The organism is Leptospira interrogans, assembly GCF_900156205.1.
Taxonomy (GTDB): Bacteria; Spirochaetota; Leptospiria; order Leptospirales; family Leptospiraceae; genus Leptospira; species Leptospira interrogans.
This window is the reverse complement of record NZ_FTNA01000024.1, coordinates 18,571-60,244: the sequence shown is the minus strand read 5'-3', so window position 1 is coordinate 60,244 and position 41,674 is coordinate 18,571. Positions and strand designations below refer to the sequence as shown.

Annotated in this window: 33 protein-coding genes, 2 tRNA genes and 5 pseudogenes; 24 read left to right on the top strand and 16 right to left on the bottom strand. The window is 35.2% G+C overall.

Annotation, left to right across the window (positions count from 1 at the left end):
- Positions 1–45: 45 nt before the first annotated feature.
- The 3 genes and pseudogenes from BW942_RS16450 to BW942_RS21565 all read right to left on the bottom strand — a co-directional run.
- The gene (locus BW942_RS16450) at positions 46–291 is read right to left on the bottom strand and encodes a DUF1563 domain-containing protein (protein WP_002075648.1); all 246 of its coding nucleotides are present in this window, start codon (positions 289–291) and stop codon (positions 46–48) included.
- Positions 292–482: 191 nt separating this feature from the next.
- A pseudogene (locus BW942_RS16445) lies at positions 483–806 on the bottom strand (IS5/IS1182 family transposase); the annotation flags it as partial.
- A 252-nt stretch (positions 807–1,058) separates the two neighbouring features.
- Positions 1,059–1,515: pseudogene (locus BW942_RS21565) on the bottom strand (transposase); the annotation flags it as partial.
- Positions 1,516–2,071: 556 nt separating this feature from the next.
- Here BW942_RS21565 and BW942_RS16430 point away from each other — a divergent pair.
- Together BW942_RS16430 and BW942_RS22265 are read left to right on the top strand one after the other, a co-directional pair.
- Complete coding sequence (locus tag BW942_RS16430) at positions 2,072–2,485, top strand: hypothetical protein (RefSeq protein ID WP_000949446.1); 414 nt, start codon at positions 2,072–2,074, stop codon at positions 2,483–2,485.
- Between the two features lie 477 nt (positions 2,486–2,962).
- Positions 2,963–3,093 (top strand): annotated as a pseudogene (locus BW942_RS22265) (IS5/IS1182 family transposase); the annotation flags it as partial.
- A gap of 25 nt (positions 3,094–3,118) precedes the next feature.
- Here BW942_RS22265 and BW942_RS21135 read toward each other — a convergent pair.
- Positions 3,119–4,261, bottom strand: a pseudogene (locus tag BW942_RS21135) (IS3 family transposase).
- A gap of 973 nt (positions 4,262–5,234) precedes the next feature.
- Complete coding sequence (locus BW942_RS22005) at positions 5,235–5,363, bottom strand: hypothetical protein (RefSeq protein WP_017854535.1); 129 nt, start codon at positions 5,361–5,363, stop codon at positions 5,235–5,237.
- A gap of 81 nt (positions 5,364–5,444) precedes the next feature.
- Here BW942_RS22005 and flaA2 point away from each other — a divergent pair, with 81 nt between their 5' ends.
- The 3 genes from flaA2 to greA all read left to right on the top strand — a co-directional run bounded on the left by flaA2 (position 5,445) and on the right by greA (position 10,112).
- The gene (gene flaA2 / locus BW942_RS16405; protein WP_001227585.1) at positions 5,445–6,164 is read left to right on the top strand and encodes a flagellar filament outer layer protein FlaA2; all 720 of its coding nucleotides are present in this window, start codon (positions 5,445–5,447) and stop codon (positions 6,162–6,164) included.
- Between the two features lie 23 nt (positions 6,165–6,187).
- The gene (gene flaA1, locus BW942_RS16400) at positions 6,188–7,135 is read left to right on the top strand and encodes a flagellar filament outer layer protein FlaA1 (protein WP_001972005.1); all 948 of its coding nucleotides are present in this window, start codon (positions 6,188–6,190) and stop codon (positions 7,133–7,135) included.
- 196 nt (positions 7,136–7,331) lie between these two features.
- Positions 7,332–10,112, top strand: coding sequence for a transcription elongation factor GreA (gene greA / locus BW942_RS16395; protein ID WP_017861816.1), 2,781 nt, complete (start codon positions 7,332–7,334; stop codon positions 10,110–10,112).
- Positions 10,113–10,263: 151 nt separating this feature from the next.
- Here greA and BW942_RS16390 read toward each other — a convergent pair whose 3' ends face one another.
- A complete protein-coding gene (locus BW942_RS16390) occupies positions 10,264–10,515 on the bottom strand; it encodes a hypothetical protein (RefSeq protein WP_001273884.1) in 252 nt (83 codons plus the stop codon).
- Between the two features lie 2,063 nt (positions 10,516–12,578).
- Here BW942_RS16390 and BW942_RS16380 point away from each other — a divergent pair.
- The 9 genes from BW942_RS16380 (at position 12,579) to BW942_RS16340 (ending at position 18,252) form a co-directional block, all read left to right on the top strand.
- Complete coding sequence (locus BW942_RS16380) at positions 12,579–13,211, top strand: Crp/Fnr family transcriptional regulator (RefSeq protein ID WP_000869002.1); 633 nt, start codon at positions 12,579–12,581, stop codon at positions 13,209–13,211.
- Positions 13,208–14,380 (top strand): acyltransferase family protein, encoded by a 1,173-nt coding sequence (locus tag BW942_RS16375; RefSeq protein WP_001050199.1) that lies wholly within the window; start codon positions 13,208–13,210, stop codon positions 14,378–14,380. Before BW942_RS16380 ends, BW942_RS16375 begins: the two co-directional genes overlap by 4 nt.
- Before the next feature lie 10 nt (positions 14,381–14,390).
- Complete coding sequence (locus BW942_RS16370; RefSeq protein WP_001087680.1) at positions 14,391–15,761, top strand: YncE family protein; 1,371 nt, start codon at positions 14,391–14,393, stop codon at positions 15,759–15,761.
- A 67-nt stretch (positions 15,762–15,828) separates the two neighbouring features.
- Positions 15,829–15,902 (top strand) — tRNA-Ile (locus BW942_RS16365).
- 14 nt (positions 15,903–15,916) lie between these two features.
- Positions 15,917–15,989: transfer RNA gene (locus BW942_RS16360), tRNA-Ala, on the top strand.
- Positions 15,990–17,030: 1,041 nt separating this feature from the next.
- The gene (locus BW942_RS16355) at positions 17,031–17,264 is read left to right on the top strand and encodes a hypothetical protein (RefSeq protein ID WP_001211481.1); all 234 of its coding nucleotides are present in this window, start codon (positions 17,031–17,033) and stop codon (positions 17,262–17,264) included.
- A gap of 1 nt (position 17,265) precedes the next feature.
- Positions 17,266–17,529, top strand: a complete 264-nt coding sequence (locus BW942_RS16350; RefSeq protein ID WP_000739865.1) for a hypothetical protein — start codon at positions 17,266–17,268, stop codon at positions 17,527–17,529.
- Position 17,530: 1 nt separating this feature from the next.
- Entirely contained in the window at positions 17,531–17,755 is a 225-nt protein-coding gene (locus BW942_RS16345) for a hypothetical protein (RefSeq protein ID WP_000783068.1), read from the top strand.
- Between the two features lie 65 nt (positions 17,756–17,820).
- Positions 17,821–18,252 (top strand): cupin domain-containing protein, encoded by a 432-nt coding sequence (locus BW942_RS16340; protein ID WP_001066717.1) that lies wholly within the window; start codon positions 17,821–17,823, stop codon positions 18,250–18,252.
- 96 nt (positions 18,253–18,348) lie between these two features.
- Here the strand turns inward: BW942_RS16340 and BW942_RS16335 are convergent, their stop codons facing one another.
- Positions 18,349–19,095 (bottom strand): enoyl-CoA hydratase/isomerase family protein, encoded by a 747-nt coding sequence (locus BW942_RS16335; protein WP_002145819.1) that lies wholly within the window; start codon positions 19,093–19,095, stop codon positions 18,349–18,351.
- A gap of 340 nt (positions 19,096–19,435) precedes the next feature.
- Positions 19,436–20,233, bottom strand: a complete 798-nt coding sequence (gene thiM, locus BW942_RS16330) for a hydroxyethylthiazole kinase (RefSeq protein ID WP_000047876.1) — start codon at positions 20,231–20,233, stop codon at positions 19,436–19,438.
- A 1,170-nt stretch (positions 20,234–21,403) separates the two neighbouring features.
- Between thiM and BW942_RS16325 the strand changes: the two genes are divergently transcribed.
- From BW942_RS16325 to BW942_RS16295, 6 genes are all read left to right on the top strand, one after another.
- The gene (locus BW942_RS16325) at positions 21,404–22,579 is read left to right on the top strand and encodes an acyl-CoA dehydrogenase family protein (protein ID WP_000348045.1); all 1,176 of its coding nucleotides are present in this window, start codon (positions 21,404–21,406) and stop codon (positions 22,577–22,579) included.
- Between the two features lie 20 nt (positions 22,580–22,599).
- A complete protein-coding gene (locus BW942_RS16320; RefSeq protein ID WP_000995968.1) occupies positions 22,600–23,640 on the top strand; it encodes a phosphotransferase family protein in 1,041 nt (346 codons plus the stop codon).
- Entirely contained in the window at positions 23,630–24,025 is a 396-nt protein-coding gene (locus tag BW942_RS16315; RefSeq protein WP_001153017.1) for a DUF6285 domain-containing protein, read from the top strand. Before BW942_RS16320 ends, BW942_RS16315 begins: the two co-directional genes overlap by 11 nt.
- A 4-nt stretch (positions 24,026–24,029) precedes the next feature.
- On the top strand, positions 24,030–24,764 hold the full coding sequence (locus BW942_RS16310) for a histidine phosphatase family protein (RefSeq protein ID WP_000022300.1): 735 nt from the start codon (positions 24,030–24,032) through the stop codon (positions 24,762–24,764).
- Between the two features lie 673 nt (positions 24,765–25,437).
- The gene (locus tag BW942_RS16300) at positions 25,438–25,974 is read left to right on the top strand and encodes a DUF1564 domain-containing protein (RefSeq protein ID WP_000512007.1); all 537 of its coding nucleotides are present in this window, start codon (positions 25,438–25,440) and stop codon (positions 25,972–25,974) included.
- A 707-nt stretch (positions 25,975–26,681) separates the two neighbouring features.
- Positions 26,682–28,820, top strand: a complete 2,139-nt coding sequence (locus BW942_RS16295; RefSeq protein ID WP_000186016.1) for a sensor histidine kinase — start codon at positions 26,682–26,684, stop codon at positions 28,818–28,820.
- 3 nt (positions 28,821–28,823) lie between these two features.
- On the opposite strand, the pseudogene BW942_RS16290 reads toward BW942_RS16295, so the two are convergent.
- Positions 28,824–29,498, bottom strand: a pseudogene (locus BW942_RS16290) (glutathione S-transferase family protein).
- Between the two features lie 798 nt (positions 29,499–30,296).
- Complete coding sequence (locus tag BW942_RS16285) at positions 30,297–30,872, bottom strand: PaaI family thioesterase (protein ID WP_000379289.1); 576 nt, start codon at positions 30,870–30,872, stop codon at positions 30,297–30,299.
- Between the two features lie 287 nt (positions 30,873–31,159).
- Here BW942_RS16285 and BW942_RS16280 point away from each other — a divergent pair, with 287 nt between their 5' ends.
- The gene (locus tag BW942_RS16280) at positions 31,160–32,191 is read left to right on the top strand and encodes a zinc-binding dehydrogenase (protein ID WP_002067912.1); all 1,032 of its coding nucleotides are present in this window, start codon (positions 31,160–31,162) and stop codon (positions 32,189–32,191) included.
- Between the two features lie 315 nt (positions 32,192–32,506).
- Here the strand turns inward: BW942_RS16280 and BW942_RS16275 are convergent, their stop codons facing one another.
- The 6 genes from BW942_RS16275 to BW942_RS16250 form a co-directional block, all read right to left on the bottom strand.
- A complete protein-coding gene (locus BW942_RS16275) occupies positions 32,507–33,220 on the bottom strand; it encodes a hypothetical protein (protein ID WP_000009079.1) in 714 nt (237 codons plus the stop codon).
- On the bottom strand, positions 33,187–33,585 hold the full coding sequence (locus BW942_RS16270; RefSeq protein WP_000371377.1) for a zinc ribbon domain-containing protein: 399 nt from the start codon (positions 33,583–33,585) through the stop codon (positions 33,187–33,189). Before BW942_RS16270 ends, BW942_RS16275 begins: the two co-directional genes overlap by 34 nt.
- A complete protein-coding gene (locus tag BW942_RS16265; protein ID WP_000706226.1) occupies positions 33,585–34,184 on the bottom strand; it encodes a cytochrome c-type biogenesis protein in 600 nt (199 codons plus the stop codon). The genes BW942_RS16270 and BW942_RS16265 overlap by 1 nt, the downstream gene beginning before the upstream one ends.
- Positions 34,181–36,370 carry a heme lyase CcmF/NrfE family subunit gene (locus BW942_RS16260; protein ID WP_000997635.1) on the bottom strand — a complete coding sequence of 730 codons (2,190 nt, stop codon included), beginning with the start codon at positions 36,368–36,370 and terminating at the stop codon, positions 34,181–34,183. The genes BW942_RS16265 and BW942_RS16260 overlap by 4 nt, the downstream gene beginning before the upstream one ends.
- A 22-nt stretch (positions 36,371–36,392) precedes the next feature.
- The gene (locus BW942_RS16255; RefSeq protein ID WP_001021982.1) at positions 36,393–36,788 is read right to left on the bottom strand and encodes a cytochrome c maturation protein CcmE domain-containing protein; all 396 of its coding nucleotides are present in this window, start codon (positions 36,786–36,788) and stop codon (positions 36,393–36,395) included.
- A 225-nt stretch (positions 36,789–37,013) separates the two neighbouring features.
- A complete protein-coding gene (locus BW942_RS16250) occupies positions 37,014–37,784 on the bottom strand; it encodes a YdcF family protein (protein ID WP_002084071.1) in 771 nt (256 codons plus the stop codon).
- On the opposite strand from BW942_RS16250, the gene BW942_RS21125 reads away from it, so the two are divergent.
- The 3 genes from BW942_RS21125 to BW942_RS16240 all read left to right on the top strand — a co-directional run bounded on the left by BW942_RS21125 (position 37,747) and on the right by BW942_RS16240 (position 40,660).
- Entirely contained in the window at positions 37,747–37,935 is a 189-nt protein-coding gene (locus BW942_RS21125; RefSeq protein WP_001982010.1) for a hypothetical protein, read from the top strand. The two genes, BW942_RS16250 and BW942_RS21125, sit on opposite strands and share 38 nt — an antisense overlap.
- Positions 37,936–39,000: 1,065 nt before the next feature.
- The gene (locus BW942_RS16245; protein ID WP_000991776.1) at positions 39,001–39,285 is read left to right on the top strand and encodes an LIC10816 family protein; all 285 of its coding nucleotides are present in this window, start codon (positions 39,001–39,003) and stop codon (positions 39,283–39,285) included.
- A 724-nt stretch (positions 39,286–40,009) separates the two neighbouring features.
- Positions 40,010–40,660: a DsbA family protein gene (locus tag BW942_RS16240; protein WP_001081287.1), complete on the top strand. Its 651-nt coding sequence runs from the start codon at positions 40,010–40,012 to the stop codon at positions 40,658–40,660.
- The last annotated feature ends 1,014 nt before the right edge of the window (positions 40,661–41,674 follow it).

Genomic DNA, 41,674 nt, shown 5'->3' with positions numbered 1-41,674 from the left:
ATCGTCTTTTCTATTGTTATTAATATCTTTAAACAACACGAATCTTTATAATTTGTATCTCTGATTGATCTTATTATCAGATAAACTTAAGAAGATTCCCTTACTAGATATAACTTGAAAGATCAGAATTTTAAAAATTGGGAGAACTGGTATTTCATTTTGCTTTCGATCCGTTTTAGAAATTTTTTGTATGCTATCTAAAAAGGTCTGTTTTAGAAAATATTCTACATAAGTTGTATATAGATTTTCTAATGTTTCTAATAAAAAGAAACCTATTAAAATTATATTCATCATTTTCACCTTCTACCGTCTTTTTTGCTTCTCAGTGAAAACAAAACTTTTCACTGTCAGGGATATTAATGAAGATAAATGATTATCTGTTTATTTTGAACATATATATGAATTATATTTGGGTTTTGATCTGTAATCTTTTCCAATTCTGAATGTTTATTCAGTTTTAGTTAAGAACTTGTCCCAAAAACCTATTTACGTGACATTCTAATTAAAATGATAGTAAATGCGATCTGGAATAATGCCGTATAGTTTTCGAATTTGAATTCCCAACAAGTTTTTATGGCTCTAAACGCATTGAACCAAGTAGCAATACGTTCGATTGTCCATCTAAAAGGATTTAGCGGAGCAATCCATTTAGAATTTCTCACATTCTTTTTATTTGGAGTTCGATACTGAATATTCCTCTTTTTTAATTTGTTCTTAATTGTATTGTTAGCATAAGACTTGTCTAATGAAAGAATCTCTGGCTTCAAAACTTTATAATTTATTAATATTCTAAATGTTTTTAAATTAACGTGAGTTCGGCGTAATGAATTTATTTTTCTGAAAAAAGTTGGGATTTGAACTTTACAAATCGATTCTTAAAATGTGGGAACTAACACATGAATATTAGTATGAAAAATCTGTTTTAAACTTCACTACGGGCCAATGCGACTTAATTTGTGGGAACTACTGCAAACTTAGATTTTGCAGTAAAATTTTCAAGATGTAGGGACTCATACTTTTAGAAAATTCTTTCTCGTTTTCTTAGACCGAATTCACGTTAAATTAGGAAATAGTAGTTTAGAATCATAAATTCCAACTGAATCAATTACAAAGCTAAAGATACAGGTGCTTACACCGCGATATGCCTCTTTTGCCGTGATCCGTCGGGTTTGGCCCCGTGAAAGCTCCTTTTGGAGACCTTGCATAACTGCCATTCTTTTAGTTTTAATTTTACTAGAACGTTCATAAAGTTTTAATATTTCTTTTTCAATTTTATCAAAAACTTCTGCTGCTATCCATTTCTGAAATCTTCTATGTAATGTTGATTTTGAATCGAACATTGGAGGAATATATCTCATTGGATTCTTGTTCTAACCTTAAAAATAGCGCAGCATTACTACTCGATCATTCAGCCTCTTTCATGGAGTTTGTTTTATGCTTTGGTAGTAAGGGATGAAGACGTTTCCAAATCTTTTGCAAAATACTAAATGACCTAAATTTGAATTTATATGTCATTTCTATTTCTTTACAATACAAGGAGGTTTTGGGATACGCTCTTAGTATAATCGGGTACAAAGTATGATATTAACGTATCAAAGATCCATCATATAGATATTGATACTTTGTAAGATATTAATCTTTTAAAAAACATAGAAAAGTAGTATGCTAAAATCAAATGTTCAATTAGCTATCAGACATTAACCACAAGAGGTCAAATTTGAAAAAATAATTAAATTCAAAGAGCAATTAGAAAAAACAGGAAGCTCTGAAATTGAAAATACGGACCGAATAGGTTTAATAAAAACCAAAGACCTATATCATCTAGAGTTTTACGGAAGTCCATTCGAAGAAAATTATATTAAATTATTAGAAATAATTTGTGACCAGGGCATTGCCGAAAAACTAAAATCTATCGATATGAAAGGGCTTAAATGGGACTCGAAATTGGGATATTGGTACGATTGTTAACAGTCCAGTAATCTTTAAAAATTTAGAATATTTTGCGATCGAAAAAACTAAACTGAATCATCATAATAGAACTATTATAGGAGAATTATATGAAGAAGATGGTGTGCTTTCGAAATTACTGTTAAAATCTCCAAAATTACGTGTATTAGTTACACCATCTGCACCGAATTTAAAATTTTTCAAAAACCAACATAATACGTTAGAATTTCTAAATGTTTCAGCAGGGTACAACCATGAAAATTTTATTGAGAATTTATCTAAATACAATTGTTTTCCAACGCTAAGTTATCTACAATTTGGTGAATACAATGAAACTTATATAGATGATTTTTTAGAACACACTACTCCTTTCGAACATTATAAAATTCTTTTTTCCTCTGGAATTTTAAATAATCTACAAATGTTTACTTTAGAAAACCCTGTTTGTTCAAAAGAAGAATTATCAGAAATGAAAACATACTTAAAAGATATACATTTTCAGGTAGTTCGATGGTCATCTGAATTGATAAGAAAATAAATTGTATTTTTCTTTCTAAAAAATATAAAAGTATAAATTGTCGTCTAACATGAGATAACCGATTCGACTCCACACTGCACTAAGGAATCTCAAGCTTTACATTAATTTTTACGTGTAGACAACTTAGGCACGCTTCGGGCCAAGAATATCAAGAATTTATATATAGTCATCTTTGAAAAAAGTCCAAATGGCGAGTAACGCAAATAAAATTCTATCCAAGATCAAAAACTTAAAAACAAAATTAACTAAAAGAATGAAAAAGGACTATAAAACACTGTGAAAATAAAATCAGAAGAAAATTTAGAACACAAGAATTAAGGAGGTATTTCGCAACAAGTTAGACCAGATTCTCAATCATAGACATTTGTTGTATTAGAGTTTGTTCCAAAAACCTCAAAGAATTTTACTCGATAATTCTTTAAAAATTTTTAATAAAATGCAGTAGTTCCTACAAATTAAGTCGCATTTGGCAATTTGCGGGCTTTCGAGAGATATGAGTTTAGTTACACGAATAAATTAAATTGGACTGTTGGAGTTCAAATCTTCCGTATAACGGTCCTACTTTGAAGGATAGCATCAAGCAGATGGAAAAGATTGTCGGTCTGAAGTAGTCACATAAAAGTGGACAGCCATTTAAGCAATATTTGTCTCAAATTCTTCAGGGCTGATATAACCTAATGTAGAATGAAACCTGAATCTATTGTAATACACTTCGATAAAATCGAATAGAAGATGTTCCGCTTCTTTAATGTTATAGAATGTATTGTATTCGATTTCTCTTTTTAGAGAACTAAAGAAAGACTCTGCCACCGCATTGTCCCAACAATTTCCTTTTCTGCTGTTGCTTCGTCTGATACCGTTGGCAATTAGTAGTCTGCGTGTTTCTTTAGAACAGAAATTAGAACCCCGATCCGAATGAAAGATCAATCCTTTCCGAGGGTTTCTTGACAACACTGCTTTTAAAATCGTATCACATACCAACTGAGAATCATTACGGTCGGAAAGCGACCAACCCACTGTCTTGCGTGAATACAAATCCAGGATCACACAGAGATAACTCCAACCAAACGAAGTCCGAATGAATGTAACATCAGACACCCAAATTCGGTTCTGCTCGTTCGGATGAAATTTCCTTTGAACTAAATCAGGAGCAATTCTACCCCGTGTTTTGAATTCGTTGTCAAAGGTCTAAACTGCTTCCTCTGTTTCCCGCTAATTTTACAGTGTTTCATCGCTTTTCGAACTTTCCTCGCTCCATAGGGAAGATTCGACTTTTTCACTTCCTGAAAGAGACGTTTAAAACCGTAATTTTTACGACTCTTAAGCCACTTCTCTTGGAGAAAGTTCGTAAGTTCAGGAGCAACTGACCGATCTTTATGACGGTTTAGATATTTATAATATCCTGATCGAGATACTCCTAAAACTCTTGCCATGCTCCCTATACTATGCTCTAAGCAATTCGATTTCATGAACTTCAATCGGGATTCTGTTCGCGGGAAAGCATGGCCGCAAACTTTTTTAAGATCGCGTTCTCTCATCCTTTAATCTCAGATTCTCTTTACGAAGTCTTTTCAACTCTTCGCTTTCCTTTAGCTGTTTATCCGGAAGTGGTTGCTCTGTTTCCTTCTTTTTCAAATGCTCGGCCTTCCATTGTCTCAATACAAAGTAGCTAACTCCTAAGGACTCTGCTACTTCTTTTATTGTAAACGATCCGTTTAACGTCCGGTTTACCGCTTGTTCCCGAAACTCTGGCGAATATTTTCTTCTTCCTTTCATTCTCACCTTTTACCTCTATTCTTGGAAAAAAAAGGTGTCTACTTTTATGTTACTAGGTCAGTTTTCGACCGAAGGAAGTTTCTGTGGATTTAGGTTACAAGTGGAAGGATTCTCATCCTAAAGACGTTCAGGTTCATCTTTCCAATAAAAACAAAAAGAATATAGCCGTTGGGAAAGGATGTGGATGAATAGAAGATCTGCTATTGAAGCGGTTATTTCTCATCTAAAACACGATCACAATTGACTCGGATTTTCTCAAAGGCAAAGAAGGGAATCGTATCAATGCGATCTTATTCGCTGCTGCGTGTAATTTCAGAAAACTCATTCGAGCTTTTTTATTCTTATTTGGGAAATCTTATCTTTCCTTTTTTACATTCCTAATTTGATTCTTTGCGTTTTTTCGGGGACGACTATATAATGTGGTTTTGACGTAAGGAATTCATGATCCATTTTTCTAAAAAAGTTGTGATTTCGATTCCTAAAGTGTGGGAACTACCACAATTTAAAAAATAGAAATTTATAACAATTGAGCCTCTGTATTCAAATGTGGGAACTCACACAAAATTTAGGTTTGTCTGTAAAATGATGTGGGAACTACCACAAATCACGATTTTAAGAGCAAATTCTAAAGTTATAGGAACTCATACTTTTAGAAAATTCTTTCTTACGCCGAACTCGTGTTAGTTAAAAATTCGTAATGCGACTTAATCTGTGGGAACTCTCACAAATTTAGATTTTACAGTAAAAAATAAAATGAAGGAACTCACGCGTTTTGTTGAAGATTTAAGGGGGATTAATTCTGAGATTTTGCGATGAGTTCTGATAAATTAAACCATATATTCTACAAATTTAAAAGGGAAAGGTTTTGTATCGGAATCCTTGTTTTTAGATTTGAAAGTTTATTTTTATAAAAATTTTCAATTTTTAACCCTTTTAAAAAAATTCACGAAATGTTAAAAAACTTTTTCGTTTGCTAATTTTGATCCTTTATCTTCCGATATTTATACAGAGGCGTTAGTAGGATCGGATTTCCTAAAATTCTTTTTAAAAGAATTGGAAGAAGGAAACATAGAATCGATTCGGGTCCAAGTGATTCTTTCATACTTTTTGGAAGTGGTTCCAAGAGTTGGGCTTGTCTCTAAACGATTTTTTATTTTGTATTTTGTAACCAGGAGAAATTCTCATGAGGAAGAAGATCATCTTACTTGCTGGACTGCTCTGCATTCTTGCAGTACCAGGTGTCTATAGCCAGCAGACCGGAAATAATCAGGCTGGTGGAAATCAACAAACAGGGGCAAACCCAGATCCTCTTGAAAAGCTCATACTAGAGAATTTCGAAGAGGCGGAAGACTGGAGAGCGAAGTCAACAACTCCTCTTGGAGAAACCAAGGTTCTCAAAATGGTCCAAAGAGGACTGATAAGAGACGTGTTCGACGAAAACACGGTTCCGGATAACGGAGGAGATCAGATCGAAAAGAATCATATCCTTGGAGTAAAAACAAATTATACCGTCAGAGGATTTGATAGAGTGGAAGTATTTCCTCCTCACGAATACGTAGTAAAAGGGAAAGCTCGTCAATTATCTATCTGGGCTTTGGGAAGAAAGTTTCGTCATACTCTTTTCGCTAAACTAAGAGACTACAGAGGGAACACCCATAATATCCGATTAGGAAGATTGGACTACTTTGGTTGGAGAAAACTAACCGCTACAATTCCTGGTTTTGTGCCTCAAAGTACAAGATTCGCTCTTTTAGATAAGAATCTTCATTTTGTATCTCTATTTGTAGTCAGCGACGTTCACGAAGTGGGAGGACAATTCTACTTTTATGTGGACGATTTGGAAGTTCGTGCCGATAAATCGGATGCGAAGTATCCTGGATCGGAAATTAAAGATAATTGGTAATCTTCGGGGAAAGGAAAGTAAACATGAGAAGATTCATGAACTCGTTCAAAATCACTGCGGCTCTAACTACGATTCTAGGAGGAGTGATTCTATTAGGAATCGTGAATGGACAAAACATCATCAAAGGCAAACGTGGAATCGATACCGCGACGGGAATCGACGTAAGCGGTCTGGAACTCAGATCTATCACGGTGGAATCCTGGGATAATCCAGCGCCTTCGGCTCCTTATGGTTGGGAAGTTACTACCGATAAAGATACACAACAACCACAAGGTGGACAACAGCAAGCGTATCAAGCGACTGCCCAAAACGCTCAAGCTCTAAGAGAAGTAAAACTAATTTCTGGTAAACCTGGGGATATAAAGAATGTAGACGCAGGGACCGCAAAAGTTCTGGGGGTTAAATTTCAATTCACTTATCCAGGAGAGAATGCTGTAACGATTCGTCCTCCTCGAATTCCTGAATATGAAATACTTCGTACTAAAGCATACTTAGATGCAAACAATCAGAAAAAAGTTTCTAAGATCTATGGAGTGGAATTTCCGGGTGTTAGTAAGGCAATGTCCGTTTGGGTTTGTGGAAGAGGAAACGAGTATAATTTAGAAGGTTGGATTGAAGATTGGAAAGGAGACACGCACATTCTTCAATTTGGATCTCTCGACTTTATTGGATGGAGACCATTGACCGTTTACATCCCTCAAGGAGTTCCACAGGATGTAAATTCTTATCCGCAGGTAAAGACGATCGTTTTCAAACAGTTTAAGGTTCGTTCTCGTCCAGATACCAGTGGAGAAACTGTATATCTTTTCTTTGACGAATTGAGAGTATTGTCCGATGTATTCGAAGTTCACTTCGACGGAGCTTCTATCGATTTCGATGATGAAGATTGCAGAAGCAAACATAAATTGGATAAGATGCTCAAAACCAAAGTTGAAAAAGAATGTGGCGGCGGCGGTGCTGCAGGCAAATAAAAATTCTTTTAAGAAAAACGGGATATTTTTAAATCCCGTTTTTCCTTTTCTGAGGCTTTCTCCTTCTCTCTAAATTCTGGTTTACGGATAAGCCAACTCGCTTATAATTGATAAATACAGGGCTGTCAGAGAGGAATTTTACCCCAAACGTCCCAATTTTCATCATCAAGCCGAGATTCAATCGGTGGAGTATCCTATGTCTAACGAAATATCAGCAACTACGGAATCCAGACCGGCTAACGATCTGGATAAGCTGACATCTCTTTTCAACGAAGAAATTTACGTTCGCACTGATGCGAATTCCATTCCTGCATCCAAGTTCAAGATTTTTGATGATCTCATCGAATTTTATAAGTCAGCCGGAAAAATAGACGAAGCAAAACGAAAAATCGAAGAATATCTTTCTGAACACGAAGATAGTATCTCCGCAAGATATTTACTTGGGATTCTTTCTTTGGAAAGAGGGGAGATTAGCGATTCTGGTCTATTAAAGAATCTATTAGAATCTTTTAAAGTAGCCAGTAAATGGGCTATTATAGAACACATTACGGATCAAATCCTGAAATATGGAGATCAAAGACTCGCGCTTAAATACAAAGCAGAAGCTCTGGAAAAATTAAAAAAGAATAAAGAACTTAAAATCGTATTAGAAAAGCTTGCAAAACACGATCGTAAAAATCCAGAAATTTTAAAAAAATATGCCCTGTCTATATTAGAAGAAAATAAAGAAAAGGCGATTACGTATCTCAAACAAGCGATCGAAACATTTGCTAAAACAAAGGATTACGTTCAGTTAGAAGAGATTTGGTCGATCATCGTAAATAATAATCATGAGGACCTTCAATTTTTCGAAAGAATTGAAAGAATCATGTTAGGTCATCGCGAAAGAACCAGACTCGTGGGTTATCTTTATCCGATTGTGGAACCTTATAAACAGTTGGAAGACTGGGACAAGGTGATTTATCTTTTAAAAAAGATTTTAGAACACGAGGCTTCTTCTAACAAAGCCAGAAATGAACTCATCAGAGCTTATAAAGCAAAGTATGTAAATCATTCCCTTTTGGAAGATTTTCTAAAGATGTCTGAGATCGGCAATAATAGAAAGCCGATCAAGGTATGTATCGCAAATTTCGAAAGGAACATCGTATTCGATACTAACAATTACGTTCTACATAGAAACTGGGGTGTGGGGAAAATTACTTCAATTTCGCCTAACGGAGATTCTATCTTTGTAGATTTTAAAGATAAGAAGGACCATAAACTTTCAATTCAGATGGCGATTACCAGTTTAAAGCCTCTGAAAAGAGATCACATCTGGGTAAAATACTATGAAAATAAAGATGAGATTACAGAATTATTTAAAAATAATATTCCTGATTTTTTTAAAGAACTCTTAACTTCTTTTAACAACAGAATGTTGACTGCTGATATTAAATCAGAAGTTTCCGGAAAATTTCTTCCGGTTGCAGAATGGTCCAAGTGGTGGAACAAAGCTAAGAATATCATTAAAAAAGAACCCAATATTGGATTTGATCCAAAGAAAAAAGATGAATTGGTATATCGTGAAAAAGCCATTTCTTTGTCGGAAGAATTGTCGGAGAAGTTTGCTCACCAGACAGACGCAAATAAAAAACTAGATATTGCAATGGAAGCTTTGGATAACCGAGAAGATGCGGAAGGAGCCATTGAAGCTTTCAATCACTTTTATTATGAAGAAGAGGAAGCGGCAGATCCGGTTCGTAAGATTGTAGCGTTTTTATATTTGCAAACTGCGTCGGAAGAACTTGGAGACGAGGAAATTCCAAGACATCTAAACGAATCTAAAATTGCAGAATTGATTAAGTCTTTGCCAGTTAGTTCTTTAATTGAGGTTTCTACTAAAATTGGAAACGCGGAAATCAAAAAGGGTTACGTAAACTTAGTTCGCAAACACGCTCACAATCCGGAAGAGGTTTTGACCGGAATTCTTTTCGAAGTTCCAATTAAGGTAAACAAATACGTATTCTCCATTTTGGAAGAAGAAGGTAAGTTTGATCTTCTTAATTCATTTATTAAGTCTGCTGGCACGAGAGCAAAAGAAACTCCTGAAGTTTTTATCTGGGTTGCTAAATCCATTCTTACCAAAGTTTGGGAAGGAGAATGGCTTTTATCTTCTAAACAAGAGGAACGTCTTGAATTGATCCTCAAAGTTTTCCGTATGTTTAAACCTCTTACTAAGATAGAGGATAAGGGAACTAAACTCAAGAATGCTTGTAAAGACATCTTACACGGTAACGACGATGAGATTTTACGCGAAGCAATTCATGCTGGAAATTCTGAATACATCCGTAAGTTATACGCCCTTTATAAAGAGGTTCCGTATTTTACTGATCTTGAAAAAGAACGTCTGTATTCTTTGATTGTAGAGTTAAAACCTGACGTTGCTTGGGAAGAAGATGAAGACGAGGATGAAGAAGATGACGACATTCTCACTCGGATTCCTGAAGGTGCGATTTTGGTTACAAGACGCGCACTCGATCGGAAAAAAGAAGAATTTGAACACCTACTTAATGTAGAGATGCCGGAAAATTCCAAAGATATTGGAGAAGCTCAGGAAAGAGGGGACTTGCGGGAAAACGCTGAATATAAAGCCGCTATGGAAAAACAAGTTCAATTGCAGGCGGCGATTAAAAGGTTGGAAGCGGAAATCAAAAGTGCGATTATTTTGGATCTTACCAACGTTAAGACGGACAAGATCAACATCGGAGTTACGGCAAAACTTAAAAATGAATCTACAGGAGAAGTTGTAGCGTATTCTATTTTGGGTGCTTGGGATGCGGATACGGAAAAACATATCATCAGCTATCAGTCTCCGCTGGCTAAATCTTTGCTTGGTAAAAAAACGGGGGATTCCGCCGTTTTAAATCTTACCGGAGCGGAAACCCGTTATACGGCTTTAGATATTAGCAGATTTTCTTTACAGAGCCAAGAAAATTAGAAAATATATTCAGAAAACAGAATGTATTAAAAAATCCCGGATCGTTTTTCGGTTCGGGATTTTTTTATCTATTGAAACAAAAATGAGAATCAGTGCAACGCGTTTTAGTTTTATAGAACGTGTCATGTTTTAATGAAAAATTTCTTTGTCTTTATGCGGTTTTACTTCTGTAATCTTCCGCATTTTTATTTGCATTCATCAAAGTTATTTCGATTGGAAGAATATGTCGTTGTATATAAACGAGTAGTTCTTCGGCGTTGAGTTTTTGTATCATTGTTTCCGGAATTCGATTCCAGCACTGATCGAATACCGTTCTTACATTGAGTCCTTTCGACTTTAGTTCTCCTACTTGGTCGCAGAGGAAACGTATTTTTACCCGATCTTTTTTAATTATGTTTGCCATTTTTTTTCTCCTTTTTTACTGATCTTATGGACTCTATTATGATTCTATAATACATGAATTCTAATTTGCGATTGCGAAAGTGATCCAACAAATTGAAATCTAAAAGTAATTTTGCCTTTCAAAGTCATCAATCATTGACCTCGTGTTGTTTGGAATCGATATGATTCTTTCAATCAATTGTAAATAAGCCTCCGGACAAAAATCGTATCATATAAGCTTATTTAGGCGTTTTTTTTGATAAAAATGTTTCGAGTGGATTTTTTTGGTCCTATAAAACGATTGCGAATTTTTGAATATTCTTACCTATTTGGCACCAATTCTTTTCTTTAGGGCGCGATTTAAAAAGTGCTACTCGGGACTTATATTATAAAGTGCTCAAAATTTGTTTCTAAATTCATCTTACTACGCTGATGCATGAAAATAGTACCAAGTTATTAACGGCCGAATTTGTGAAAAAAATAGCAGTACTTAAAAAATACCGCAAATTTGGGATTTATAGCATTTTAGAGCAGGATCAAAACATTCAAATTTTTGAAACAATCTAACCAAAGTATTCTATTTATACATCCAAGTATCAAAATTTGCGGTATTTATTATATAGGAGCAGGAAGCCGATGTTCGTTTTGATAAAAATTCTTTGAAAGTTACCAAGCTTATTAGAGAAAGTTTTACTAGGAAATTCTATAATAGATTCTAATATTTTGCACTCAATCAAATAGCTTGCGATATAAATCTAAGATTGTTATTAGGATCAGAATCTCTTCTAAATGGAACGGGTCTTTAAAAAGATTCCTCTTCGAGTTTTATTTTATCCAGTTCTATGATTCCAAAAAATACAATGATTTCTAAAAAAGTGGTTTGATTAAAAAATGTGAGTTCGGTCAAGAAAATTAGGAAGATTTTTTCTAAAAGTAAGAGTTCCTACATTTTCAAAATGGATTTGTAAAACTCGAATTTGTGGTAGTTCCCACAAATTTAGAAAACTGGAATATTTTGTATATCAAACTAGTGTAGGAACTACTGCAGATTTTGTATTTTTTAGATGTATAAACTATTACAGACCCTATTTGACTGAGTTCGATAAAATCCATGCGAAAGCGATTGCAGCGTCGTAGAGAACTTAGCAGAATGCTCTTCAAACTCAGCGTCTCGCATTCCCTGAGCTCAATTATTGCTTCTGCCGATTTTTAAAGAGGCTTCGCTGAGTTTTTCGGGCCGCCCAGCAGGCGTTCGACGGATCGCGTTCTATAATAAATTGTAACTAAAAACGAAATATCGTATTATGTTTCTTTTATGCAATTTATTAGCTGGAACTGAAAACGCAGCCCGGCGACGCCGGATTTGCCCAGATTTTTTTACGCAGAATTTATAGGATTGAAGTGTAAATTATTTGGTCAATCATGTAGCTCCGAATAGTAAGTTCATTGTAAAACGTGGTAGTTCCCACAGATCACGTCATATATGAACGTTCGAACAGTTTTCATTGTTCTTAAATGCTCCTACAATTTGGGTTTGGGACTATTGATCAGATAAAGATTGAGTGAATTAAAGTGGGCTCGACGTAAGGAACCCGTGATTCATTTTTCTGAAAAAAAATTGGGATCTAAATTTTACAGATTGATTTCTCAAGTGTGGGAACTACCACAAATCACCATTTTACGAATCAGTTCTCAAGTTGTAGAAACTCATACTTTTAGAAAATTCTTTCTCATTTTCTTACATAAAACTCACGTTAATGACTGTAATTTCGATTTCGTTTTAAAATTATAGTAAGCCTTAAAATCCAAAAAGGGGATTTCAAAATCAAATTTTTACATAAAATCGTTGTTTTGTGGTTATTATTGAATTCAAAATTCATTTTATAGAGATTCGAGGTTTATTATAAAATTTAACGTCCGGACTTTAATTCCGATTTTCATTTTAATATAGGCTTTTTATAATTTGCCTGAGAAGTTCCGTTCTGCGGATTTTAGTTGATCTAAGTTCAGAAGCTTTCGATGCTGGTTCCGTTCTCCAAATAATTGAATTGATTGTGATATTATAATTAAGGTCCGTTAAGAATTATGAAAGTAACCGAGTCCATGATTGAGAAATTAGGGGTCGAATTCAAAGAATCCGATATTATCTTTGAGGAAAATCAGGAAGCGGAGGAAATGTATCTGATCGTCAGCGGGAAAGTCGGAATTCACAAAAAAGTAAAAGAAGCCTATAAACTCCTCGTAGAATTAAAAGAGGGGGATATGTTCGGCGAAATGGCACTGATCGATAGAACTCCTCGAAGCGCAAGGGCGGTTGCAAAAACTGACGTTTCACTCATCGCAATCAATGAAAGCGCATTTTTCAATTTAATACGAACCAATCCCGGTTTTTCCATGAAAATTGTTAAGATCCTTACTTCCAGATTGAGAGAAACTAACAAAACGATTGCTACTCTTTTAAAAGCGGATAAAAAGAATTTAGTAACTTCGGCTTTGATCAATTTTTCCCAAACATACGGAACACAAGATGGTAGTATCTGTAAAATTCCTTTGAATCATTTTATTCGATGGGCGATCCTTAGAGTTGGATTGGAGCACAAGGACCTGGTCAGTGCAATTAATCTATTAGTAAAAGATAAAATGGTAGAACAAAAAAAGGAAGACCCTGCAACCTTAATCCTTCGAGATTCTCTTTTTAAATATACGGTGGATGTTTGAACCTTAAGTCGACTTTACCCAAAACTCGAAAAAGACTTTTTTATCTAGATAACCTTCGTTCCTTTGCTCTTTTAACTGGTCTAGTGTTTCATGTGGCGATCGTTTACGCCGCCGAAATTAAATATCCTCTTAGAAACGAACAAAGATCAGAGATTTTTGACGTTTTTGGTGAATGGGTTCACGTTTTTAGGATGCCCCTTTTTTTCTTTCTTTCGGGATATTTTACGGAGGCGATTTTTAGAACAAAAACTCTGAAAGAGTTTTTAAAGATGAGAATTTTTAGGATTTTTATTCCGACGCTCATTGGAATTTTACTTTTTGCGCCTATGCAATCCTACATATCTCTTTTACAAGCTGGAACGAAAATTTCTTACTTTGATTTTTATTTTAGAATATTCTTAAATTATAATATTCGACCTTCTCATCTATGGTTTCTGTATTTTCTAATTTTGTTTACGATGCTTCATCTTCTGACCCGAAAGATCACACTTCCTTTAGCGTTGCTTTTGAATAATGAGCCAGATCAAAAAAGTTTTATACAAGAATTTAAGACGATCATCGTTTTTACCTTTATTAGTTTTATAGGTACTTGTATAATCAATTTCTATTTTTTGAAAGATGAATCTTGGTTTGCGATTGAACCGGTAAACTTTATTTATAATTTCACTTTTTTTCTTTGTGGAAGTTTTTTGATTTCTAAAGAAACTTTTTTTTTAGAACCTCAATCGGATCGTTTTTGGATCTGGGTTCCTTTTGCTTTACTTTCGTTTTGGGGATTTTACGAGATCAGTAGAATTGATCCATTTTGGTCTTACTTTGGTTATACTGGAAATTGGAGAAGGATTTTGCACATTTTTTCTAAGTGCGCCGCCGGTTGGCTAATGATTCGTCTTTTGATTGGTCTATTTCAGAAATTTTTTGATTTTAAAAACAATTGGACGGAATACATGAGGACCGCAAGTCTTCCGATCTATCTTTTACATCATCCTGTTTCTCTATTGGCCGGTTACTTTGTGGTTCATTCCTCCTTGGGACTCGCAGAAAAATTTATTCTACATCTTTTATCGGTTTTTGGAATCACATTCGTAATTTATCATTTTCTAATACGCCCTTTTTACTGGACCAACTTGATTTTGGGAAATCAAATACAAGCTAAAAAGAACACCTAAGGAGTATTTCTTGAACTCGAATCCAAAAAAAAAATTTCTAAAACTTATCAAAATTAAATCGGATATAATTCTGTTAATTCCTATATTTCTGTTTTTAGTCTGCTGCAAAAGCGGAGACTTTTCTTTACTTTCTTCTCCAATCAATCGAGAAAAGAATGGAACCGAAATTGTTAAGTTTAGTATTCATCCTTATAAAGGAACCGTAATACGATTGGGAGAAGAGATTCTTCCTTTTAAGGTTTTAGAAATGGATAAAAATATCGCTTTGGTCGAAATGGCAATTCCCGTTTATAAGGATGAAAAGGAAATTGAATTAAAACTTTCTTCTCCGGGTTTTCAAAATTCTTCTTACCGTATTAGAAAGCCGGAAGAACTAAATGAAAAATTGATAGCTTTAGATAAAGAGGGCATAACGCATCGTTTTATCTCAAGATTTAAAACAGGATTTCAGCCCAAAAGCGTTCGATTCATAGACAATACTAGGCTTGCGATTCCTCTTTTAGAAGATGAAGGTATGGACGTTTTGGATATAAATTCCGGTCAGACCGTCAGACTTTCTCCCCCTGAAAAATACAAAAAAAAATTGGGTTTTGTGGAAACGATTTCGATTCCAGAGCATAACGAACTTTGGGTCAGTCAGATGCAGGCAAATGCGGTTCACGTTTTCGATTTAAAAACTCTCGCGTATAAAGCGACGGTTGATCTAACGGGTAAATGGTCTAAAATCCTTCTTTATGATCCAATTCGAGATTTGGTTTATTGCTCCAATTGGATTAGTGAGGATATTTCCGTTATTGATAGAAAAACGAAATTAGAAATTCGTAAAACAGATAAGATTGGTTTACCTCGTGGACTTTTACTTTCGAAAGACGGTAAAGAATTATATATTGCTCAATTTTCCGCGAGCAATCAAGAATCTGGAGGTGGTAGACTTGGAATCTATTCTATGGATAAGGAAAAACTCATCGATACAATCGGTCCTCCGGGGAACAAACGTCATATCGTCTCGGGCAATACTGAAAATAAGATTTATGTTTCTGATATGTGTTGTAGCAAGATCGAAGTTTATGATTTAAAAGAAAAAAAAGTTCAAAAGTCAATTCCTGTATTCGATAAACCGAATACGATTGCTCTTTCTCCTGACGGAAAGTATCTTTATGTTTCTTGTAGAGGTCCTAATCATCCAACCGAAGGTTATCTCAAAAAAGGTTTGGTACTTGGAAAAGTTTATGTTATTGACACAACGACGGACACGGTTAAGGAATTTTGGGAAGCTGGTAATCAACCTACTGGTCTTGACGTTTCACCCGACAATCGTTACCTAGTGATCTCGGATTTTTTAGATCATCAAATTCGAGTTTATCGTAGAGATGGTTTTTAAGTCTACGACAGTTTTTTAGTAAAAAACTGTTGCATTTGAGAATTCAACCAAAAACATGTCTCTTACCGGGCCTGTAGCTCAGCTGGTTAGAGCACACGCTTGATAAGCGTGGGGTCATGTGTTCAAATCACATCAGGCCCAACCGGTATTGACAAGGGGCTTTAGCTCAGCTGGGAGAGCATCTGATTTGCATTCAGAAGGTCGTCGGTTCGATCCCGACAAGCTCCAATCGAATTCTACCATTTCGATTCGGTTAACATTCCCCTTCCTTTTTAAAATTTGAAGACAAAGTTCGATTTCGAAGTTTAATTTGTACTCAGCATAAATTTTTTAGAGTTTATTTGTAAAAATTACACCTAACTTACGTTGTATTCGGTTTCAACACTAAACACACTAGAATAAAAATGAGGTTCCTACTGATCTCTAGAAAATTGAGTACCGTTAATTTTATCACAAAACGCTGATTCTATGTAAAATATTAGGTACCTTATTATATAGTTATGAGTAATCGTCGTGTGTAAGATTCTTAGGTTCATAACTTTATTAGGTTACTCGTATTTGTTGTTATTTTAACGTGAGTTCGAAGTAAGAAAATAAGGTGAATCCGGCTACCATAGGCAGCCGGATTGGGTTCTCGTTCTATTCAATAAATTGTATACAACAATCGTCTTTAGTTTCAAATGCGATCCGTCGAGCGCGGACGCTGAGTTTGAAAGAACGTTCTTCTGAACTTCTTCATATCGATTCCTTTCACGTTATTTTAGATTCGAATTCTATATTAGAGTTGTTGAAAGAACCATACCTACAAACGATTTTACCCATTCATTTTAATGAAAAAAATGAAAGAAAATTAATTTTTCAAAAATTTTCTCTATTATAGATTTAAGAATGAATCCGTTCAATTTTAAATGTGAATACATTCATAGGATTCATCTTATAATCTCAAAAATAAGGGAATTGAAGTTGTTAAAAAATCTAAGTTTTTAAACAGGTTTTGTAAAAGAAATGTAACTAAATTCCTTAAAAATGAATTTTATCAATTTATAATTTTTAAAAATCTAAAAATGAGATGAATATTTTGAGAATATATCTCAAAATATTATATAGTCGTTTTAACGCATTAGAAGTGACTTTTCGTATAATTCGAATAAATATTATCATCTTAAGAATTTTTGAATAAACGTTTTGATCTGTGTTTTTAAACTTTTATTGACTTAAAATCCAAGTGTTACTGTAGTATTCGAACAATACTACATTTTAGGAGCTAGTATGCGCTTTTTAAAGTTCGGGGTATTTTTACTTCCCTTACTGTTTGCTGTAAATTGTGTAAGGCATCGGGTCGGATCCGGTGCATTTGCAGGAGATCATCTTTATCTGGTTGTTCATAAGGATACAGGAAATCCTTATGATCCTAAACGTATTTCAAGTCAACTGGTTCTATGTAATATCGACGCGAATGATTCGCTCGATTGTAAACCTGCTGTGATAAAAGGGTTAAGATAATATGAAAAAAAATCTGATTTTATTTTTCTTTTTAGCCATTGTAATATCTACTTTAGAACAATGTTTACCAGTTCATCTTGCGAAAGTAAGTGTTTTTGATAAGGACAAAATCGTTCTTCATAGAAACTTTTGTGCTGCAAGTACTTTACAAGGTTGTGGTGGTTATATTGACGATTATATTTGTGTCGTCGAAAAAAACGGAGATTTAACTTGCAGCGATGCAAATGAAAAATATAAAAATCCAAGTATTAAGGAAGCATATTAAGATGAAAATGTTAATCAGCTTGTTCCTCGTTGTATTTGCTCTTTTTATGGCAAATTGCAAAACGCTTTATTCTACGGACGTAGTTAGAACATCAAAAGGTTTTTATAGATTTTATGAAACTCGTGATGTTTTTTCAACTTCTAGTTCCAAAGTAGAATTTTGTGCTGTAGATGCAAAAACAAGTGTAATTGCTTGTAAAGACGTAACTGTCAATTTCGGATTTTAATCAAGTTTTTTGTAGGGAATCAATTCTTTTGGTTTCCTACAAGTCTCTATTCTGAGTATCTGATTATGAATAATGTTTTTTTTATAATATTCCTTGGAATTGTTTTCGTATTTACCGATTGTCACAAGGAAGTTCCTCCTTCCTCTCCACTTAGAAAAATCAATCTACAAACTTTTCTTAATTCCTCAGAAACGAAAAAATTTGCGGTTGAATTGGCTCATGGTAAAATTGGAGTAAACGTATTCAATATTCCTAAATTACCTAAGAAAATTCATCTTGTTCTTCGAGATGACGATTGTGTTTACTATGTAATTCGTGGAAGTCTTCAGCTTACCTTACCTGGAGCTGAACCTATAATGTTACAATCAGAAGAGGTTCTTTTTATACCGTCTGGAATCGTACATTCGATTTCGTCTGATCAAGTAAATTCAAAAGTACTAATGGTAAAAAGTTCCAATGTTTCTGAAATTGAATACTTACAAGAACCTCAACCTTAAACAAAATTTTGACGTTTTTATTTCGCGGTATTTGATGAAAATTCTATAGGAACTAAATCCTAAATAACGAGCGTATGAAATTTCCATAAAGGGCGTTCATTGTTGTATCGTTCCCGCATATTCTTGAACTTTCTGGAAAAATTTAGGATCTTCTAATACGGAAGCGAACGCGTCGAACTCGTTTTTTAAGTTTTCGTATAAGTTTCCTATGAAATAATTATTTGATATTCCTTTTAATGTGGATAACATATTTAAATTCCATTGTGAAAGTTTAGAAGCGACTTGGACCGAATGTTGTAATATGTCGTCTCCTTCATAGATCTCGTCTATAATTCCCAAACTCAAAGCCTGAGAAGATCGAATCGGATCTCCTTTTAAGGTTAGACTCAAAGATTTGTTCGGCCCAACTTTTCTTGCGAGTGTAGTGATTAGAGGAGGTCCTCCGAATCGAATTTCTGGTCTGAAAAGAATCGCCTTTTTTTCAGAAATGATGTAGTCTCCACAAAGAGCAAGATCAAAACCTCCAGCGGATGCAAATCCTTTTAATATCGTAACCACTGGTTTGGGAAAACTGTAAAGTGCATAATGATACTCTAATATTCTATGTCGAAAGGATTCTAGTTTTGTTCGAACTACTTCTTCTAAATCGTATCCACTTGAAAAGTGTTTGCCTGAAGAATTGAGTAGGATCGCTTTTACAGATTCATTGTTTGCGTTTACATTAAATACGTTTTCAAGTTCGTCTCTAATTTGTAAGTTTAGTGAGTTGGATTTTTCGGGTCGATTGAGAGTTACGATTAAAATTTGATTCCTGTTTTCGGTAAGCAAGCACTGATATTTCATTTTTCGATCCTTTTGAACTCGGATTAAACGCGCATGATCTTAATTTTGAATACACTTTGCGCAAGAAAAATTTAAAGTGGCATATATCTTTTTTGGGAAAGGCATCCGTTTGCAAGAAGTGCTAATAAAAATAAGATGTACTTGTTGATTTTTAATTTATAAAAACTTAAAAAGAATTTAATTATAATTATTTTATAATATATTGTTGAGTTTATTTTTTAAAGAATGATTTTACTAGTAACTTATATTACAAAGCGCATAATATTTTGCACTAAACGGGGCTTTGTAGTAAGATTAGTGACAACCTATTATATAGTTCTTAAGTAAAATTTAGTCATAATCATTTTTCTGTCGAAAGCAAATTCAATTGATCTAAAAAATTGACTGCAAAACTTCCAGAACCTTTTGATATTTTCGCGGAGCGTGTTCCTGCAATTGCAAAAACTGCGGATGCGGTTGCGGTTGCTCTTAGAGGATCTTTTTGTACCCCTAAAAAAGATGCGATTACACCTCCTAAGGAGCAGCCGACCCCGGTTACTTTGGTCATGATTGGGTCTCCTCCGCTAATAGAAATGGTTTCTTTTCCATTGGTTACGTAATCTATTTCTCCGCTGATTGCAATTACGGCTCCAGTTTTTTCGGCAAGCATTTGAGCAAGAGGCAATGCGTCAGAAGAAAGAGCTGTGGAATCAACTCCCTTTCCCCCTCCGTCTGTTCCGGCTAACGCTAATATTTCGGATGCGTTGCCTCTAATTACGGTCGGTTTAAAATTAAGTAATTCTTTGGCTAATTCTGTTCTAAACCCAAGTGCTCCCACGGCTACTGGATCTAATACCCAAGGTATTTTTGCTTGATGGGCTGCTTCTGCCGCGATTTTCATAGTTATTGCGTCATTAGAGGTTACTGTGCCTATATTGATTAACAACCCACTTGCAATTTTTGCAAATTCTCCCGCTTCTTCTTTTGCGATTACCATAGCAGGGGACGAACCAATTGCAAGTAACACATTTGCTGTCCAATTGGTTACTACTATGTTCGTAATAACATGTGTTAGAGGAGATTGTTTTCTAAGTTCGGATAAATCTTCAATGATCTCTTTTGCTGGCCAGATTCTTTCTATGATTGTAGTTTTTGACACGATTTTATTTTAAAGACTGAATGAATCTTGTAAAGAACTTTATTTTTTGAGCCGTGTGAATGTTCGAAAGAATGTTGTGATTTTTTTTTAAATCACTTAACTTTTGAAATCTATGAATAGTTTGAACTTCTAGTTATTAGAGTTTGTTTAAAAAATTTCATAGTTCAGATTAATAAAACTGTTCAATCGACCGTTTTTATGGAACAAGAAACATATGGAGAATTAATTTTTCAACAAACTCTATTCTCAAAAAAGTTCGGGTGATTTGATTTACATTCAAAAATTGTAGATTCTATAAAATCTCAAAATAAAGATTTTAAATCCGATTTGATCGTAAAGCTATAGTTTGGCGGCTATGATTAATTACTAAAAGTTCATTTCTTTAAAAATGAAGTTCTAATTTGATTTGTATAGTCCGTTTATTTTCTATATAGTATATAAAGAATTTAGAATGTCTGTAAAAAACGTTTTAGACCAAATGAAATATTCATAGCTATTAAACCGAGTGTTTAAAAAATCTACTCTAAGCTGAGATTTATTTTAGAATTTACGATATTCTATAGAGTTTTTTAATCCCTATAAAATTGAGTGCCGTTAATTTTATCACAAAACGCTGATTCTATGTAAAATATTAGTATTATATAGTTGTGAGTAACGCGAGTTCCAATGCGAAAATGATTAGTTTAGTAGAGCGCTCTTTTTAAACTTAGAGTCTCGTTCCTTGAACTCGATAAAACGCTTCCTAAATGCCGATTCTTAAAAATGCATTTGTTGAGTTTTCCGAGACGTTCGACGGATCGCGTTCTATAACAAATTGTCTTTATAAAAAGACTTTATTTTTAATCGAACCCTCAATTTGTTGATCGGAGTTAAAAACGCGATTCGGTAACGCCGAAGATTCGCTCCTATTTTCTTGCGCAGAAGTTACATTATTGAAGTGTAAACTATTGGATTGATACTTTATTATGTAGTTCTGAGTAGTATTTCTATTTTTATAGTTGTGAGTTGATCTGTTTAGTTTCTATACTTTTTCATCTTGAAGTGATTGATAAATCTATTTATTTTTATTCTTCTTACTTGACCTTTTGGATCGTTTAAAATTAAGTTTTCGAACGCATTCTAAAAATATAATTTTCTGTTAAGTGATCACTTTCGGTAGAAGGAGAAAATATGGATTTTACAATTCCTCAGGAAGTTGAAGAAATCAAAAAAAGAGTTCGGGACTTTGTTGATAATTTTGCGATTCCTGCTGAAATTCACTATGATTACGATCACGGTAGGATGCCCGAAAAGATCACGGAGGAACTTAGAAAAAAAGTTAAGGATCTCGGACTTTGGACTCCCCATCTTCCAAAATCGGAAGGAGGACTTGGTCTAGATATGGTCGGAACCGCGATCATCTTTTCTGAGTTAGGTCGTTCTCCGATCGCTCCTTATCTTTGTAATTGTGATGCTCCCGATGAAGGAAATATGCATCTTCTTCATATCGCCGCAAACAAAGATCAAAAAGAAAAATTTTATTATCCGCTCGTTCAAGGAAAGATTCGTTCTGCTTTTGCCATGACGGAACCTCCTCCCGGTGCGGGAGCTGATCCTCAAACTTTAACTACTAATGCGGTTAAACAAGGAGATGAATACGTGATCAACGGACATAAATGGTTTTGCACCGGCGCCAACGGCGCGGATTTTCTGATCGTGATGTCTAAGGTCTCAGATTCTTTTCGAAGAACTACTCTATTTTTGGTACCTACAAATACTCCCGGTTATACGATGGTGAGAGAAATTGGTGTGATGGGTTCTCACGGTCCGGGCGGTCACTGCGAATTAAAGTTTGAAAACGTTCGAGTTTCGGAATCTTCTATTTTGGGAAAAGTAGGCGAGGGATTTAAATGGTCTCAAGAACGTCTAGGGCCGGCTCGCCTAACACATTGTATGCGATGGATCGGTCTTGCAAGAAGATCTATGGAAGTAGCTAGGGAATACGCCCTCAAAAGAGAAGTTTTTGGTCAACGGATTGCAGATCATCAGGGAATTCAATGGATGTTCGCCGAATCCGCTGTTGAAATCGAGTCCGGTTATATGCTTACTTTGAAAGCGGCTCATACTTTGAGGGCGGGAGAGGACGCGAGACAAATCATATCGATGGCAAAATGGCAAGTTTCGGAAACTCTTTGTAAGGTGATCGATCGTGCGATCCAAATTTGTGGTTCTCATGGCTATGGAAGAGACATGAAATTGGAACTATTTTATAGGGATGCGAGAGCCGCAAGAATTGCGGATGGTCCGAGCGAAGTTCATAAGATGGTAATCGGAAGAAATCTGATCAGCGGCAAAAGTGATTTTTAATATTATAATTCGAGAATATTATGAACGATGCAGAATTAAAAAAGACTCTGGAAAATTATCTTTCCGAAAGACTAAAAGGTAAAACCGAGATTCATTCTATGGTTTCTTTAAGCGGTGGGGCCTGCCAGGAAAATTTTTCCGCTCAAGTTCAAGTACTGGAAGGACCTGAAAAAGGTTCTTATGATACCGTGTTTAGAACGGATAAGGGTGCGTCTCTTTTGGCTTCTTTAAGTCGGGAAAATGAATTTAGAGTTTGCGAATTCGCGTACAATTCGGGAGTGAATACTCCTAGGCCTTTTTGGCTTGAAACCGATCTAAAAATTACCGGAAGTCCTTTTTATTTTATGCAGAAAATTTCCGGGAAAGCAACAGGAAGGTATATTGTTAAAGATCCTTCTTTGAATCGTATTAGAAAACAGTTAGCAGTTGATTTGGCTGAAAATCTTGCAAAAATTCATTCTTTAAAACCGAAAGATTGTAACAATCAAACGTTACGCAAAACACTCTGGATGGGCCAAGATCCGAATGATAAAATAATAGCTAACGGTTCGATTTATTCTCTACGTTTAGAATTGGAAAAAATGCCGGAAGTTTATCCTGCTATGGAAATGATTTTGAACTGGTTGGAGAAAAAAGCAAAACCTTCGGATGATGTCGTATTAATACACGGTGATTTTAGGACCGGCAACTTTATGGTAACTCCGGACGGACTACAAGGGATAGTGGATTGGGAGTTTGCACATTGGGGAGATCGTCACGAAGACTTGACCTGGCTTTGTATGAGGGATTGGAGATTTGGGAAATTGAATAAAGAGGCGGGCGGTTTTGCAGATCGAAATGAATTTTATGAAATCTATGAAAAAGTTTCGGGTGTAAAACTGGATCCGTTTATGATTACTTATTGGGAAGTGATGGGAAATCTTAGATGGGCGATTGGATGTATCGGACAAGCGGAAAGACATCTTTCTGGAAAGGACAAAGGGATTGAACTTGCGGCCATCGGAAGAAGGGCTTGCGAGATGGAATACGAAGCGATGAGGATCATAGAAAATGCAGGATAAACCTACGTCTACCGATTTAATAGAATCAATTCAGGATTTTCTAATGAAGGAAGTTCTTCCTCAGTTTAAGGATAAAGATCTTCTTTCCTATAAAACATTAGTAAGTTGGAATATGTTAGGAGTTGTATCTAGGGAAATTCGTTCTGGGGAGGAATTGTTGGATCGAGAGCTGGATCGTTTAGCTAAACTTTTAAACAAAGATTTTTCTTTACCATCTACCCTAGACGAAAAGAAAAAATTAGTTAATGTTTGGAACGTAGAACTCAGAGATAAAATCCGTAAAGAGAAACTTTCAGTAGAAGATTCTATCTATTGGAATCACGTTAGAGAAACCGTTATAGAAAAAGTAGAAATTACGAATCCTAGATTCAACACGGAAAGTTAGTTGCATGTCTATCATTCATCTGATCCGGCATGGCCAGGCAAATTCCCAAGGTGAAAACTACGACCTTTTGACTTCGCTTGGAAAGAATCAATCGTTTGCGCTTGGAAAATACATGGCGCATAACGGAGAACTTCCAGATCGAATTGTTACCGGAACTTTGAGAAGACATTTGGAGACTGCGGACTGGTTTATGAAAGGTGTGATTTCTGAAGTAGGAGATTTGGAAAAATACAGAACGGATTCTTTCGTTTGCAGAGATTCAGGTTGGAACGAATTTTCACCCGAACTTTGGAGTTCTTTGGCCAAATTACTTGTGTCGGATAGGCCTGATTTTGCTAGAATCCTTTCACAATTCTACAAGGTTAAGTCCAGAGGTGGAATCCGATCGGCTGCTTTGTTCTATAAATTGACGGAAGAAATTCTCAAATTTTGGAAGGAAAAAGCGATAGTGACGGATAGTGTAGAAACATACAAAAATTTTGAAACTAGAATATTTGATTCTTATAATGTTTGGTTTTCTTCAGGAGAACAAGAGAGAAGCTTTATATTTACTTCGGGAACTCCAATTTCTCTGGTTTTAAATCATACCTTATGTCAAAAAGAAAATCCTTTTTCCTGGATGCCTTGGATCTGGAATACTTCCGTCAGCACGTTTCGAAAAGTGAAGGGTAAATATCTTCCTATTTCGGTTAATGGAGTGCCTCATCTCACAGAAAAAATGAGTCGAACCTTATTTTAGAATTTTTTAAAACTCTTAAATATAAAAATTTACTTAACTCTATTGAAAATCTTAGATATCACTTTATGTTGCTAAATATTTGTAATCTCTATAAAATCCACAAAAAATGATTTTCTAATTAAATTTTATCGCCTAATCTTTGTTTTGCTATACTAGGATTACAAAATAAAAAGTTTTCTTTATAAAAATTGTTTATTGGATGATAGAGTGTGCAGAACTCTAAGCGTAATAAAGTGCTGTTTTCATAATTTATGATAAACTTATATGGGATTTGTGGTTAATGATTTGGGTTTGATATAACCAATGTGAAAGTGGTTTATGTTGCGACTATGGAAGTAATGTTGAGTTTTTTGTTCGCCTAGATTTTTCTTACTCACTTCATTTTGAGTTTGTCCCAAAATCTCACAATGTGGGAACTACCACGAAAATTTAACAAGATTAGAACTGCTCGAAAGTTCGTAAATTGCCCAATGCGATCTAATTTGTAGGAACTACTGCATTTTATTAAAAATTTTAAAGAATTATCTGGTAAAGTTTTTTGAAGTTTTGGTACAAGCTCTTTATAAAAATTCCTTTGGAAACATATGCTTTGCTCCTCAGAAATTTTTTTGGATGAGCGATTTTTTTGATTCAAATTTGAGCCGTCTTACTCTTGTCGAGAACTGTAGTGGGTATGGGCATTTTATTACTCAACTCTGATCATGAAATTAGTTCCGCACTTCAAAAAAATCGTTCTGAAACGGTGACTCTTTTAATTCCGGAAGATACTTGGCTTCTTTTTTCTGAAAAAGACGTGAGGCTACTTACGAAAAGGATCCCTACACTTTTGAAAGTTTATGCGAAATATCTTTCTTCGTCGGAACGTCTCGGTAAAAAAGCGGATAGAACTTTGTATCAACCCAGTCCGGGTAAATTAAAAATGAAACGAATCAGCGTTCGTGTTCCTTCTGCAAGTTGGACTCTTTTGGGAACATTGGCTCAGGCTCACGGTGTATCGAAATGTTATCTTTTTAATTATCTTTTAAAGTTGGAAGCCCTCGGAGTCGGTAATTCTATCTTGAATACGGTTCGGGCGGGAGTTCCCACGTTTCACTGGTCCTACAGTTATATCCTGCACCTAGATCTGTCAAACAACCAAGTCACTCGAAAACTACACTGTGAACCAGAATCCTATTTCTACGCATTAGACTTAGAGTGGTATTCTACATAAAATCACTGTTTGGCGGCTATCATCAAAATTAAAACTCATTTTCATGAAGTCGCAAATTTCGAACTGGATCGACGCAGTTGAATACGATTTTTCATATGAACTATCATAGATCGTTGGGAATTCTGTTTCTAAGCAGTAATTTATGCGCAAATTCAAAGTGAACTTACTATGCAATTTTCAGTAAGATTCGTCTATAGTAGCTTCCACACGTTGAACACATAAAATAGACTTATTGATAACTGCTATGTTATATAGTAGAATGCTCAAAATTTTACTTCTGAGAGTTTATTTTTATTAAACATATTATAATATATTTAAGAATCTTTAAATAAGATTTTTGCGAAAGCCGTATCTGCTATTCATGAAACGGTTTGATACTGCTGTTTTCATGAAAAAACGGCAGAGGATAAATTTTAAAATAACTCAAAATTATAAAAAATCTTTGAATTCAAAATGAACAAATTAGAATCGAATTTTTATAAAAGGTCTGAGTTTTAAAAAAAAATCGTTTTGGGAATGGTTCTGGCTTTGCAACTGGAATTGATAAGGATTTGAGTTTAACTATAAGTTAAAAAAATGCTCAAAATAGAAAAAGGTTTTTTGTAAGTATTATATAAACTGTTTTTGTTTTGAGAATCTTTGAAGCTAGAAAAAGATCGACGAAATCGGCGCTTAACTCTTAAGCTGTCGTCGTCCCTGGACAATCGATGACAAACGTAAAAAACCATTCAAGATTTTCCGCTTATTATTTGGGACAATGGATATTTGGAATTGGTACAATTTTAGTGATTGTATCCTTTTTTGGTAATTATTATTACAAAGAAAAAAATATAGACAGGCTCATCGATAATATCCACTGGACTGTTTCTTATCTTTGTGCGGCGGCTTTAGCCTGGCTGGGTTGTTTTTCGGTTGAGGCGGCCGGAATTTACCGTTTTCGGTTTTGGTTTGCACTTGGTCTTACTGCAAACGCGCTTGGACAATTATCTTGGGCGATTCAAGTTTATTTTAATTATTACATGACCCCAACCCCGAGCGATTTTCTTTTTCCGTGGGTCGCTCCTTGTTTTATCATAGGATACTCTATTATAGTTATTGAATGCGATCGAAATAAAATCAGAGTGGCGGCATTAGACGCTCTTGGTCTTATTACAGCAGTTCTCACATTTTCACTCGCGTTGTATCTTCCTCAAAGAGAAGGGGTTGGAATTGCGCAACTTCTTCCGTTGATCAATCATCCGGTTTCTTTTTTGACTGCTGCCGCTTTGGGAATTTTACTGATTCCCGTTCTAAGATTGCAACCAAATAAGTCTTGGTTGTCGTTTATAGTTGGCATGGGAGGAAGTGGTTTTTGTTGGTTGTTATGGAATGCGTTGTTTATCGTTGAAATTCCTCCCGACGGGACCGTTCTCAATGCTGGTTTTTCTATTTCAACTTTAATCTTGGGATATGGAGTTTGGACCTGGGAACCTAAATTGAATGATCATCCGATTTGGGGAAGAAGATTTGAAGCGGCGCTTCGTCTATTACCATTATTTGAAGTGGTTGCGAGTTCGGTTACGATCGTATTAGCAGGAACTCTTAGCGGTTTACCGGAAGGGGTTCGAATCGTTGCATGGACTGGAACTACGATTGTGGTTCTAATTGCGAGTGTGAGACAAACCTTACTCGTTAAGGAGATGACTGATGCGGAACAGGAAATCCGTTTAGTCAATGAAGGGCTCGAAGAGATAGTCGCTAAACGGACCGAAGAGCTTAGAACTGTAAATCAATATCTTATTTCTAAAAATGAACAAGTGATTAGAGCAATCGCAAACTTGAAAAACGCACAGAAACAACTCGTTCGTTCTGAAAAGATGGCTGTGCTTGGACAATTGGTTGCGGGAATTGCACACGAACTAAATACTCCGTTAGGCGCCATTGTTTCTTCTAATGAAGCCATTCAGTTGGTATTGTCCAACTCTTGGGAAGGTCTGCTTAGGAATTATTCTGATTTTACCGAAGATGAAAAAGTAATTTGGAAAAAACTTTTTTCAAAAGGAATTACTCTCAGAGAGTTTTACGATACGAGAGAAGAGAGAACTAAAAGAAAAAAAATAGCAATTTTGTTAAACGACTTCGGATTTTCCGAAGCGACTCGTCTTGCGGATATTCTTACCGATCTGGGGATTCATCCAGATTATGTATTAGAAAATTTTAAATATTTAAGTCAAAAAGAAAGATTACTTCTGATCGCGCAAAATGCTTTATCTCTTTCAGGTCTTGCCAGAGCGAGTTTTACAATTGAAAAAGCTGCTGAAAAAGCTTCTTTAGTAATACAAGCCCTAAAGGAATATGCGTATAGAGATCGTAGTGAAACTGCTATGAGTCCTGTAGATGTACGAAAGCAATTGGAAACCGTACTGACTCTTTATTATTCTAAATACAAAACTCAAGTAGAGATTGTTCGTGAAATGCCGGAAACTTCCTACGTTCAGGGGAATGCGGAATCTCTTACACAAGTATGGACAAATCTGATCGGAAACGCTCTTTATTCGATGGGATATAAAGGGAAAATTGAAATCTCTTGTAAAAGAGTTTCTACTACTTGGGAAGTAGCAATTAAGGATAGTGGGGCAGGAATCGAAGAATCGATCAAAGATAGAATTTTCGAACCCTTTTTTACTACAAAACCTTCCGGTGCGGGAACGGGTTTAGGTTTGGACATCTGTAGAAGAATCATAGAAGATCATAATGGCAAAATCTATTTTGAAACTTCTAAAGAAGGAACTACATTTTTTGTGATCCTCCCCGCCTCGGAACCGGTTTTGCAAAAACTCGAAACTCAAATCAGTAAAAATCAGTAAATTCTATTTTATTAATATAGATTGACCTTTCTTTTTGATTTCTTCTGCGTCTTTTTTATGATCTACTTTATTTGGTATATCTTTGCCCTTAATAAAGGCAGGGCGTTTTTCTAGTTCATCGTTCCAACGTTTTAAGTTAGGAAATTCGTCCAGACTGATTTCCACCCAATCATGTATATTGACCTAAGGCCAGGTAGCAATGTCTGCGATTGACAAATCCTTGCCGCCTAAGAATTTACTATCACTTAGTCTTCTATCTAAAACGGAGTATAATCGTTTAGTTTCGTTTTGGTATCTATTGATCGCGAAAGGAATTTTCTCGGGTGCGTATTTAAGAAATACTCCGGCTTGTCCTTGCATTGGGCCGACTCCTCCCATTTGAAACATAAGCCATTGAATTACGGTACTTTTTTCTTTTGGATCTTTAGGCAAAAGTTTTCCGGTTTTTTCCGCGAGATAAATCAGAATTGCTCCAGATTCAAATACTGTAAAGTCCTCGTTGTCTTTGTCTATGATTGCAGGGATTCTTCCGTTTGGGTTGATTTTAAGGAACCATTCTTGTTTTTGTTCCAGTTTATCTAAATTGATTGGGTGAACCGTATAAGGAATTCCTAATTCTTCTAACATAATAGAAATTTTTCTTCCGTTGGGTGTAGACGCCGAATATAATTCGATCAATGTTTTTCTCCTATTTGTGGAATGTTTATTTAGAAGTTAGACTTTGGTTTTAGAAAAAATGCAGTTTTTAAGTAGAATCTAAAAAAAAATATTTGAATCAAGTAAGTTTTTGAACATTCAAATCCATTATGAGAATTTTTATATTTGAGAATAGTTTGGAATGATACGAGAATTTTTTTGAGTTCTACTCACTTGCTACTCGGACGTATAAAAATAATACCAAGTATTAACGGCCGAATTGCGAAAAAAATACCGTAAATTCGGTATTTTAGAGTAGAAACAAAACATTCAAATTTTTGAAACAATCTAACTCAAATATTCTATTTGTCTGAGTAGTAAAAATTCTCCCAAATTGATTATAACTTGGAATTGTTTTTACATTAGAGTTGTTGAAAAATTAATTCTTGATTTGTTTCTGTTGAATTGAAATGGACAATTGAAGCAATTTTGCGAATCTTCATTATGAAATTTTTCAACAACTCTATTCTAATTTTTAGAAAAACCTTATAATACTACTTTTGAGTAGTCGATTGAAGTTCAGGGCTAAAATTTATATTTTAGAATTCTTGAATATATTAAAAATGTTTGTGTCTACTAGGTGATTTAAAAAAAACGAATTGAAAATGTATCTAAAAAACTCAATAAAAACCAGAAGAATTGACTTGGGTTCTTGAAGGCCAACTCGGTAAAAAAGTTTTCTACGAATTTTACTAAACTTGGTTTGAAATCTACAAGTTCTTTTTATCGACTTTGATTCTTTCTGTACTGGATCTGAAATTTTTAATTTCGGAATGAGATTTAAGAATTTACCTTTTGAAGTTTAAGACGTTTTCTAATTTCTTTACCTCGTTTTTGATTTACTTCTAAAACTTGTAGAAGTGTATCAATCGGAAAGACGGTTCCTTGAAACATTCTTCTCATTGTTCTTTCTGACATATCATACCAACGCGCTTTAGAAGAAACTAAAAGTTCACCTGATTTGGAAAGATGAATCGTGGCCTTAGTATAAAGTCTTCTTCTTCTCACCATAGTAACCCAACAACGTACTTCAACCTCTTCGTTCAGCGGAACCGCTTTGTGATAACGCATATAAAGTTGATCTGTCATAACAAAATGGCCGAGATGAAAACAAAGAACTCCTTGAGCTTCGTCGAGTAGAGTCGCTAGAACTCCTCCGTGTGCATAACCGGGAGCACCTTCAAAAGCCTTTTCGATTTTAAACGGAAAACGAACTTCGCCGCTTTCTTCGTGAAATGGAAAACTGGCGTGAATCCCTTTCGGATTTTCGGGGCCACAGCCGAAACAATTTTTATGATGCCAATCTTGTCCGTTTTGACTAGCTTTGATTTCCCGGTAGATCGTTTCCGTATCCATATTTTCCTCCGGTGGCTATCGATCGAGTCGTTTCATTTTAGAATCCGTTCCAAAAATATCATTTTCAACTTGTAATTTATTTCTTTGAAGTTTTGGGACTCTACTTCCATGAAAAATTTGACACTTACGGATTCAAGTTCGAAACCTGTTGCTCAAAAGTCTTTTCTCAATTCGTTTTTATAAAATCTTTTGAAGAGATACTAATTTTTAAAACAAATCGTCTTGACCACACTATAGATGGTCTTAATCTAACTCGGTTTTGATATAAAAAATTGGGGATAATGGGAATGAAAGCTGCGGTTTTAGAATCCGGTAAAAAAATTTTAGAGATCAGAGATGTTTCCGTTCCACAACTTAGGGCTGAACAAGTAAAGGTAAGAATTAAGGCTTGTGGTATTTGTGGTTCAGACGTACATCTCGTGGTTCATGGAACTCTCAAATGTAAACATTTTCCCAGAGTTCCAGGACATGAGTCATCGGGAATTATCGAAGAAGTAGGCGAGAACGTTAGACGATTCCGTAAAGGAGATCGAGTGGTCATCGCGGCCGGAACTTCATGTGGAGTTTGTTCTTATTGTAAAGAAGGAAAAGAAAATCTATGTAAAGATTTAGGTGTGTTTGGTTTTGATCGAGATGGAAGTTTTGCAGAATTTAATATAGTAGAAGAACGTTATTTGTATTCTCTTCCAGATGAGATTCCATTTGATCAAGGAGCGATTCTTGCAGATGCTGTATCTACTCCTTATCACGCTATTCGTTACAGAGGGAATATTCAGGAAAGTGATACAGTAGCTATTTTTGGTTGTGGGGGGCTTGGAATCCATGCGGTGGCGATTGCAAGGGCGATGACAAAAGGTAAGGTGATTGCATTGGATGTGGATTCGGGAGCTTTAGAAAACGCTACCAAATATGGAGCTGATGAAGTGGTTAACTTGAAAGAAGTTCGAAATTCGGGCAAGGTTCTAAAGGAAGTATCGAAAGGTGTAGATCTACTTGCCGACTTTTCGGGTTATATGTCTAACGTAGAAGATTCAATACGAGCGATGAACCCGGGAGGTAGAATTGTACTTGTAGGTATTGGAAGACAGCCCTTGAAATTTCAGATTCCTTTTATATTAATTGAAAAAATGATTTCTGTTTCTGGTTCTTATGGATCCGATCGTAGAGCGATTCCTGAATTGATTGAACTTTATCTAAAAGGAAAAATCAATCTTTCTCATTCGATTACTTCTCATCATCCATTAGAAGAATTGAATGAATGCCTTGAGGCCTTGGATCAGAGAAAAGGAAATCCGATTCGGTTTATTGTTGAACCTTAAATAACGTGAATTCAACATAAAGAATCTATGATTCATGATTCTGAAAAAAGTTGGAATCTGAACTTTACAGATTGATTCTTTAAATGTGGGAACCCTCACAATTGATAAAATAGAAGATTATAACAATTGAATCTGTCGTATTCAAGTGTGGGAACTACCACAAAACTTAGGTTTGTCTATAAAATGATGTGGGAACTTTTACAAATCACGACTTTACGAACAAATTCTAAAATTGTAGGAACTACTACATTTTATTAAAAATTTCTAAAGAATGATGGCATAAAATTCTTTGAGGTTTTGGAACAAGTTCTTATACTAATATTCAAAACGTAGAATGGATTTGGCTGGAGTTACGACCTGAAAAAAAATCTTATTCTGGGAATTTTTAAATAAAGTATCTTTAGGAAAACGCACTAAAAAACGATAAATGTGCTCTGTCTCTGTAGTAACGTCTGAATCATAAACAAAGGTGCCTGAAGAATAAACTCCAGGTGGAGCTGTATAAAAAGGATAGCCGAAGGTTCCGTAAACAGGAAGAGCCGAAAAACGATAGTTACGAACTTTAGCAGTAAAAGACTGAACGTAATAATTCCAAATCTTGTCGGCGGAAACATCATTTAAGTAAAATTGAAAATCCAAAAACTCCGGAAGAACTCTTGTTTCCGGAACGATCTGAAAAAGGATATAAATTCCTTCCGAACCGTTGAGCGAATCAGCTTCTTTCCAACGTTCGATCCTGTCCTTTGGAATTCTAGAAGCCAGTTCGTTTTTAAGATCTTTTCTAATTTCCACAAGATCTTCTTTTTCAATTTTGGAGGCGGAAACGTAAAAGCCGGCTCCGTAAAAAGGAAGTTCAGAAAGGCGATTTGGCTCACCTTGAAGTTTAAGGTTTTTTCCCGAACAGTATATTAAAAAAAAAGTATATATAAATATACTAAAATAATAGAATATTTTAAAAAAGGTTATCTGGGGCGTTTTAAAGAAAAAAGTCGCTTTCAGATTAACAATTTGGTTCCGCAGGAAGGACAAAACTTGGCTCCATAGAAAGCTATTTTAAAACCACATTCGTGACAAAATTTGGGAATAGTTTCGGACGAGTTTGCCGGTTTTGGAATATTCTGGGTGGCGGATCTGATTTTTTCGTCGAAGTCTTCTAAGTCCTTAACGATTCCAGAAGAGATGGAATGGAATTCTGACTCAGTGAGTTTGCCAGTATCAAATTCGATTTTTATATCTCTTAGGTTTTCTAAAATTACTTCTCTCCGATTGATCAGTTCCGACTTTTCGGATTCAATATCGGATGTTTTAGAGTGCTCTACAAATCGGATCAATAAAAAGGGAGAAAGAACGATTCCTAGTAAAATGCCATAAAACGGAATGAGTAAAGGGTCCATTATTTTTGTTTTTCCTGTATTTCGGAAAGATATTTCTGAAAAGAATCTTCTACTTGTTTGACTGAATTCTCAGATGCTTGAGTTCGTTTTAAAGAACCCGGATGTTTTCGTTTCATATAAAGATAGATGAGTATGATTCCTAAAAAACCTGCGAGAGCAAGACTCAAGTTGATCCAAGTAGAATCTGGGGTTGCCAGAATATTCTCTCCAAAACCGAATACTACCGAGTTTGCCATTCCGGTATTACCCGCTTCTACAAATTTTTGAATTATCGGATCGGAGAGAGCTTCTTCCCCAAAACCATGAACCATTTTGTCTACGATTACGTCCGCAGTTTCCCCTTTTTGAATCCGGTTTTCTATAAAAAGTTTCAATTTGGCCGAAACGGTACAATTGTTAAACGAACAACTTTTGATAGTAATCGAAGGGATGCAGATACATCTGATTTTAGAAGTGACTTCGTGAAAAGTTCGGATCTGATCGGGTTCCGTTAAGTTGGTGAACGTGGAATCCGCAGACAAAGACATAAATGAGCCGTTCAAAATGAATACGCTCCAGAAGGTAAATAAAATTAGAATATTATGAAATACTATTTTCATGATCTGGATTCTCCGATCGGGAGAAGAATTAATAGCCCCGAAAAGAAAAATAACAATGAACCCACCCAAATAAATTTTACCAGAGGGTTTACCCAGACTTCTAAGTTGGCTACGAGTTGTCTTGGAAATCGATTGAAGTTTTCCAATTTACGAACTGGCTGATTCTCATTTGTAAAAAGATAATTCATAAAAAGTATAGGAAGGTCTGGATTTTCATCGGAAAGATCGGAATGTTCGATAGCCCCGAGTTGAATGTATAAGTCTTCTTTAGGAGTGGAAGAAATTGCGGGTTCGCTTGTAGGGATATGAGTTTCAAAGTCTCCGCTTAAGTGAGAGATTTGTGGATAAAATCTTCTTTCTGTAACCATTGTAGAAAATTCTTTTAGATTCCGTTTTACTTGAAAGGTTGCTTCGTGAGAAACGATCACGTTTTGAATGTTGAGTCCGTTCTTTGCGTCTCCGTTGACGAGAGGTTTGATCTTCAGAGTGTTTGCCGAGATCTGATAGTTTCCGAGAACTCCCGTATCCTGACTCGAATAGACGATTTCGTTTTTTTCGGGTGCGTTCAAGAAGTAGAAAAACTTAATGGATGTGTTTTGTTTAAACGCGTTCCCTGCATAACCTATAAAAAGTATCACCATCGCCAAGTGAACTAGGTAACCTCCGTATCTTCTTTTATTTTTTAAAAGCATCCTAAATCCGGAAAAAAAATAATTCTCGTTTGGATACGCAGTTTTTCTGGCGATGATCCCTCTATGATATTCCTGTACAATTCCGGCAGTCGTAAAAATTCCGAGACCAACCGCGATCACTGAATAAATTTCCCCTAATACGTCGCCTAAACTGTATTCGCTAATCGTAAAGTTTTTAGTATAAAATAAAATGTACATTCCAGCTCCTGCAATTCCGACTAACAACGGTTTGAGGAGGGTCGAGAAAAAAATTTTGTCCGCGCTTTTTCTCCAAGCGAGAAGTGGTGCCGAACCCATCAAAAGGATCAAAAGGATTCCCACTGGAACTCCCCAAGAGTTGAACCAAGGAGCTTTAAATTCTCTTCCATAAAGAAGAGGAGAAAAAACTCCTAAAAGAATCGCAAGAGTAGCGATTACAAGTAGGAAGTTATTAAAAAGAAAACTGCCTTCTTTAGAGGTCATTGCCTCCAGATTGCGCTCGGGTTTTAGAGAATTTCTGCGGTAGATTAAAAATCCTAAAAAGAAGAAAAAACTAATTCCGATGTAGATGATGAACGGGGTGCCGATTGTGGACTTGGAAAAACTATGAGGACCTTCGAGTACTCCACTTCGGGTGATCCAAGTTCCTAATAAACAAAAATGAAAAGCGAGTATGATCAAAAGCATATTCCAAAACTTTAACATACCTCTTCTTTCTTGGATGATCATAGAATGAAGAAATGCAGTGGATAAAAGCCAGGGCATAAGAGAAGCGTTTTCTACGGGATCCCAGGCCCAGTAACCTCCCCAACCTAATTCTTCGTAAGCCCATTTGGAACCGAGTAGAATTCCGGTTCCTAAAAAAAACCAAGAAAAGATAGTCCACCTTCTAACAAAACGAAACCAATTTTCGGAAAGATGTCCTGTGATTAAAGCCGAGGCTGCAATTGCAAAAGGAATCGCAAAACTTACGTAACCCACATAAAGAATCGGAGGATGGATGACCATGGCCCAGTGTTGTAAAAGAGGATTTAATCCTCTGCCGGCAACTGCCGCCGGTTGAAATTCTCGAAATGGTTGGGCATCCGGATAAAATACAGCAAGATAAGAAAAAAAAGCAGATATGACGGCTAACGTTAAATTTAAGACAGGAATTCTATCTTGGGTTAGATCCTTTGTTTGCCAAAGAACGATGAATGTAAAAAGTGAAAGTAAAAGATTCCAAAAAAGTAAGGAACCGGAGGAACCGGACCAAATTCCGGTAAGTCTATAAAATAAAGGTAAGTGTTCGTTGGAATGCATTACCACATAGTAATTAGAAAGATCGGTTCTGAAAAGTTGAACGAGTAAGACGATAAAAGCTAAAAGGATGATGGCGGAATTTGCCATCAAAGTATATCTACCGAGTTCGATTACCTGTTTGTCTTGTTTCCAAATTCCGTAAGAAGTTTGTACGATCGAAAATATAAGGATCGCAAAAGACGTTATGATGCAAAGAGCGCCGAAATCATTCATATTAAAAAGTTATAATCCTTTTTTACTTATTTTCTTCTGAATAATCGGCTTCGTATTTGGAAGCACATTTTGCTTCCACGTGGTCGGAAACGAGCACTCCATCCTTCATATAGCCGTCTACTCGAGCACGCGTGCCTTCTTTAAATGCGTCCGGGAGTAGGGTTTCTCCGGTAAAAAAAACGGGGATTTGTTTATCGTTAAATTCTAAGATGAATTTTGCTGTTTTACCTTCTCGAGTTACAGATCCTAATTTTACAAAACCTCTGACTCTTAAAAGATCGTTTTCGTATTTAGAGGGAGAGGCGACGAGTTCTGAGGCGTCGAGTAGGGTATAAGAGGTTTCCTTAGAAGAGAAATAAGCTATGGAGCCGAGGGATAATAGGATGATCCCAGAGAGTACCGTAAATTTTATATTCATCGTTGAAGTTCCGACTGTTTTCGTTTTAGACCATAAAATCAGAACGGATGGGCGGAGAAAAGTGTAAATCCCCCGTTATGGATCTTAGTTCACGGGAATCATCTGTTCCGGAGATTCGTTTTTTGATCCATGTGGGAACTCTCACAAATTGAGATTTTACAGATGAACTTTTCAAATGTGGGAACTCTCGCAAATCGAGATTTTTTGCGCCAAATCTAAGTTAGGTTATAAATTTCGGATTTTATGAACCAAAATACCGATCCATTCCTTAATAGAAATTGTAGAATTTTCAAGACAACCTGTGGAGGGAAAGAAATTATCCAAGGTTAAAACTGATTTTTGGGAACGAAAATCGGTAGGGAAGGGGATGATCGTGATTCCATTTTCCTGAAAGATTTCGACGGACCTTTTCATATGAAAAGAAGAAGTCACTAAAATCACCGAATTCCAACCGTGTTCTTTTAGAAGTCCTACGGCAAAACTTTTGTTTTCGGCGGTATTTCTACTTTTGGATTCTAAGATCAAAGAGGAATCTGGTATTCCCATTTGTTTTAGAAATCTGCCCGCCGGTTCGGATTCCGGCACTGTTTGATAAAAAAGATTTCCGGAACCTCCGGAGAATAGAATTTTAGGAGCTTTCTTGGCTCTGTAAAGTCGTACCGTTTCGGTAAGCCTTTCTGCGCTGTTGAAAAGATCGACCGGTTCGTCGTGAATGCTTAACGTTGAAACCATTCCGCCTAACACAAGTATGACGTCTGCTTTTGGAAGTTGTTCCAGAGAAACTGGAGGATAATACATTTCTAAAGATTGAATCAGTTTTTGGGAAACCGTACTTGTGGATAAGATCCAAAGAAACAAAACTGGAAGCCAAACGGAAAATTTTTCTTTCCATTTTTTGAGTTTTGCACCCATAAACAAAAGAATCAAAAGAACCAAGGGCAGAGGGAATAAGATCAGAGTGGCGAGTTTTGAAATAGAGAATAAGATTGTGGACAAATTCATTTCTTCTCCTTATTGTAAGAATAAAAAATTACCTAAAAATATGTCTTCAAAATTAAACAGGTCTTGGAATTTTTTCATTATCATTTCAAGAGTAAAGTCCTGTTTGGTTTATACGAAAATTGGAATCTTGTTTTGGATTTTATAAAGTTCCTTCTTTAACGCGAATCGGCGTAGGAAAATTAGGCGAATCCAGCTGTCACGGGCCGGTGCCCTCATTAGTTCTGGTCAATAAATTAATTGCATGCAGGAAACATAATATAATATATCGTCTTTAGTTATAATTTAGAACGCGACCTGCAAAGCGACCATTGAGTTCAAACGCAATCCGGAAAACATAGCGAACCTCTCTAAAGATCGGCATTTAGGAAGCGTTTTATTGAGTTCAAAGAAGATAGACGCTTGAGTTTCACAAAAATGTGGGAACTATTACGAAAATTTAATGAGATTAGAACTACTCAAAAGTTCGCAAATTGCTAAATACGACCTGCAGAGCGACCATAGAAGCGATACATTGAGTTTCACAAAAATGTGGGAACTACTGCATTTGATTAAAAATTTCCAAAGGATTCAATTATAGAGTAAAATTCTTTGAGGTTTTGGGACAATCTAAGTTTCATTCCAGGATTCTTTTATTTTTGCTGGGGATTGTACAGACACTGGACTTGAGAACTTGGCTAACTCAGAAACTATAGAATCAGGGCGCCCAGAATTTTGGCCGAACTGAATTTGTCTCCAAAATTTACAGAACCTTATTATAAGTAAATAATGGAATATTGCAAAAGCGTAGAAGTTCTAATAGAACGTATATTTAGGATTTATGGCTTATAGAATGAAATTTCACAATGGGATAACACATAACAAGGTTTCGTAGTAAAAAGCGATAAAAATAAATAAGCTATAAATAAATAAAGTATTTCTAATATAATTTTTGCACTGAAGAAAGATGTAAGGCAGTTACATTTAAAAAATATAAATTATTATTTTATGATATTTAAATGTTAAAATTCAAAGTATCGTTTGGAGGCAATTTAAATCGAACTTTGTTAGTTTTAAAAAGAAATATAATTAACGATTTGGAAGGTATGGAATTATACCAAAACGGTTAATGTTAATTGGAACGATCAATATATAATGTATAAAATAAAAACGAAAATAAAGATTATTTTTAAAACAACTAAAGTCTAACTAGATGAAATAAGGAGGGTTCACAATGAATGCAATCACGATTTTTGCGCTTGCGTTGTTGGCAGTTCCTGTTTTTGCCCGTTTTGCTCGGGTGACAAAAGAAGCGATGGGTAGGTATCACCTGATCGGCTTGGGAGGTTTGTTTTTGATTTTGGGCGAAGCAACCCGAATGACCGCTGACAAAATTTCTCCAATTGCCACACTTCTACCTGTAATTGACATTGTCACTGTGGTATTAGCATATGCGGGGGTTCTCTTCGGGACACTGTGGTTATCAGTGTATTATATAAAACACCCGAATGAAATTTGAAAATTCTTAAACAAGAGTAAAAAAAGGGCGGGTTTAACCCGCCTTTTTTATGAATGGATCATATTTTTTTGATTCAATTGTTACGAAGACAAATACTACGTTGTTTTAAAAACTGGAATATAGAATTTTTCTTAAAAACCATAAATTTCGAAATAATCGAATTGAGTAAACCATTTTGAAGTAACAAAATAAAATATAACGCCTAACTAAAAATTTCAGAATTCATACGAAATTTAATCATACCAATTTTTATATAATTGAAAGTCGATAATTTTTATCGCAACGTTCTGTTTCAGTTTAAAAGATTCAGTACTTTTTTAAATAGTAATAAATAAGAACTGATTCAAAAGATCATAAACGAAATGGATCTTAGATCATATCATCAGTGTTAAATAGAATTGTTGAAAAATTAATTCTCCATCTGTTTCTATTTTATGGAAACGGGCAATTGAAGCAGTTTTGTTAATCGGAACTAGGGAATTTTTCAACAACTCTAATAAAGAAACGTCCAAATTTTTTAGATTTTTATTTGAATTTGTAATCTAAAATAATATGCAAATTTACTTTTATAGATAGAAATCATACCGAAATTAGATTTGGACTTTGAACGTAGTGTATTAAAAATGACTTATACTAAAATATTTTTTGTATCTTCAAAAGCAAAAGGTTAAAATACGATCAATGTAAGAGTATAATTTCATTCTTACGGAAATAATCAAATAAAATGAACCGAAACGAACCGATTCGACATTCTATTCTTTATGTAACCGACCCTCTTTGTCCTTGGTGTTATGGTTTTGGTTCTGTTATGAAAAGGATAAAGGAAAAATACGAAAATAAAATACGGTTTTCTCTTGTGTTAGGTGGCTTACGTTTTGAAGAAAGTGCGGAACTATTAACGCCAGAGTTGGCGAGAGTCTTAAAACACGAATGGAAAGACGCGGAATTTACTACAAAACAATCTTTTTCGTTGGGGTTTTTAGAAAAAATAAATTTTAGATACGATTCCTTTCTTGCTTGTAAAGCGGTAATCAGTGTTCAAAAAATAAAACCGGAAATCGCATTCGAATATTTGAATGCAATTTCTAAATCTTTTTATTTCGAAAATCAAGATCCAACTTCCTTTGAAACTTTTGTAAAACAATCTGAAAAGTTTGGAATTACTGTTCAAGAATTTCAAACCGTATTTGAAGATACGGATACGGATCTGGAAACCAGAAACGACTTCTACTATGGTTTTTCTCTGGGAGTAAGTGTATTTCCCAGTCTTGTATTTTCGGATGGAATTGAAAATGGAATTTTGACGAGAGGTTATTGCACATTTGAACAAGTAGATTTCATTCTCAAGGAATACTTTAGAGCGGCTGGAATTTAAAGGTTTTATCTTTCAAAGATTCTATTTTTTGAAGTTCGCTGTAATCTATAAGATTACTCAGAACTAAATAATTGTAATACCGAATATTTTACACTCTAACGTCGCTTTGTAATAAAAAATCACGGTACTTAAATTTATAGAGTTCAGTAAAAATTTTTGTGGAAAAGTTGAGGCTGTCAATTCGGGATCAGGAATTTGCTTTTATAAATATTTGTCTTGAAGTTTAAAAATTGTAGGAATACTTTTCCTTCTCTTATACTGGCTTCCTTTTAAATAACGTGAATTCCGGGATCAAGGAATTCATGTTTAAAAAAATATTTTTTACAAAAAACACAATAGAGTTTTTGAAAAATTTCATAGTGGCGATCAACAAAATTGCTTCAATCGACCATTTCTATAAAACAGATGAAGAATTCATTTTTTAGAACTCTATTGTAGGAATTCCCGTGCAGAATCCCATCAAAGGCAGAAAGCAAAGTCCGGAAAACCATACATCTGCTTAAAAAAGCAAAATGATAAGACGAAACCTTCATTAGAATTGGATCCAAAAAGAAAGACCGGTAACCTGAAGTTAGCCGGTGTTTGAGTTTGAAAAATTACTAAACCTTTTTTGGAATAGAGGATTGATTGGAATAAGGATCGTATGTTAGGAGCTTCACCGTTTAAAATTTGTTCCGAAGAGAAGCTACGAGCCTTGTCCAAAACCTCAAAAAATTTTACACGATAATTCTTTAGAAATTTTTAATAAAATGCAGTAGTTCCTACAAATTAAATCGCATTTGGCAATTTGTGACTTTCGAGTAGTTCTAATGTCGTTAAATTTTCGTAGTAGTTCCCATATTAGACGGTTTTGGAATAAGCTCTAATTAACGTGAGTTTGGTATAACAAATGCGAAAGCGATTATTATGCTGCGATCCGTAGAGAAGCAGCATTGAGTTCAAGAAACTCAGCAAAACGCTTTCCTATGGGTCGCGTTAGAAAACTCAGCAAAACGCTTTCCTATGGGTCGCGTT

Excerpts from the sequence above, each read along its gene's own strand:
- BW942_RS16450 (WP_002075648.1), bottom strand. The coding sequence starts at position 291 with ATGAATATAATTTTAATAGGTTTCTTTTTATTAGAAACATTAGAAAAT.
- BW942_RS22005 (WP_017854535.1), bottom strand. The coding sequence starts at position 5,363 with ATGAAAGAATCACTTGGACCCGAATCGATTCTATGTTTCCTTCTTCCA.
- flaA2 (WP_001227585.1), top strand. The coding sequence starts at position 5,445 with ATGAGGAAGAAGATCATCTTACTTGCTGGACTGCTCTGCATTCTTGCA.
- flaA1 (WP_001972005.1), top strand. The coding sequence starts at position 6,188 with ATGAGAAGATTCATGAACTCGTTCAAAATCACTGCGGCTCTAACTACG.
- greA (WP_017861816.1), top strand. The coding sequence starts at position 7,332 with ATGTCTAACGAAATATCAGCAACTACGGAATCCAGACCGGCTAACGAT.
- BW942_RS16390 (WP_001273884.1), bottom strand. The coding sequence starts at position 10,515 with ATGGCAAACATAATTAAAAAAGATCGGGTAAAAATACGTTTCCTCTGC.
- BW942_RS16380 (WP_000869002.1), top strand. The coding sequence starts at position 12,579 with ATGAAAGTAACCGAGTCCATGATTGAGAAATTAGGGGTCGAATTCAAA.
- BW942_RS16355 (WP_001211481.1), top strand. The coding sequence starts at position 17,031 with ATGCGCTTTTTAAAGTTCGGGGTATTTTTACTTCCCTTACTGTTTGCT.
- BW942_RS16350 (WP_000739865.1), top strand. The coding sequence starts at position 17,266 with ATGAAAAAAAATCTGATTTTATTTTTCTTTTTAGCCATTGTAATATCT.
- BW942_RS16345 (WP_000783068.1), top strand. The coding sequence starts at position 17,531 with ATGAAAATGTTAATCAGCTTGTTCCTCGTTGTATTTGCTCTTTTTATG.
- BW942_RS16340 (WP_001066717.1), top strand. The coding sequence starts at position 17,821 with ATGAATAATGTTTTTTTTATAATATTCCTTGGAATTGTTTTCGTATTT.
- BW942_RS16335 (WP_002145819.1), bottom strand. The coding sequence starts at position 19,095 with ATGAAATATCAGTGCTTGCTTACCGAAAACAGGAATCAAATTTTAATC.
- BW942_RS16325 (WP_000348045.1), top strand. The coding sequence starts at position 21,404 with ATGGATTTTACAATTCCTCAGGAAGTTGAAGAAATCAAAAAAAGAGTT.
- BW942_RS16320 (WP_000995968.1), top strand. The coding sequence starts at position 22,600 with ATGAACGATGCAGAATTAAAAAAGACTCTGGAAAATTATCTTTCCGAA.
- BW942_RS16315 (WP_001153017.1), top strand. The coding sequence starts at position 23,630 with ATGCAGGATAAACCTACGTCTACCGATTTAATAGAATCAATTCAGGAT.
- BW942_RS16310 (WP_000022300.1), top strand. The coding sequence starts at position 24,030 with ATGTCTATCATTCATCTGATCCGGCATGGCCAGGCAAATTCCCAAGGT.
- BW942_RS16300 (WP_000512007.1), top strand. The coding sequence starts at position 25,438 with ATGGGCATTTTATTACTCAACTCTGATCATGAAATTAGTTCCGCACTT.
- BW942_RS16295 (WP_000186016.1), top strand. The coding sequence starts at position 26,682 with ATGACAAACGTAAAAAACCATTCAAGATTTTCCGCTTATTATTTGGGA.
- BW942_RS16285 (WP_000379289.1), bottom strand. The coding sequence starts at position 30,872 with ATGGATACGGAAACGATCTACCGGGAAATCAAAGCTAGTCAAAACGGA.
- BW942_RS16280 (WP_002067912.1), top strand. The coding sequence starts at position 31,160 with ATGAAAGCTGCGGTTTTAGAATCCGGTAAAAAAATTTTAGAGATCAGA.
- BW942_RS16270 (WP_000371377.1), bottom strand. The coding sequence starts at position 33,585 with ATGGACCCTTTACTCATTCCGTTTTATGGCATTTTACTAGGAATCGTT.
- BW942_RS16265 (WP_000706226.1), bottom strand. The coding sequence starts at position 34,184 with ATGAAAATAGTATTTCATAATATTCTAATTTTATTTACCTTCTGGAGC.
- BW942_RS16260 (WP_000997635.1), bottom strand. The coding sequence starts at position 36,370 with ATGAATGATTTCGGCGCTCTTTGCATCATAACGTCTTTTGCGATCCTT.
- BW942_RS16255 (WP_001021982.1), bottom strand. The coding sequence starts at position 36,788 with ATGAATATAAAATTTACGGTACTCTCTGGGATCATCCTATTATCCCTC.
- BW942_RS16245 (WP_000991776.1), top strand. The coding sequence starts at position 39,001 with ATGAATGCAATCACGATTTTTGCGCTTGCGTTGTTGGCAGTTCCTGTT.
- BW942_RS16240 (WP_001081287.1), top strand. The coding sequence starts at position 40,010 with ATGAACCGAAACGAACCGATTCGACATTCTATTCTTTATGTAACCGAC.